Source organism: Nocardia amikacinitolerans, from assembly GCF_900215415.1.
Classification (GTDB): domain Bacteria; phylum Actinomycetota; class Actinomycetes; order Mycobacteriales; family Mycobacteriaceae; genus Nocardia; species Nocardia amikacinitolerans.
The window spans coordinates 1165546-1219820 of the sequence record NZ_OBEG01000002.1 but is presented as its reverse complement, the minus strand read 5'-3'; the positions used below and the strand labels follow the sequence as shown (position 1 = coordinate 1219820).

The following is a 54275-nucleotide window of genomic DNA, read 5'->3' as shown; positions in this document are numbered from 1 at the left end:
CCGGCAAGCACTGTGCGGCCCGGCAAGCACTGTGCGGCCCGGCAAGCACTGTGCGGCCCGGCAAGCACTGCGCGGCCCGGCACGCACTGCGCGGCCCGGCCTGCACGACCCGGCCCGGCTAGGCCTCGGGCTGCACGGCTCGGCGTTGCACAGCGCCGCTCGGATCGGCGTTGCCCGACCCCGCACCGTGTGGCTTGGTGCTACCCGGCTCGGAGCTACCTCATCTCCCGGCGTGGTGTTGTCCCGCGCTGCGCTGCCGGCGTTGCACGGCGGCCTGCGTTGCACGGCTCGGCGATGCAAGGTCGCGGCGCCGCGCGGTCCGGCGCTGAACGGCTCCGCGCGCTGGATCGGAAGGTTCAGATTCCGTCGCGTTGAATGCGTAGTGCGGTGATGGTCGACGCCAATCCCTCGTACTGGTTGATCAGCAGCACGATTTCGATGAGTCCGCGCTCGTCGTAGTGCTCGGCCAGGTGGGTCCAGGTGGTGTCGTCGATGTCGCGGGTCGTGACGAGTTGGTCGACCGCCTCGAGCAGCGCGCGATGCTTGGCGTTCCACGCGGGATCGGCCGGTCCGGTGCGCAGTCTTTCCAGGATTTCCGGCGTGACGCCTGCGCGGCGGCCGAGCCGGATGTGATGGTCCATCTCGTACTCGCAGCTGCGCAGGTGGGCGACGCGAATGATGACCAGCTCGGATTCGTACCTCGGCAGCCGCCCGCCCGGCATCAGCCTGCCGGAGTAGTGCAGCCAGCCGCGGAACAGTCCTTTGGTGCGGCCGAGCGTGCTGAACAGGTGCGCGTCCGGTGTGCCAGCGGCGCGCGAGAGCACCTGCCAGACAGCCCAATTCACCGGACCGAGCTCCTTGAGACGTCCCGGTGCGATACGTGGTTGCGACATCGAAACCATGCTTCCCGCCTTCCGCGCGGTGAGCGCCTCCCCGCGCTCCACGCCATCGTGGTTGGGTCCGGTAGCTCGCGCCGGACCGAGAGCCGAGCCTACCCGCGCTTTCCGCTTTCCAGTGGTTTTCCCGGGTGCGTACCGGCATCATCAGTACCGGTGCGGATCGCCGGGGCTGTGGGCGGTCGCGCCGCGAGGGCGAACAGGTTGAGCAGGGGTCGAGGCACATGCTGGTGAAGATCAGGCCCGGAGCGCAGCTCTCCGGGGCCGAGCAGGAATTCGTGGACTGCCTGCGGTCCTTTCCGACGACCGGTCTCGCCGCGATCGATGCGCACGTGGGGGACAACGGAACCCGCCAGATCGACGCGGTGCTGATCACTCCGCGCGGCATCACGGTGGTCGAGGTCAGGGGTTTCCGGCGGCGGCAGAGCGGCATTCTGCACGTGGCGGCCGACGAGCCGTGGACCATCAGCGACACTCCCGCCGATCTCGACGACGAGAGCAACGCGAATCCGGCCGAACGCCTGGAACAGAGCGTGTACGCGGTGAAGAGCAAACTCGAACGGGCGCTGCTCGATCCGGGCCACGTGTGCGGCGTTGTCGCGCTCGTTCCGTTGCGCGGCGTCGTGGTGCGGCCCGCGCGGACGAACCTGCGCTCCGGTATCGACGTCGTCGTCGCCAACGTGCCCGACTCCACCGAATTACGCATCTATATCGAGAGTTTCGCAGCGGGCCCGCGCAGTTGGAGTGCCGACCGGGTGATTTCGGCGGCCACGGCGCTCGGCGTGACGGCGCCGTCGCGGGCCGAACTGATCGCCGACGGTTTCGACGAACTCGCGCCGCATTCGCACATGCCCGTCCCTGCCGCGCCGCCGCCGCGCACCGCGCCACCTCCGCCGCGTCCGCCCACGCGCAGCCAGCACGCAGCGACCTGGGCCGTCGTCGCGGTGGCGCTGATCGGCATACTGGTGGTGTTCGGCGTCGTCGCGACGGCGGTGGCGCGCGACGAACCGCATCCCGCCCCGGAGACAACCACCACGGTGGACCCGACTCCATCGCCGTCTCGTCCCCGCGACTGCTATCCGTTCCAGACGGACTGCTGAACCGGCTCAGATCGCCATCGCCGAACGGACTTCCGTCTCCGCGCCTGCGCCCCCCGCACCGGTCGAAGTGACGCGGCCGGATTGCAGCACGTAATACCGCTGCGCCGCCTGGAGCGCGAAACCGATGTGCTGCTCGACGAGCAGCACGCTCAACCCGCCGCGACCCGTCAACTCGATGATGGTGCGCTCGATCTCGGCCACTACCGACGGCTGAATTCCCTCGGTCGGCTCGTCGAGGATGAGCAGCTTGGGCTCGGTGATCAGGGCCCGCGCGATGGCCAGCTGCTGGCGCTGACCGCCGGAGAGCAGACCAGCCTTGCGGCTCAACAGCTCTCGCAGTGCAGGGAACAGATCCAGAGCCTCGTCGATCAGCGCCTTGCCGCGCTTGCGCCCATCGGCCACCACTTGCAGGTTCTCCGCGGTGGTGAGCTGGGGAAAACTCTGCTGGCCCTGCGGCACATACGCGATGCCGCGCTTGACCCGGCGCGAGGGCGAGAGCTTGGTGATCACCTCGCCGTCGAAGGTGATCCGCCCGGACTTGGTGGCGACCAACCCGACCGCGGTGCGCAGCAGTGTCGTCTTGCCGGCGCCGTTGTGTCCCATGATCGCGACCACGCTGTCGTCCGGAACCGTCAGCGACACACCGTGAATCACCTCGGTCCGTCCGTAGCCGGAGTGAATGTCGGCCAGTTCAAGCATCGGCGGACTCCTTGTTCTGCGCCGGGGTTTCGGCGCTGTGATCGGTGGCTTGCACACCGTGCTCCGCGGCGCGAACGTCCTGCGCGGTGGTTTCGTCTTCGAGCTCGGTGCCGATGGCCGCCGCGGTGCCGAGGTAGACCTCCTGCACCTTCGGATCGGCTTGCACCTGCTCGACCGTTCCCTCGCTGAGCACCCGGCCACCCGCGAGGACGGTCACCGACGTGGCGAACGAGCGCATGAAGTCCATGTCATGCTCGACCACCACAACGACGCGCTCGGCGCCGATGCGGCGCAACAGGTTTCCGGTTTCCTCGCGCTCCTCTGCGCTCATGCCCGCGACCGGTTCGTCGAGCAACAGCACCGCGGCGTTCTGCACCAGCAGCATGCCGATCTCCAGCCACTGCTTCTGGCCGTGCGCGAGCACGCCCGCCGGTTTGTCGCGCAGCGCCGTGAGCCCGGTGATCTCCAGCGCCTCTTCGATACTCGGCAGCACCGACTTGCGTCTGCGCAGCAGCGACAGCGGCGAACGGCCCGCGCCCGCAGCGATATCCAGGTTCTGCAAGACGCTCAACTGCTCGAAAACGCTGGCCGTCTGGAAGGTGCGCCCGACGCCGAGGCGGGCGATCTGGTGCACCTTCTTGCCGAGCAGTTCGGTCCCGGACTTCTGCGCGGAACCCGTCGCCGGGACAAGGCCGGTGATCGCGTCGATGAGCGTTGTCTTGCCGGCGCCGTTGGGGCCGATCAGGAAGCGCAGATCGCCTTGCAGGACCGTCAGATCCACGTCGGTGACCGCTTTGAAGCCGTCGAAACTCACCGAGAGTCCGCGGATTTCGAGGTATTCGCTGTCCATGCCCGCGTTGCCACCGAGCTTGGGTTCGATCGTCATCGGGATTCCACCTTCTCCTCGGCAACCTGCTGTCCGGCAGGCAAAGCGTCCTCGGTCGGCGCGGTCTCGCGCACCACGACCGGCGCGCTCGAGCGTCGAAACCGGTTCTCCAGCAGGCCTTTCAACATCGGCCACACACCCGCGAGTCCCGCCGGGATGAACCCGACGACCACGATGAACAGCACACCCTGCAAGTAGGTCCAGCCGGACGGGAACTGTTCGGAGAACGCGGTCTGCGCCCACGCGACGCCGATCGCGCCGAGCACCGGACCGAGCAGCGTAGTGCGGCCGCCGATCGCGACGCCGATCAGGAAGGCGATGGAGGGCACCACGCCGATGTCGGCGGGGGAGATGATGCCGACGATCGGTGTGAACAGCGCGCCCGCGATGCCCGCGAAGAAGGCGGCGACGACGTACGCGACGATCTTGATATTGGCCGGGTCGTAGCCGAGGAAGCGCACCCTCTCCTCCTGATCGCGCACCGCGACGAGCAGTTCGCCGTAGCGGCTGTGCATCAGCTGACGAACCAGCGCGACGACCACGAGCAACGTGCCCGCGGCGATGAAGAACAGCATCTGCCGGTTGACCGGGTCGGCGAGCTTGAAGCCGAAGAAGGCGCGGAAATCCGAGAGCCCGGTGAACCCGCCGAGCGCCTGCTGTCCGGTGAGCAGGATGGCCAGCGCTGCGGCAAGCGCCTGGCTCAGGATCGCGAAGTAGGCGCCCTTGACCCGGCGCTTGAACACGCCGTAGCCGAGCAGCGCCGCGACCAGCGCGGGCAGCACGAGAATCGCGAGGATCGCCACCGGCGCCGACCCGAAAGGCTGCCAGAATGTGGGCAATTCGCGAATTCCCGCGATCTCCATGAACTCAGGAACATCGTTGTCGAGCCGGGCGGCATCGGCCATTTGCATGTGCATCGCCATCAGGTACGCGCCGATGCCGAAGAACACGCCTTGGCCGAGGGTCAGCATGCCGCCGCGGCCCCACGCCAGGCCGATGCCCGCCGCCACGATCGCGAAGCACAGGAACTTCGCGAGCAGGTTGAGCCGGAAGTCGCTGAGCACTGCGGGGGCGACCGCGAACAACAGGATCGCGGCGACGGCGAAACCGCAGAGCGCGGTCAGCGAGGAGCGGCGTCCGATCAGCGTGCTCATGCCAAACTCCTTGTCCGGACGGTGAACAGGCCCTGCGGACGGACCTGGAGGAAGATCACGATCAGCACGAAGACGACGACTTTCGCGATGGACGCGGTGGTTTCGTACTCGATGTAGGAATTGAGCAGCCCGAGCGCGAAGGCCGCGATCACCGTGCCCTTGATCTGGCCGAGGCCGCCGATCACCACGACGAGGAACGCGTCGATCAGATAGCTCTGGCCGATGGTCGGACTCGTCGAGCCGATCAGTGTCAACGCGACGCCGGCCACGCCCGCGAGCCCGGAGCCGATGAAGAAGGTGCTGATATCGGTGAAACGGCTGGACACGCCGCTTGTTTCGGCGAGACCGCGGTTCTGTACCACCGCGCGGATGCGCCTGCCGAGCGGCGTCGCCTTCAGCACGACCGCCAACACGGTCACCGCGAGAACCGCGAGCACCAGGATGAAGATGCGCGTCTTGGGGACGACCGCGCCCAAGACGGTGACGCCGCCGCTGAGCCACTCGGGCGCCAGCACGTTCTTGGCGGGCGCGCCGAAAATGTCACGGGCGAACTGCTGCAACACCAGACCGACGCCGAAGGTGACGAGCAGGGTGTCCAGCGGGCGGTCGTACATCCAGCGAATCAGCCCCATCTCCAGCGCCGCGCCCAGCGCGCCGCCGACCAGGAACCCGACAACAAGCGACACCAGCAGTGAGACACCCGCCGAGGAGATCACCTTCTGCACGACGTAGGTGGTGTAGCAGCCGGCCATGATGAATTCGCCGTGCGCCATGTTGATCACGCCCATCTGGCCGAAGGTGAGCGAGAGGCCGAGTGCGGCGAGCAAAAGAATCGATCCCAGGCTCAACCCCGTGAAGAGCTGGCCGATCAACACGTCCATGAGTAATCCCTCCGGAATCAGGCCTGTGCGGGACGGCCGGCGAACCGGCCGCCCCGCATCGGACGGACGACAGTCGTCACAGGCCCTTGGCCCAGTCGTAGGACTTCAGGTACGGGTCCGGCTGGATCGGCTTGCCGGAGTCCCACACCGTGTAGATCAGGCCGTCGGCGCGGATCTCACCGATGCGCGCGGTCTTGGTGATGTGGTGGTTGGAGCCGTCGATGGTGACCAGGCCTTCCGGTGCGTCGAAGCTGACGCCGTCGGCCGCGGCCTGGACGTCCTCGGTCTTGAACGAATTGGCCTTCTCGACGGTGTTCTTCCACAGGTAGACCGAGGCGTAGGCGGCCTCCATCGGGTCCGAGGTCGGCTTGTCGGCGCCGAAGGCGGCCTTGTACGCGTCGACGAACGCCTTGTTCTGCGGGGTGTCGACGGTCTGGTAGTAGTTCCACGCCGTCAGCTGGCCGGCGATGTGCTGCGCGCCGATGCCCGCGACCTCTTCCTCGGCGATGGACACCGAAACCACCGGCATTTCGGCGGCTTTCAGGCCCGCGTTGCTGTACTCGCGGAAGAACGCCACGTTCGAATCGCCGTTGAGTGTGTTGAATACGGCCCCCGCCTTGGCGTTTCGCACCTTGTTCACGATGGTCGAGAAGTCGGTGGAGCCGAGCGGGGTGTAGTCCTCGCCTTTGATCTCGATACCGTTGGCCGCGGCGTAGGCCTTGATCTCGCGGTTGGCGGTCTGCGGGAAGACGTAGTCGGAGCCGACCAGGTAGAGGGACGTAATGCCCTTCTGCTTCAGGTAGTCCAACGCGGGCACGATCTGCTGGTTGGTGGTCGCGCCGGTGTAGAAGATGTTCTTGCTGTCCTCCAGGCCCTCGTACTGGACCGGGTAGTAGAGCAACGAGTTCAAGCTTTCGAACTTGGGCTTCATGGCTTTTCGGCTGGACGAGGTCCAACCGCCGAACACCGCGGCCACGCAGTCGGAGCTGATGAGCTTTTCGGCCTTCTCCGCGAACGTCTTCGGGTCCGAGGCGCCGTCCTCGAGCACCAGCTGGATCTTCTTGCCGAGCACGCCGCCCGCGGCGTTGATCTGGTCGACGGCCAGCTTGGTGGAGTTGGCGACGGTGACCTCGGAGATGGCCATGGTGCCCGACAGCGAGTGCAGGGAACCGACCTTGATGGTGTCGGTGGAGGTGTCGACGCAGGAGGCGGCGTTCGAGCCGACCGTGGCGTCGTCCTTGGCGCCGCAGGCGGTCAGCAACAGGCCGGCGAGCGCCAGCGCGGTCGGCGCGACGAGCGCTCTGGTCAGGCGGGAACGATGCCGATGAGCGGCGCGGGAATCTGACATGGGGCGGGACCCTCTCACTTCATCAGGTGTTCGGCGGCGCTGGCCGCGCCGCGCGCGAATACGCCGCATCCGCCCCGGTCAAAGCTGTCGACCGGGGTGTATACAACCGCATATTCGTGGTGCGAAGAGTAGACAGAAGTTGTTGCGCCGGAATATCTCTCGGTGACGAGTCCGTTGCCGATGTTTCCGGTGTGTGAAAACTTTCCGGCTATCAATCGGTGAACCGGCGTGAGGTCCGTAGCCGGTCCGTAGCAACGTCTACGGTTCGGTTGTCGGCGCTCGCCCGCACGCGGTCCGGAACAGGTCGTCGGCGAGGTTCGTCGGGCCGTGTTCGCTCTGATCTTCCCTACGGTTGCGTAGCCGATTCCCGGTGCGGCAGGCTGCGATTTGTACATCGTCAGAAGCGCCGGAGCGTCGTGGCGGCGGGCCACGGCCGCGAGTCGAGGAGGACCAGGTGGGGCACTACAAGGCGAACGTGCGTGACATCGAGTTCAACCTTTTCGAGGTGCTGGGCCTGGACAAGCTCCTCGATACCGGCGCTTACGGCGACCTCGACTCCGACACCGTGCGCGAGATCCTCGCCGAGGTGAAGCGCCTCGCCGAGGGCCCGATCGCGGACTCCTTCGCCGCGGCCGACCGGGAGCCCGTCGTCTACGACCCGAGCACCTTCGAGATCTCCGTACCCGAGCCGTTGCGCAAGACGGTGGCGGCGGTGCGCGACGCCGATTGGGGCAGGCTGGGCATGCCGGAGGGCATGGGCGGCACGCCGGCGCCCAACGCGGTGGTCTGGGCGGTCAACGAGATGATCACCTGCGCCAACCCGGCGGCCAGCTTCTTCAGCATGGGCTCGGTGATGTCGTCGGTGCTGTTCACCGTCGGCAACGTGCAGCAGAAGCACTGGGCGACGGTCGGCTACGAGAAGGGCTGGCAGGGCACCATGGTGCTGACCGAGCCGGACGCGGGCTCGGATGTCGGCGCGGGCCGCACCAAGGCGATCCCGCAGGAGGACGGGTCCTGGCACATCGAGGGCGTCAAGCGGTTCATCTCGGGCGGCGACGTCGGTGACACCGCCGAGAACGTCTTCCACCTGGTGCTCGCCCGGCCGGAAGGCGCGGGCCCCGGCACCAAGGGGCTGTCGCTGTTCTACGTGCCGAAGTTCCTGTTCGACCACGAGACGCTCGAACTGGGCGACCGCAACGGCGTCTACGTGACCGGCGTCGAACACAAGATGGGCCTGAAGTCCTCGCCGACCTGTGAGCTGACCTTCGGCGGCGGCCCGGTTCCTGCCAAGGGCTGGCTGGTCGGTGACGTGCACAACGGCATCGCGCAGATGTTCCAGGTGATCGAGAACGCCCGCATGATGGTGGGTGTCAAATCCTCCGGCACGCTCTCGACGGGTTATCTGAATGCGCTGGAGTTCGCCAAAGACCGGGTGCAGGGTGCGGACCTGACCCAGATGGCGGACAAGGCGGCTCCGCGGGTGCCGATTACGCGTCACCCGGATGTGCGCCGCTCGCTGGCGATGCAGAAGGCCTATGCGGAGGGGCTGCGCTCGGTGTACCTCTACACCGCCGCACATCAGAACGCCGATGTGGCGCAGTTGGTTTCGGGTGCGGACGCCGATCTGGCGCACCGCGTGGACGATCTGCTGCTGCCCATCGTGAAGGGCGTCGGCTCGGAGCGCGCCTACCAGTTGCTGACGGAATCCCTTCAGACACTGGGCGGTTCGGGCTACCTCCAGGACTACCCGATCGAGCAGTACATCCGCGACGCCAAGATCGACTCGCTGTACGAAGGCACCACCGCCATTCAGGCGCAGGACTTCTTCTTCCGCAAGATCATTCGCGACAAGGGCGCGGCGCTGGCCCACGTCGACGGCCAGATCACCGCCTTCCTCGACACCCCGACCGGGCGCTTCGAGACCGAACGAGAACTGCTGCGCACCGCCCAGTCCGACGTGCAGGCGATGGCGGCGACACTCACCGGATTCGTGATGGCGGCCCAGCAGTCGCCCACCGAGTTGTACAAGGTGGGGCTGGGGTCCGTGCGCTTCCTGCTCGCGGTCGGCGACCTGCTCATCGGGTGGAGGCTGCTGGTGCAGGCGGAGATCGCCGCCGCGGCGCTCGTCGGTGACACGGACGCCAAGGATCGGGCGTTCTATTCCGGGAAGGTCGCGGTCGCGAAGTTCTTCACGCGGAATGTGTTGCCGCAGTTGACGGCTACGCGGAAGGTGTTGGCTGGGATCGACAACGACATCATGGAGTTGGACGAGGCTGCGTTCTGAGGGGTGGGCTTGGTCCCCGCTCTCTACGGGTAGGTGTCGTCCGGCAGCGGTTGGTTGGTCGCGTCGGGTGACGGGGTTCCGGGGTGGGCGTGCTGGTTGTGCGCGCTTGGGCCGGTTTCCTGCTGGGTTCTGAGCGGGTGGGTGTCGTCTGGCGCGGTTGGTTGGTCGCGTCGGGTGACGGGGTTCCGGGGGTGGGCGTGCTGGTTGTGCGCGCTTGGCCCGGCTTTCTGCTGGGTTCTGAGCGGGTGAGTGCCGTCGGGTGCGGTTGATTGGTCGCGTCGGGTGACGGTGGTTCCGGGGGTGGGCGTGCGGGTTTTGCGCAGTTGGCCCAGGGCTGATTTGGGTTCTGAGCGGATGGGTCTCGTTCGGTACGGTTAGTGGGTTGCGTTGGGCGACGTTGTTCCGGGGGTTGGGCCTGCAAGTTCGCGCGGTTGGCCCAGGTTTGCCTCGAACGGTGCTGGGCGCGTTGGGTGCCGTACCCGGCTTACCTCCCGCCGTCGGGTTGCGCAGAGTTCGCCTTCCGGCGTGGTCGACCGGCTGTGGTTGCGTTTCTAGTCAGGTAGTGGCAAGGGGTTGGTCGGGGAGGTTGCGTTGGGTGGGTGGTGGCACACAGGTTTTGTGCGCCTCACACAGGCGGTGGCTATGTGAGGCGTACACAAAGTGTGTGGGAGCTCTTCGATGTGGCTTGCCCTGGGCGAGGTGCGCGTGTGGCGCCAGGATGTGGCGGTGCGCCCGACCGGCGAGCGTGAGGCGGGCGGTGCGCCCCAAGGGGCGAGCATGTGGTGGCGGTCGACAATCGAGGGTAGTCAAATGGTTGCTATTCGATCTTCAAAAGCCACCATATGACTACCGTCGAATCCATTTCTCTATCGACGGTAGTCAAATGGTGGTTGGGGCCTTGACAGGCAGAGCGCTTCTCAGGGATTTCCCCCGACTGCCCGCTCTCTGGACGCAACCACAGCCGGTTGACCACGCCGGAAGCCGAACCCGCGCACCGACTGCGGGAGGTAAGCCGGGTACGGCACACGACGCGCCCAGCACTGCTCCGGGGAGAACCTGGGTAGGCGAACCCCTTGGGCACCCGCAACATTGGGAACCGTCACCCAACCCAACGGTCCGCACCAGACCGAGCCCTAGGAACCAACGGTAGGCGCTCAGCCCGGCGAGTTACCAGCAGTAGGTGTGGTAGTAGCCGTTCCAGCACTCAGGGGTGTACTCCCAGCGATCCGGAAGATCCGAGGCCGGGATCGACGCTCCGATACCCCCGATCGCGTCGCTTCTGCCCAAAACCCGTTTCTGCTATGCGGGCGGCCGGCAACCATAACTCTGCGGCATCCGGTACCACGGGCGCGGGCCCTTCCGTGCGCAGGCGGAACATCTGATTGGCCGAGCGTCGTTCACTACCAATTTGTTGCCGAGAAACGTATGGACGATCAGCGACCTCGAGTGGCCTGCGTCAACCAAGCCTGTGAATACGAAGTCGTACATGGTCAAGCGTCTTCCGCATTCGCATTCGACCCGTTGGAGATAGTATTCGTCTTCGGCAAGCATGCCCTCTCTCAAGTCGAGGAGCCGCTCCATCCGTGCGATATCGACATCATCCGATTTGGTCGACTTCGAAACATCTCTGAGTTCGGCCACACTCGGTCCCGAGCGTTCGAATTCCTCGCGGGACAAAGAAACGACTCGATCATAGTCAGCCATTACCGTCCTCCAAGTTCCGGGATTTCCCATGCTCGGCTGCGGTGTTCGCAGACCAAGGGTAACCGCCGCGGCTTTCGTCAGCGGGATGATCTCTGCGGTTGTCTGGTGTGTCGCGGTGCGCTGAGCTATCGGCGATGCCGGACTGTCTGCCACGATGACACCGATCGGCAGCGCGAGCGGCGGGAATTCACTTCAGCACGTAGGGAGACACCGAGCTGCGGTGCTCGCTGATGTCGAGGACCTTGCCGAGCGGAGGGAAGGCACGCTGCGGGCAGTTGGCGCGCTCGCAGACGCGGCAGCCCGCGCCGATGGGCGTCGGCTGAACCACGTCGAGGTCGATGCCGTCGGCGTAGACGACCCGACCCGCATGGCGCAGCTCGCAGCCGAGGCCGATGGCGAAGGTCTTGCTCGGCTGGCCGTAGTGGGTGGCGCGGCGCTCGACGGTGCGGGCGACCCAGAGGTACTTGCGCCCGTCGGGCATCTGCGCGATCTGGGTCATGATCTTGCCGGGATAGGCGAAGGTCTCGTACACGTTCCACAGCGGGCAGGTGCCGCCGCTGGAGGAGAAGTGGAAACCGGTGGCGGACTGGCGCTTCGACATGTTGCCCGCCCGGTCGACCCGGACGAAGGAGAACGGGACGCCGCGCAACTTGGGCCGTTGCAGGGTGGACAGCCGGTGGCAGATCGTCTCGTAGCTCTGGCTGAAGAACGCCGAGAGCCGTTCGATGTCGTACCGGAAGTCCTCGGCGACCTCGTGAAAGTGCGTGTAGGGCAAGACCGTCGCCGCCGCGAAGTAGTTGGCGAGGCCGAGCATGGCCAGCTTGCGGGTGTCCTCGGACGCGAAATTGCCCTCGTCGACCAGCTTTTCGAGCAGATCGCCGCATTCGAAGTAGGCGAGCTCGGCGGCGAGTTTGAACGTGCGCTGGCCGCCGGACAGGTGCGGTGCGATCTCCAGCACCCGGGACTCGGTGTCGTAGCGGTGTAGCACGCCTTCGCCCAAATCGATACGTTCCACGATCTTCACGTCGTGCGAGCGCAGCCTGCGCGCGATCTCGCTGGGCACGTCACCGCCGTGGAAGCGGATGCGGGCCGTGAGTTCTTCTGCGGCCGTGTCCAATTCGTGGATGTAGTTCTGCCGCTGATAGAAGTAGTCGCGCACTTCCTCGTGCGGCTTGCTGATCGTCGCGCTGCCCGCGCCGTCGGCGAAGCGGTCCTCGGTGGCGGCCGCGAGCTGGGCGCTGGTGTTGCGGTAGCGGTTGTGCATGGCGACCATCGCGCGGGCGATACTCGGGTGCGCCGAGACCATGTCGGCGATCTCCTGGGTGTCGGCCTCGATGCCCAGCTCCTGATCCATGACGACCTCTTGCAGCTCGGCGATGAGCCGGGTGTCGTCGGCGGAGGAGAAGAAGGTCGCGTCCACGCCGAAGACTTCGCTGATCTTCAGCAGCACCGGCACGGTGAGCGGGCGCACGTCGTGCTCGATCTGGTTCAGGTAGCTGGCCGAGATCTCCAGCTTCTGAGCGAGCGAGACCTGGCTCAGCCCCCGTTCGGTCCGCAGCTGTCGAAGCCGCGCGCCGACGTAAGTCTTGGCCATATGTCCAGTTTATGGGGCATTTCGCAGTGGTGCCAATGGGAAATTAACAGCCGAGCTGAGCTATATGTCACAGCCTCGGGTTACCGTCGAGATGTGCTGTTCTCGGAAGTCGTGCAAGCGTCGGAAACCGTTCGCGCGACCAGGTCCCGAAAGACGAAGATCGCCGCGCTCGCCGAGTTGCTCGGCGCGGCCTCGCCGGAGGAACTCACGCCCGTGGTGGCGTGGGTTTCCGGTGAGCTGCGCCAAGGTCGCATCGGCACCGGATGGCGCACCCTCACCGGACTGGACGGTACGTCGGCTTCCGTTGCGACACTGTCGGTTTCGACGGTCGACAAGGTGTTCGACGAACTCGCCACCGTCGCGGGAAAGGGCTCGGCGAACCGCCGCAAAGAACTGCTGACCGCGCTCTGGAGCGCGGCGACCTCGGCCGAGCAGTCGTTCCTGCTTCGCCTGCTCACCGGTGAGATCCGGCAGGGCGCGTTGACCGCGCTCGTCGCCGAGGCGGTCGCGGTAGCCGCCGCGGTGCCGGTCGAGCAGGTCCGGCGCGCGTACATGCTCTCCGGGCAGCTGCCCGTCACCGCCGCCGCCGCGCTCACCGGCGGTTCGGAGGCGCTCGCCGCGTTCCGGCTCGAGGTGGGCAGGCCGATCCAGCCGATGCTCGCCTCCCCTGGCTCCGCGCTCGACGAGGCGATGGGCGAGTTCGACGGCGATGTGAGTGTCGAGCACAAGCTGGACGGCGCGCGTATCCAGGTGCACCGCGACGGCGACGAGGTCCGCGTCTTCACAAGGACCCTGCGCGACATCACCTCCGGCGTGCCCGAATTGGTCCGGCTGGTGGCCGGGCTGCCGTGCCGCAGCGTCGTGCTCGACGGGGAGACGCTGGCGCTCACCGATTCCGGAAGGCCGCGGCCGTTCCAGGAGACCATGAGCCGCTTCGCCACGGTCGAGCCCGGCGACGAGGCGAGGTTGCCGCCCGGCGCGTCCGCCGGTCCGCTCGTGCCCGCGGTGAGTTCGACCAGGGAACTACTGCTGCACCCGTACTTCTTCGATTGCCTGCACCTGGACGGCCGCGACCTGCTCGACGCCCCGCTCTCGGAACGGCGCGCCGCGCTGCTGCACGTGGCGGGCGAGCACACCATCCCCGCGCTGATCCGTCCCGACCCCGAGGCCGCCGCCGAGTACTTCGACGGCGCGCTCGCCGCCGGGCACGAGGGCGTGATGGTCAAGTCGTTGTCCGCGCCGTACGCCGCGGGCCGCCGGGGCCGCGCCTGGCTGAAGATCAAGCCGACGCACACCATGGACCTGATCGTGCTCGGCGCGGAATGGGGCTACGGCCGTCGCACCGGCTACCTGTCGAATCTGCACCTCGGCGCGCGCGATCCGGCGACCGGCGAACCGGTCATGGTCGGCAAGACCTTCAAGGGCCTCACCGACGCGCTGCTGCACTGGCAGACCGCCGAATTCCCCCGCCACGAACGCTCCCGCGACCAACACACCGTCTACCTCTGGCCCGAACTCGTCGTGGAAATCGCCCTCGACGGCGTCCAAGTCAGCCCCCGCTACCCCGGCGGCGTCGCCCTCCGCTTCGCCCGCGTCGTCCGCTACCGCCCCGACAAATCCCCCGCCGACGCCGACACCATCGACACCATCCGCGCCCTGCTGCCGTGAGCGCACGGCACGTGACTCCCTCGAGCGCCTGACCAGCTACGACGCGCCCCCCGAGCTTGCGGAGCGGCGCGGCGGAGGTGGTTCAGACTTGGGGGCCGAGCGGTCCGGTGTCGGTCTGGACGGGAGCCTTTGTGCGCAGGAAACGGTGGATGTGGTCGGCGGGCATCGGTCGCGTAGCGCGGCGGGCCGTGCTGCTCGCGGTCGTGACCTCTCTCGGCGCGGCGCTGAGCTTCGCGGTGTTGCCGGGACCGGGTCCGGTGCCCGCCGGTCCGCTCCGCGAGTTGAACCACCCTTCGCGCGATCCCGCGACGGTGCTGCCGACACCCATGGACGACCGGTTCTACCTGCCGCCGCCCGGGTACGAGCGCACCGAACCCGGCACGCTGCTCGCCAGCCGGGTCGGCGGAATCGGGCTGACCGTCACGCCCGTGATCTCCACCGAGATGCTGATCCGTTCCACCGACGCGAAGGGCAGGCCGGTGGCGGTGGTCGCCACGCTGCTCGTGCCGTCCTCGACCTGGACCGGTTCCGGCCCGCGGCCGCTGATCTCTTTCAACGTGGCGATCGACTCGCTCGGCCACACCTGCGCGCCCTCGCACCAGTTGAAGAAGGGCCAGCCCGTCGACCTGCTCGCCGCACAGATACAACTGGCGAAGAACTACGCCGTGCTGGTGCCCGACCATCAGGGCCCGCGGCAGGCGTACGCGGCGGGACTGATGGCCGGACACGCGGTGCTCGACTCCGTGCGCGCGGCGGTCCGCACGCCGCGCCTCGGCTTGCATCACGCCGCGCCGACCATCGTGACCGGCTACTCCGGCGGCGCCATCGCCTCCGGCTGGGCCGCTCAGCTCGCGCCGAAGTACGCGCCCGAGCTCAACCTGGTCGGCGCGGCCTTCGGCGGCGTGCCCGCGGATTTCGAGCTGCTGCTGGACACCATGAACGGCCGCAACGCCGCGTCGGGTGTCTTCCTCGCGGCGACGCTCGGCGTCGCACGCGAGTACCCGGAGATGATGTGGCTGTTCAACGACCACGGCTGGCGGCTCGCCCAGTTCGCGAAGGACCTCTGCCTCGCGGGCCTTGCGGTGCTCGGGGCCATCGCGCCGGTGCCAGTGGAGCTGCTGGCCAACGTCCCGGACCCCACCGAGACGCCGATGATTCAGCGCATTCTCGCCGAGAACCGGCTAGGCGCCGCCGCGCCGCGCGTTCCGGTGTTCATGTACCACGGCGCGCACGAGGTGTGGATCCCGCTGGAGGGCGCCGAGAATCTCTACGACGACTGGTGCGCGCAGGGGGTGCCGGTCCGATTCGAGGTCTATCTCGGCGAGCACATGATCGTCGGAGCCACCGGAATCCCGGGCGTGAATGCCTGGATCGACGAGCGCCTCGCGGGGAAGCCTGCGCCGAGCGGCTGCTCCAGTTTCGGACTCCCCTGACCGCACCGTGTGCCACCTCGGGCGTCCACGCTAGCGCACCCGGAAGTCTTCCCGGCAGGTGGTTACCGCATGGCAATCCGCGGAAGCGGTGCCGCACACTGGAGGCGTGACCGTCGAATTACTGGTTCTGCTGATCGTCATCGTCACGGCACTCGCTTTCGATTTCACCAACGGCTTCCACGACACCGCCAACGCGATGGCGACCTCCATCGCGACGGGCGCGCTGCGGCCGCGGGTCGCGGTGGCGCTCTCGGCGGTGCTGAACCTGATCGGCGCGTTCCTGTCGGTCGAGGTGGCGGCCACGGTGGCCAAGGGCATCGTGCAGTTGGGTGCGGTGGACGGACACGATCTGCTGATCATCGTCTTGGCAGGTTTGGTCGGCGGCATTCTCTGGAACCTGTTGACCTGGCTGTTCGGCCTGCCGTCCAGTTCCTCGCACGCGCTGTTCGGCGGTCTGATCGGCGCGACCATCGCCTCCCTCGGTTGGGGCGGCGTGATCTGGGCGTCCGGTTCCGACGGCGTGCTCACCAAGATCGTGCTGCCCGCCGTGCTCGCCCCGGTGGTGGCCGCGCTGGTCTCGGCGATCGGCACCCGCGCGGTCTACCGGATCACCGCGAAATCCAACGAAGGCAAAGTCCGGGAGGGCTTCCGCTGGGGCCAGATCGGTTCGGCCTCGCTTGTCTCCCTCGCGCACGGCACCAACGACGCGCAGAAGACGATGGGCGTCATCTTCCTCGCGCTGGTCGCGCACGGAACGCTGACCAAGAACGACGAGATGCCGCTGTGGGTGATGGCGGCCTGCGCCGTCGCCATCGCCGCGGGCACCTACCTCGGCGGCTGGCGGATCATCCGCACCCTCGGCAAGGGGCTGGTCGAGATCGATTCGCCGCAGGGCCTTGCCGCCGAATCCTCTTCCGCCGCGATCATTCTGACCTCCGCCCACTTCGGCCTTCCGCTGTCCACCACCCAGACGGCCACCGGCTCCATCCTCGGCAGCGGGCTCGGCAAGGGCGCCGAGGTGCGCTGGTCGGTGATGGGACGGATGGTGGTCGCGTGGCTGCTGACGCTGCCGATGGCGGGTCTGGCCGGTGCGCTCTGCTGGGCCGTCGCGCACTTCATCGGCGGGCTGCCCGGCGTCCTCGTGGTGTTCGGGATCCTGATCGTCCTGTCCGCGCTGATGTGGCTGCGGTCGCGGCGTAACCCCGTCGACACCACCAACGTCAACGAGTGGCCTGGCGACTCCGACACGCCGACGGCTGCTCCCGACGTTGCCAAGGCCGACCACGGACCGCGCTCGACCGACGATCCGCACGGGGACGCGGCGCGCGGCGGCGACCCGCGCAACGCCGGGCCTCCGGCGCAGGCGCATCCGCCCACCCGTTCCGCCCAGCTGTAGAGGAGCCACCGTGCACACGCTCGTCACGAACTTGAACTCCCTGTGGAAGGTGGTCGCGGTGTCCCTGGTGCTCGGCGCCGGGCTGCCGATCGTCTTCGCCGTCGGGGTGCGGCTGTGGTCCGCCGCCGATACCGTCGACGGAGAGGGCGGCGTCGCCCGCCGGAACTATCCGGCGCTGGCCGGCGCCTACGCCTGTTTCGCGCTGATCGTCGTCGCGATCGTCACCGGGATCCTCTACACGGCGAAGGCGTTTCTCGCCGCGAAGTTCGGCATCCACCTGTTCGGACAGTCCTGAAGGGCGTTGCATTGACCGATCACCCCCAAACCTCACGCCCCAAGGTCCTCGGCCGCGTCCTCGGTTGGTTGCGCGCCGGATATCCGCAGGGCATTCCGCAGTCCGACTACGTCGCCCTGTTCGCGGTCCTGCACCGCCATCTCACCGACTACGAGGTAGCCGCCGTCGCTAAGGAACTGGCGGACAGCAACCCCGACTCCGAGATCAGCCACGAGGACATCGTGGCCGCGATCGCCAGGATCGCCATGGAACAGCCGGACGAGCACGACATCGCCAGGGTCGCCGCGCATCTCGAGGCGGGCGGTTGGGCACTCGCCGAACCGCTCACCGACGACTGAATCGAAAAGCGTTCCGCGACACCGCCTTCCTGAAACGTCATCATCGAGTGATCGCGCGCCGGATATCCGGACCGCGTCCCGGAGTCCGACTGTGCGGACCGGCGGCGCGCTGCGAGGGGTCGGCGCCGCCGGCCCGGCGGGTGGTGGTCAGGGCAGTGAGCCACCGTGTCGGAAAAGGGAAGTGGAGGCGTCCCGCGTGGAGCGCCGCGGGACCTTCCGTTCGTCGACGGTGTCGATCCTGAACCTTCCCGCTCGAGAACGGCGGTGACCACGCTGGGAGTCGGCTGTGAACGACAGCCGAACAGGACTCGCGCCGTGCAGGACCCGCCGATCGGACTCGGCGCAGAAGGGCGCTGACGCCGCGCGGGAACTGCGCCGACCGGAGCGCGCGCCGAACCGCTCTCAGGCGCGGTCGAATTCGCCCGCGCGAATGCCCGCGGTGAGCGCCGCCCAGTCTGCGGGCGAGCAGTCGAGCATCGGCCGCTCGCTCGCCCGGCCCCGGTATTTGCTGTCCCGGATCAACACCCGCCCCGGCTCGAATTTGACCTGCACGCAGGCGACCGAATCACTGGAATGCGACGACTTGAACCAGCCCGTCTCGGCTGACGACACGCTGCCCATGGCGCGATGCTACCGGCCGGACGCGCCGGACATCTTGCGTTCCAGCGCCGCGAGCGATTCCTCGCGCGAAAGCGCTTGTTCGGCCAAGGCATTCGCGAACAACGTGTTGAGATGCCGCACCGGCTCGGTGTCCTCGATGACGCCGTGGTGGACCAGCGTCTCGGTCCACGCGACATCCGGCAGCACCGACTTGTCGAAGCCGAGCAGGTGGAACGTCGCGCCGCCGAGCAAGCCGCCGCCGGTCGCCTCGAACGGAATGATCCGCAGGTCGATGGTCTCCATGTGCTCCTCGAGCAGCGCGGCCAAGTGGCGAACCTGATCGAACATGATCTCGGGACCGCCGATCTGCTGGGTCAGCGCGGCCTCGTTGACGATCGCGGTGACGCGCAACGGATCCGGTCCGTGCAGGCGCTGCTGGCGGCGCAGCCGGATCTCCACCAGCCGGTCGATCTCGACCTGGCGAATCCGCGCGCGATCGTTCGCGATCAGCGCACGGGCATAGTCGGCGGTCTGCAATAGCCCTGGGATCAGGATGCTTTCGTAGGTGCGCACGCTGTCGGCGCCGTGTTCGAGGCCGTACAGGCGGCCGATCTCGTCGGAGATCAGCCCGGAGTAGCTCGTCCACCACCCGCGCTGCCTGGCGATGTCGCGAAGTTCGTGCAGCTCTTCGCGTTCGGCCGCGTCGAAGTCGAGTAGCTTCATCAGCTCGTCGAGTTTGGATTCGGCGAGGACGCGTTCCTTCTCCACTTTCGACCAGTAGGAGATGGAGAAGCCGAGCTCCTTGGCGATCGCGGACACGCTGACGTCGTTCTGCTTACGCCTCCGCCCGATGCGGAGCATCAGTTCCCGACGCGCGACCGTCGGCGAGAGTGGTGCCATCGTTGGATGGTGTCCTTCCAGCTCTAGCGATGCGTGGAGATGACCGTACTCCCCGCGGTGACCGGCTCGCACAATGCCATTTCATTTTGTCAACTTGACGCACAACGCGACGCTCACCTAGCCTCCTTGTGTCTCATGTCACATCGCGGGTGTGCTCCGGCCGGTCCCGCCCGGCGGGATCGAGGGGTGGATGTCTGTGCATGTTGTGGGTAAGTGCTGGATGGTCGGTGACCGGACGCCGCATCAGGCGCGGCGGGTCAGTGACGACACCTGGGTGGTGTCGTATCTCCGCGGCCGGATGTTCACCACCGAGCAGGCAGTCGCCGCGATGCAGGCGGCGGACACCGTCGCCCTGATGGACGATCTGGCCTCGCGGGTCGGGCTCACCGCGCTGGAGGCCATCGGCCTCGCGGTCAACGAAAGGCCTTGGGACAAGGCGCTTCCGCGTTTCGCGCGGAGCGACCGATAAGAGCGTTGTCCTGCACCACTATTCGAACAGGGGAATGCGCGGTGGAACCACTGCCATCGAAAAAGCACGTGCTCAGGGCGTTTCGCGCCAAGCCGAGCGAGGAACATCCGGTTCTGCAATCCGCCCACACGCTCGGCGAGCTGCACGTGCGGCGACTGCGCACCGAAGCCGATGCGACCGGGGAGATCGATCAGCGTCGAGTGCACCTCGTGCTCGGCATCGATCGCTGGGTCGCCACCGAGCTGCCGCCCGCGCACGGCGGCGCGCACATGCACACCGAATCCGTCGGCATGGTGATCGATCGTCTCGCCCAGTTCTCGGCCCGCGCCTTCGCTTCGCTGGTGTCGGAACCGGATTGGGTAGTGCACGACGACTGGGAGCGGCTCGCCGAATTGGCGCTCGGCTACCAGGATCTGGCGCTCGAGGTCTCGGCCGGTATTCGCAGGCTGCCCTACCTCGGCGGACCGTGCCGGTGAGGGTCGTCCGGTCGGTTCGCGAGGAGGCGGAGGAAGTGCTCGACCTCCGCGCGGACGGCGGCGCGGCCGGGCGCCAGGTACTTGCGCGGGTCGGACAGGTCGGCGTCGCGGGTGACGGCGGACCGGACCGCCTCGGTCATCAGCACATTGAGCCGGGTCGCGATGTTGACCTTCGTCATACCGTGCTCGACAGCGGCGCGCAGGCCGTTGTCCGGCACCCCGGACGAGCCGTGCAGGACCAGCGGCACAGGGACTTTCGCGGCCAGCGTGGCGATCAGTTCGAGGTCGAGCTCGGCGGTTCTTGCATGCATGGCGTGGGCGGAACCGACGGCGACGGCCAGTGCGTCGACGCCTGTCGCGGCGACGAATTCGACGGCCTCGTCCGGATCGGTGCGGACGCCGGGAGCGTGCGCGCCGTCCTTGCCGCCGATCTCGCCGAGTTCGGCTTCGACGAAGACACCGCGCTCGCGGCACCGTCGCGCGACCTCGGCGGTGGCCGCGACATTGGCGGCGTAGTCGAGCGTGGACGCGTCGAACATGACCGACCCGATGCCGAGTTCGACAGCGGCGGTGACGAGTTCGACGGACGTGGCGTGATCGAGATGCACCGCGATGGACGCGGAGCTGTCCGCGGCGATCCGCAGGCACGCCAGCGCGAGTGGCGCGAGGGAGCCGTGATAGCGGACGGTGTTCTCCGAAATCTGCATGACCACGGGACGTTTCGCGTCCTCGGCGGCAGCGGCGATGGCCTCGGCGTGCTCCAGGGTGATCACGTTGAAGGCGCCGAGGCCGCCGGGTCTCGCGGCCGCGATCAGGTCCGGTACAGGTGTCAGCGGCATGGGTTGGTCTCCGCGGTCATGGCGTGGTCTCTTCGGATTCCGGGGCGGCGAGCTTGTCGACCCGGACGGTCGGTGCGAGGCGGGTGCGCAGGCAGCGGTCGATCTCACCGGCCACCGGGATGACGACGGCCGACGCCGCGGTGGCCACGGCGTCGGTGAGGATGGCCGCCCAGTCGGGCTCGGTGCGGGTGGACAGCGCCGCGATCACCGCCGCCGCGGCGGAATCGCCCGCGCCAGTGGGGTTTCCGGCCAGCGGCTCGGGCAGCGTCGCGCACCACGCGCCGTCGGCCGTCACCGCGATCATGCCCTTGGCGCCGCGGGTGGCGACGACGGCTCGCACGCCGCGATCGATCAGCGGGCGGGCGGCCGCAACCACCTCCTCCGGCGTGCTCTGGGTGCTGCCGGAAAGACGCGCCAGCTCTTCGGTATTCGGCATCAGCACCACGCCGGGGACCTCCGCCGCAAGCCGCAGCGCCTCGCCGTCCACATCGCAGATGGTCGGCACCCCCGCCGCGACCGCCGATCGGGCGAGCTCGGCGGGTAGGCCGGGATCTATGCCGCCCGGCAGCGACCCAGAGACGACGAGGCCGTTGATATCGGGAAGCAGGCCCGCGACCCGGATGGCGAGCTGCTCGGCGGCGTGCGGGTTCGAGACGCGGGCGCCGGGCTCCCACAGCGCGGTGGCGGTGCCGTCGCGGGACTCGCTGATCACCACCGTCCGGCGGACCCACGGCAGCGCGTGCACGAAGTCGACCGGCATCTCCAGCTCGGCGGCCGCGGCGAAGGCGTGATCGGAGAAGCCGGTCGCCCTCGCGTACTTGCCGAGCTGGTTCAGCACCCGCGTCACGTTGATGCCTTTGCCGCCGATGCGCTGCTCGACGGAGCGGACGCGGTGCGCCTGTCCCCGCTCGAATCGCTCGACCCGGTAGGTCATGTCGTACGCGGGATTCATTGTCACAGTGAGGATCACGTCAACCACTGTCCACGTCTGAGCACCCGGCGCAACTGTAGATCGTCATCGACAATCAGCAGGTCGGCGTACTGGTCGGTTCGGAGATCGCCCACGTCGGTCAGGCCGGCGGCGGCGGCTGGTACGGCGGTCGCGGCGCGCACCGCGTCGGGCAGCGGCACACCGCAGTTCCGGACCGCCCACGAAAGGCATTGCGCCAGAGTCGCCGTGCCGCCCGCGATCGACCCGTTGGGCACCCTGGCCACCCCGTCGATCACCCGGACGGCCTGCGGTCCAAGCCGGTATTCGCCGTCGGGCATGCCCGCGGCCTGCATGGCGTCGGTGATCAGCGCGACCTGTCGCGGCGCGGCGGCGAAAACCAATGCGCCGAAACCGGCGTCGACATGCACTCCATCACCGATCAGCTCGACCACCGCGTGTGCGTTGGCGGCGGCCGTCAGAGCCGCGGCGACCGGTCCCGAGTTGCGCTGGTGCAGCGGCGGCATGCCGTTGGCCAGGTGGGTCACCAGTCGCGCCGATCCGGTCGGCGCGAGCGCCTGCCGGAAGCGCGCGAAATCGGTGTCGCTGTGGCCGAGGGAGATGACCACGTCGTTGTCGGTGAGGAGTTGCGCGACCGCGTCGTAGCCGGGCAGTTCCGGCGCGATGGTGCAGACGCGCAGGTGCCCGTCGGCGGCGGTCAGCAGTTCGTCGGTCAGTGCGGGGTCGGGGTCGCGCAGGTAGCGGGGGTCCTGGGCGCCGCAGCGGGCGACCGCGAGAAACGGTCCCTCCGCGTGGATTCCGCCGATCGTGCCGTCGACGGCGAGCGCGCGCAGCGTCGCGACCTGGGCGACCATCTCGGCCGCGGGACCGGTGACCACGCTGGCGAGCACCGTCGTCGATCCGCGCGAGTGGTGGAATCCGGCGGCCGCGCGCGCTTCGTCCGCGTCGACGGTGTCGAAGCGGTGGCCGAAGCCGCCGTGATTGTGGATGTCCACCAGGCCGGGGACGATCAGGCCGGAGAACTTGGGCGGCGCCGAATCCGGATGGAAGGCAAGCCATTCGGCCATCGGCCGCACCGCGACGATGCGGTCGCCGTGCACGGAGACCACGCCGTCGGTCAGGTCGAACGACGCCGAGATTATTCGGCCGCGGACCTCCAGGCCGTTGGAGGTGTTGGTCATCGAGCCTCCGTCCGTTGGGCCGGACCGATCCGGGCGCTCGCCCGAGGGTTTCGTGTTCGGCGGAATCGAGTCTCGGTCGTGGGCTCCGAGTCGCGCCGCGTGCTTCGTACTCGGCGGAATCGCGTCCTCGCCGGGAACGATGGACTCCGCCGCGCGCTCATATCAGCGCTCCGTACCTGGCGAAGAGCGTGGCGCCCGCGAGCCCGGCGCGCGCACCGAATTCGCCGAGCACCACCTTCGGGACCGGCACCACGCGGAGACGCTGCTCCAGCGCTGTCTGCAAGCGCTCGCTGAGCGCGGCGCCCGCACCGGCAAGCCCGCCGCCAAGCACGACGAGTTCCGGGCAGGCCGCGTGGATGACGCCGAGCAGTCCGTCCGCGAGCGCGGCGACGGCGTCGTCCACCGCCCGCACCGCGTGGGTATCGTCCGGCAGCCGTCCGAAAACGTCTGCCGCGCTGCTCACTTCGTGGCCGGACAGCCGAGCGTAGTTGCGGGCGATGGCCGCGGCGGAGGCGAGCGTCTCCACGCAACCGACATTCCCGCAGGCACAAGGCAACCCGTCGGCGGACCGTACGGGGATGTGGCCGTACTCGCCCGCCTGTCCGAAGGCGCTGCGCACCAACCGGCCGCCGACGGACAGCGTCCCGCTGACCCCGGTGCCGAGCACGATCACCAGAACGTCGCCGTGATCGCGCCCAGCGCCGAAACGCCATTCGGCCCAACCCGCAACGGCCACATCGTGTTCGATCAACACCGGAACGCCCCAGCGCGTGGTGAAGCGATCGCCGACGTGCACATCGCGCCAGCCGACGTTGCCGCTGAAGACGGCGATCGATCGCGCGGCGTCGACGATGCCGGGCAGCAGGACAGCGGCACGGCCGAGCCGGTCGCGCCGATCCGCGGGCAACTCGGCGAGCAAGCTGTCGCCGAGCTCGCCCATCGCCTCGAACGCCGTCTCACCGCGCGGGGTCGGCACCGTGCCCGCCGCGTGGATCGTGCCGGACGCGTCGGCGATCTCGCCTTTGATGGTGGTGCCGCCGACGTCCAAACCCAACGTGAGCGCATTCGAGTCCAAGGGCGACGCCGGTGTCCCCTGCGTCGACGTACCTGGGACCTGCGGTGACGCCTCGGTCGCAGGAAACAGTCCCTCGGCGCCCGGCGAGCTCGCCCCTGTGCCGCGCGTCGACGAGTCAGGGCCGAACGGTGTCGGCCGGGTGCTCAGCGCCAACGTATCCGGGCTGGACGGTGTCGCTCGGGTGCTCAGCGCCGACGCATCCAGGCCGAACGGTGTCGCCCGAGTGCGCAGTGTTAGCGGATCCAAACCCGACGCATGCGAATCGGTCGCGCGGCCACCCGGCTCGCGGCTGTCCGCGCCGGGCGCAGGCACGGGTGCGCTGCCGCCGACGCGATGCGTGTCCATCTCCGGGAGCGTAGTTACTCTCAGCAACCTTGTCGTCGGCGGCTCCGGGATGTGGGACTTGGGCGCGGACACGGCGGCGTACCGGTCACTGGTCCAGGACGACCGAGCGGTTCAGGCTGCGCGGATGGTCGGGGTCGAGGCCGAGGTCGGCGGCGCGCGTGACGCAGAGGCGGTGCACGCGCACCAGCTCCGCCATCGGATCGATGTCGCGGTGCTCCAAGTGGGCCCCCGTGGCGGCGACGTCGGCGGCGAAATCCGGGACCAGCGGCCCGAGCGCCCAGACCGCGCGGCCGGGCGCGGCGATGCTGATCGGCCCGTGCCGGTATTCCGTCGCGAGGTAGGACTCGGCCCAGGACTGGCAGGACTCGCGGAGCTTGAGCCCCGCCTCCTCGGCAAGCGCACCCGCGAAACCCATGCCTACGAACGTGATCTGCTCGGCCCAGCGCACCGCGGCCAGTGATTCCGCGGGATCCTCGGCCAGGACGGCGCGCGCCTGTTCGACGACGGGGCCGAGGTCCTCGCCGAGATGCGAGCGCAGGATCGCCAGTGTGGTCGTGGCGAAGCGGGTCTGCACCACGGATTCTTCGTCGACCTCGTCGATGAGAATCGGGTCGCCCAGCTCCAGCACCGGGGTCCCAGGGCTGCTGCAAATCACCGTGCGCGGGATGTGCGACGGGATCGCGCGCATCGCCGAGACCACTTCGGTGGTGGTGCCCGATCGGCAGATGACCAGGTAGCGGTCGTAGTCGCGGCCGCGCACCTGACTTGCGGGCCACGCGTCGGTCAGGCCATGGCCCGCGTCCTCGCGTAGCGCCGCGATGGCGCGAGACATGAACAGCGAAGTACCGCAGCCGATCACGGCGACCCGTTCACCCGGCTGCGGGAGCAGGGCGCGGTGTTCGGCGGCGATCGCGGCGGCGCGCGCCCAGTCGTCGGGCTGGGTGGCGACCTCGGCGGCCAGGTGGGATGCGGGGGCGTGGTCAGCGGGCGGCACGAGAACAGAATCGCGCTGATGATCGTTCATGTCAAATATCTGCGCGAAACAGTCACGTTCGATCATCATTCGCGCTACATTCAACCGGTCGACACGTTTTGCTTCATCATCGGCGGTCGGTAGGCGCCGGGGGTGCAGATTCGAAAGGTTCGCTTCGTGAAACGACCACTCCACCGCCTGCTCACGGGCGCCGCGCTGGCCACCGGCCTCGCCGTCGCGGTCGCCTCGTGCGGCTTCGGCTCCAACGATTCCGCCGACTCCGACACCACGATCAACTTCCTCGCCCCCGTCTACAGCGACGGCGCCACCGGAACCAAGGCGCTCTGGGACGGGATCATCGCCGATTTCGAACGACAGAATCCCGGCCTGAAGGTGAATCTCCAGCTGGAGTCCTGGAACTCGATCAACGACGTGGTGCGCACCAAGCTCCAGTCGCCCTCCACCACGCCCGACATCCTGAACATCGACGCCTACGCCAGCTTCGCGGGCGACGGAATGCTTTACCCCGCAGCCGAAATCGTCTCCCCACAGGTGCTCGCCGACATTCAGCCCGGCTTCGCGAAGAACGCCTCGCTCGACGGAACCCAGTACGCGCTACCGCTGTTCGCGTCCACCCGCACGCTGTTCTACAACACCGAGCTGTTCGCGCGCGCCGGTGTCGCCGCGCCGCCCAAGACCTGGACCGAGCTGACCGAGGCCGCGGCCAAGATCCAGGCGCTCGGCGACGGCGTCTCCGGTTACGGCCTGCCGCTCGGCAGCGAGGAAGCGCAGGGCGAGACCTCGATCTGGACCTTCGGAGCGGGCGGCGACTGGTCCAACGGCGGCGAGATCACCGTGGACACCCCGGCCAACCTGGAGGGTGTGCGCGCCATGCGCACGCTCATCGACGCCAATGCGACGCAACCGAATCCGGGCGCGACCGACCGCAAGGACGTGATCAACGCCTTCATCCAGGGCAAGGTCGGCATGATCGAGGGCTTGCCGCCCACCATCGGTCAGATCGCCGCCAAGAATCCCGAGCTGAAGTACGCGACCGCGCCGTCGCCGACCCAGTCCGGCCAGCCGGTGACCCTCGGCGTCGCCGATCACCTGATGGCCTTCAAGAAGGACGGCAGGAAGACCGAGACGGTCAAGAAGTTCCTCGACCACTTCTACTCGGCGAGCGTGTACGCGAATTTCGTGAAGCACGAGGGCTTCATCCCGATCACCCAGAGCGGCGCGGCCGAACTGGCGCAGGACCCGGTCACCAAGGCCTTCGCCGCGACGCTTCCGGTGGCCAAGTTCTACCCGAGCAACAACCCGAAATGGGCTGCGGCGCAGGGCGCCATCCGGCAGCAGATGGGCACCATCGCGCAGGGCGCCGACCCGGCGCAGGTACTGGCCCGCATTCAGGAAGCAGCGAAATAGCGTGCGGCGCAATGCGATGCTGAGGGCGGTCCCGTGGCTCGGGCCCGCCCTGCTGCTGATCGTGGCGATCGTCGCGTTCCCGGTCGGCTACATGCTGTGGACGAGCACCAGGGACCTCAGCGCCTACGGTCAGGACCGAGGGCCCGCCGGGCTGGCGAACTTCCGCGCCCTGTTCGACATCGGCGAACTCGGCACGGTGCTCGCACACACGGTGGTCTGGGTGGTCAGCGTCGTGCTGATCACCCTGGTGCTCTCCGCCGGGCTCGCCCAGTTCCTGAACAAGGACTTCCCCGGACGCACCGCCGTGCGGATGGCCATCCTGGTGCCGTGGGCCGCCTCGGTGGTGATGACGACGACGATCTTCTACTACATGCTCGATCCCGACGTCGGCATCGCCAACCGGTTCCTCGTCGACATCGGGCTGCTGGAGCGCGGTTACGGGTTCACCAAGCAGCCGACGCAGGCCTTCCTTGTGGCCATCGGCGTCGCGGTGTTCGTCTCGATTCCGTTCACGACCTACACGATTCTGGCGGGGCTGCAATCGATTCCGGCCGAGATCGAGGAGGCGGGCCGGGTCGACGGCGCCGGTCCGTGGCAGCGCTACCGCTATCTCACGCTGCCGCAGTTGCGCCCGGCCATCGCCGTCGCCACCGTCATCAACATCATCAACGTGTTCAATTCGCTGCCGATCCTGCAAGTCGTCACCGGAAGCATCGCGGGCTTCTCCGCGGACACCACGACGACGTTGACGTTCAAGCTGATCCGGCAGAATCAGCAGGTCGACACCGCCGCCGCGATGAGCGTGCTGAACTTCGCGCTGATCGTGGTGATCATCGCGATCTACGTGAAACTGGTCCGGCCGACGCGGCAGGTCGACGCATGACCGCCGAGACCGAGGTGCGCGTGCCGTCCCAAAACGTCGCCACCGCAACGAAAGAAGCGCCGGTACGCCCGAAGCGCCGACGATGGGAGCTGACAGCGATCGGCGTCGTGATCGCGCTGATCTTCCTGACGCCGTTCGTCGTGATGGTGCTCGGCTCGCTGAAGAGCCGAGCCGAAATCCTGCGCATCCCACCGACCTATCTGCCGCAGACCTGGCATCCGGACAACTACGCCACGATGTGGGACACCCCAGAGACGCCGCTGCCGTTCAACATGGTCAGCACCGTCGTCATCGCGGTGAGCGCCACGGTACTCGTGCTGCTCGTCGCCATCCCGGCCGCGTATTACACTGCGCGGCACCGCTTTCCGGGCCGCGCGGTGTTTCTCGGCCTGGTGTTGATCACCCAGATGTTGCAGCCGACGGTGCTGGTGACCGGCCTGATCCGGCAGTTCTTCGCGCTGGGCATCAACGACACCTGGCTGGCCATGATCCTGGTGAACGCCGCGTTCAACCTGTCGTTCGCGGTGTGGATCCTGCACAGCTTCTTCGCCGCGATCCCGGTGGAGATCGAGGAGGCGGCCCAGCTCGACGGGCTGAACCGCTGGCAGATCCTGACCAAGGTCAGTCTGCCGCTGGTCTGGCCGGGCATCGTCACCGCGACCATCTTCACGATCGTCGCCTGCTGGAACGAGTTCGCGGCGAGTCTGGTGGTGCTGACCACGCCGGAGAATCAGCCGCTTTCGGTGGCGCTGACCAAGTTCGTCGGCCAGTACGACACCGCGTGGCAGTACGTGTTCGCGATCTCGACCGTCGGCATCGTGCCGGTGGTGATCCTGTTCGCGCTCATCGAGAAGCGCTTGGTCGCGGGACTGACCGCGGGCAGCGTGAAGTGAGGCCGCCCAGCGATATCGCCCTTCTCCGACCGCCGCTCGAGCCCCGCGAGCGGCACCCTTCGGCGGTAGCATCGATTGGTGGCACGGCAGGACGGCGCTCCCAAGGACGGCCGCAATTACGCGGGGTTGTCCAAGGAGCAGCGGGTGGCGCAGCGGCGGACCAGGTTGATCGACTCGGCCCTGGAATTGTTCGGCACCCAGGGGTACGCGACCACCTCGATCGAGCGCCTGTGCACTCTCGCGAACGTCTCCACGCGCAGCTTCTACGAGGACGTCGGCAGCCGCGAGGCCCTGCTGATCGCCCTGGTGGATCGGATCACCACGCGGGCCATCGCCCGTGCTTCGGAAGCGCTGGCGCGCACCGCGAACGAGCCGCTGTCGAGCAAGGTGGCCGCCGGTTTCCGCGCCTACCTCGAGGTGACCTGCGCCGACCGGCGGACCGCGCGGGTCTGCTACGTCGAAGTGGTCGGGGTCAGCGAAGCGGTGGAGGAATGGCGCAGGGAACAGCGCGGGCGCATCTCGTCGATGCTGATCGCCGAGGCCGAGCGCGCCGTCGAACGCGGCGAGACCAAACCGCGGCGCTTCGACCTGTTCGCGCTCGCGGTGATCGGCGCGGTGAACTCGTTGGCGCAGGAACTGGTGCAGACCACCCAGCCGGACGCGCGGATCTCGCTGGACGACATCTGCGAGGAAATCGCCTACGTGGTCAATTCCGGGCTCGCCGCGCAGTGAGTCCGCGCGCGGCCACGTTGGCAAGCGGCGCGTGGAATCTCTACGGTTTGGCATCGTGGCTGTGGTCAGATTGTTCGCGTGCATGCAGAAACGGCACGTCGTCCGGGTCGGGGCGGTGTGAGATGACCGGACCGACGGATCGTCCGCAGCGGTGGAACCGGCTGCTCGAGCTGCTCGCCGAATCGGGGCGGCTCTCCGTGGAGGAGGCCGCCGAGCGGCTCCAGGTGTCGCCCGCGACCGTGCGCCGCGACTTCACCGCGCTCGCCGAGCAGCAGCTGGCCACCCGGACCCACGGCGGCGTCGTGGCGACAACCGTCGCCTACGACCTGCCCGCCCGCTACCGGCAGACCGGCGGCGAGGCCAAGCAGCGCATCGCCGAGCACGCCGCCGCGCTGGTCGACCCGACCGCGGTGGTCGGCATGAACGGCGGCACCACCACCACGGCGGTGGCGCGGGCGCTCGCGGGTCGCACGGATTTGGCGAACTCCGGTGACGACCAGCTCACCATCGTCACCAACGCGCTCAACATCGCGGGCGAGATGGTGCTTCGCCCGCACCTGCGCACCATCTGTCTCGGCGGCGTGGCGCGCCGGGAGTCCTACGAGCTGCACGGCCCGCTTGCCGAGCGCGCATTGGCCGAATTGCGTTTGGACACCTTGATTCTCGGCGTGAACGCGATCTCCGCTGAGGGCGGCGCGCAGTGCAGGCACATCGACGAAGCGGGGGTGACCACCGAGATGGTGCGCCGCTCCGGCCACGTCATGGTGGTCGCCACCTCCGACAAACTCGAACGTTCCGCCCTCGCCCGCATCTGCGGAATCGACCAGGTGCACGTCCTCGTCACCGACACCCGCGCCGACGCCTCCGCCGTCGCCGCCATCCGCGCCGCGGGCGTCCGCGTGGATTTGGTGTAGTTCCGCGAACCGGCCTGTCGAAGCGTCGACCGGCGTCGCGCAACAGGGCGGCGATTCGCGGACGTGGTCGGTCGGACGCGCCCTCTCCGGCCGCCACGGGTATGGATGCCGCGGGCGCGCTCGCGGATCGGTCGGCCGTGCTCGGTCCGGCTGTCATGGGCGGGGTCGCTCGCGGGCGGGATCAATCCGGCGCGCCCTGCCCGGCGGCCACCGGGGCGGATGCCGTGCGCGCCGGTTCGGTGCGCATGGTGCGGACCCAGACGGCGAAACCCCAGGCGACGAAGCCCGCGTAGATCAGGTAGAGGGTGGCGGACGGGTAGTAGCCCGCCTTCAGCAAGAGTGGGACGCCGACGATGTCGACGGCGATCCAGATCAACCAGAACTCGGCCAAGCCGCGGGCCATGCCGTAGGTGGCGAGGACCGAGCCGGTGAAGATCCAGGCCTCCGCCCACGGACCGTAGGAGCCGATCCAGGCGAACAGCTGGGCGAAACCGGCCGTGCCGAGGAGCATGGCGGCGACCAGCAACCATCGTTCGCGGGCGGTGGCCCAGCGCGGCACCACGCCGCGGTGCTCGAGCCCGGTATCGAGGCGGGCGTGCCGATGCCACTGCCACCACCCGAACACGCTGACCGCGATGAACATCAGCTGCCGTCCGGCCTGCCCGGCCATGTTCAACTGCTGCGGTGTGTTGAAGACGCCGCCGACGAACACGGTGAAAAGCAGCGCGTTGCCCGCGATTCCGACCGGCCACGCCCACACCCGCCGCCGCATGCCGCCCACCGCGGCGGCCAGTCCGAACCCGTTGCCGATGACCTCGCGCCAGAGGATCGCCGAGCCCGCGATGTGCAGTTCGGCGTCGAGCAGTGTGCTGAGCGGGTCCACCTGGTGTGCAACCAGCGGGCCGCGCGATCTCATCCGCGGACGACGAGTTCGGCTCGCCGTCATACCGAATGCCCGTGCGTGGACGCGGACGCCGGGGTCTGTGCGCGGACGCCTGGGTATCCGGACCGGCGACGCCGGGTGTCCGGTGCGCGCACGCCTGGATATCCATGGCACGGACGGCGCATCCGCAGGGCCGACGGTGAAATGCCCTCGGCGCGTAACGATTGCGCAATCTGGGCCCGCGAAACGCAATATCGGTGCAATCGGGCCCTTCTATCGTGACCGAATGAGCACCGAGCACGCCGGGGGGACCGGTATCCACATCAGCGGGCTGAGCAAGTCCTTCCGCGCCGGGCGGCGCACGGTGCACGCGCTGGACGGAGTGGATCTGCATACCGAGCAGGGCGCCTTCCTGTCGCTCCTCGGTCCTTCCGGCTGTGGAAAGTCCACCGTGCTGCGGATTCTGGCCGGATTGGAGGAACCGACCGCGGGCACCGCGCTGATCGACGGCCACACGCCCGCGCAACTGCGCGGCCGCCACGAACTCGGCATCGCGTTCCAGGACGCGGCGCTACTGCCGTGGCGCTCGGTGGAATCCAATATCGCGCTGCCGTTGCAGGTCGCCGGTCTGAAACTGGATCCCGCGCTGATCGCCGACCTCGTCGCGCTGGTGGGATTGGAAGGCTTCGAGAAGGCCAAACCCGCGCAGTTGTCCGGCGGCATGCGGCAGCGCGTGTCCATCGCGCGCGCGCTGGTCGTGCAGCCGACCGTGCTGCTGCTCGACGAGCCCTTCGGCGCGCTGGACGACATGACCAGGCAGAAGCTCAATCTGGAGCTGCTGCGGATCTGGACGGAGAAGCCCGCGACCACGTTGATGGTCACGCACGGCATCGCCGAGGCGGTCTTCCTCTCCGACGTCGTGGCGGTGCTGAGCCCGCGCCCGGGCCGCGTGCTCGAGCTGGTGGAGATCGATCTGCCGCGGCCGCGCCTGCCGGAGATGATGCGCACCCCGGAATTCCACAAGTTGGCCGACTATCTCTCCGAACTGCTGTTCGGCAAGACCGGTGCGGGCGGCGTCGCTTTCGAACGCGGCGTCCAAGCCCCCGAAGTGGGCGGTGCGTCGTGAAGCGGCTCGGCGGGTTGCTCGGCATCCTCGGCCTCGTCGGGGTGTGGTGGCTCGCCGCGGCGCTCGACCTCGCGGGCGGCACCATCCCGAGCCCCTGGCGGGTTCTGCACACCATGTACACCGACGGCTGGCAGCTGTACGGCCCGAACTTCGAGATCACCGCGATCGGCGCGCTGAAGGGCTTCCTCTGGGGCAACGCGCTGGCCATCGGCCTCGCGGTCGCGGTGGCGCTCATTCCGCAGCTCGAATCGCTGGCCACCCAGCTGGCGATCCTGTCCTACTGCACGCCGCTGCTCGCGCTCGGCCCGATCATCCTGGTTGTCTTCGGCGGACGCACGCCGACGGTGTTCCTCGCCGCGATGTACTGCTTCTTCACCACGATGGTCGGCAGTCTCGCCGGTTTGCGCTCGGCAGATCGGGCGAGTCTAGAGCTGGTGCACGTCTACGGCGGCGGGCGCTGGCAACGCCTCTACCGGGTTCAGCTGATCGCCGCGCTGCCGAATACTCTCGCGGCGTTGAAGATCGCCGCGCCCTCGGCCGTGCTCGGCGCGATCATCGGAGAGTATCTGGGCGGCGTGGACAGCGGGATCGGCGTCGCGCTGACCGCCGCGCAAACCGCATACAACGTGCCACGCACCTGGGGGATGGCGCTCGGCGCCGCGGCGCTGGCCGGTCTCGGCTACGCGATCGTGGCGGTGGTGGCGCGACTGGCCACGCCGTGGACCGGGGAGGAAGTGCGATGACCGTGCTGCGTCGCGTCGGCGCGTTCCTGTTTTCGCTGGTGACCTCGCTGCTGCTGATGCTGGTCATCTGGTGGGCTTTCCTGGCGGCCTTCCCGCAGGTGGGTCCGCGGGTGGGCAAGACTCCCGGCGATGTCTGGCGCTACCTGGCCACCTCACCCGGCGCGCCGCAAGCGCGCGGGGCCATCCTCGACAACCTCCAGATCACGCTGCGCGACGCGGCGCTCGGCTTCGGCGTCGGCATGGCGGCGGCCATCGCGCTCGCCGCCCTGTTCGTGTCGTTCCGCGCCGTGGAGCACACGTTCATGCCGGTGGCCATGCTGCTGCGTTCGGTGCCGCTGGTGGCGCTCGCGCCGATCATCGTGCTGGTGTTCGGCCGCGGGCCGGGCGGAGTGACCGTGATGGCCGCGATCGTCGTGCTCTTCCCGGCTCTGGTGATGATCACGACCGGACTGCGCAGCGCGCCCCGCCAGGCCATGGAACTGATCGCGGCGTACGGCGGTTCACGCTGGACGGCGCTGCGGATGGTGGCGGCTCCCGCGGCGTTGCCCGCGGTGTTCGCGGCGGCGCGAATCTCGGTGCCCGGCGCGCTCATCGGTGCCTTGATCGGCGAATGGCTCGGCAGTGGAACGGGTCTCGGCGCCAGCCTGATCCGCGCGATACCCACGTTCCGGTACAACGAGCTGTGGGCGTCCATCGTGATCGTCACGCTGGTGTCGGTGCTGCTGTACGCGGTAGTTGGCGTCGTCGAGAACCTGGTGCTCGCCCGGTTCGGCCCCGACGCCGGGCGCGGTTGATCGTCGCGATTCGGTGTTGGGAACCTGAAAGAAAAGAAAACGAAACCGAATCCCCCTAAATTCGGCCCATGACACCCGCGCAACGCTCTTCGTTCGGGACGAACCTGAACCGCAGGTCCTTTCTTCGTTATTCGGCACTGACGGGGGCCGCGCTCGGCGGCGTCGGCGCACTCGCCGCCTGCGGCGACGACGCGGGCGGCTCGTCGACCGGCTCGACGCCGGACGGCTCGCGCTACGGCACCGTCGCGATCCAGCTGTCCTGGATCAAGAACATCGAATTCGCGGGCGAGTATTTCGCCGATTCGCGCGGCTATTTCCTGGAGGCCGGGTTCGGCTCGGTGAATCTGATGGCGGGCGGCGCGGCGAGCACGTCGGTGGAGGCCGGGCTCGACACCGGAAAGGTGTGGCTCGGGCTCTCGGCGCCGCAGACCACCGCGCCCGCGATCCTCGAGGGATTGCCCGCCAAGATCGTCGCGACCACCTATCAGAAGAATCCGTTCGCAATCGTCAGCTCCGCGGCGAAGCCCATCAACTCCCCGCAGGACATGAAGGGCCGCAAGATCGGCGTGCAGGACACCAATCAGCTCATCTTCACCGCGCTGCTGGCCGCCAATGGCATGAAGCCGGGCGACGTGACCGTCGTGCCCGCGCAATTCGACCCGACGCCGCTGGCCAACGGCGAGGTGGACGGCTGGGTCAGCTATGTGACGAACGAGCCGATCACGCTCGCCGCCAAGGGATTTCCGAACGCGCATTTCTTGTTCGCCGATTTCGGCCTGCCGCTGGTCGCGGAGACGCTCACGGTGAAGCAGTCCACCATCGACAACGAGCGCGAGAAGCTCAAGGCGTTCCTCGCGGCGGAGATCAGGGGCTGGAAGGACGCGGTCGCCGAACCGGCCGAATCGGCGCGCCTCGCGGTCGAGATGTACGGCAAGGACCTCGAGCTCGACCTGGCCGAGCAGACCAAGGAGGCCATCGCGCAGAACGACCTGGTGGTCTCCGCCGACACCGCCGCGAACGGTCTGCTCACCATGACCGACGCGCTGATCGAACAGAACATCGCCGCGCTGCGCACCGCGAAGATCGACATCCAAGCCGACCAGCTGTTCGACCTCTCGGTGTTGCGCGAGGTCTACGCGGAGAATCCCGGCCTGAAGGACTGAGCGTTCCGCCGCGTCACAACCCGACGGTGGCCCGCGCGCCGAACGCCTGCTCAGCGTGGATCACCTCGGCGCTCGCCGACTGCTGGCGCCCCGACCGGCCCGATCGGGCGGCCAGCAGTTCGGCGGCGATGGCCACCGCGGTTTCGGCCGCCGTGCGCGCGCCGACGTCCAGGCCCGCGGGGGAGTGCAGGCGCGACAGCGTCGCCTCGTCGAAACCGCCCGCCCGCAGGTCGTCCAGGCGCCGTGCGTGCGCCGAGTACGAGCCCGCCGCACCGAGGTAGCCGAGCTCCGGCAAACGCAAAGCGACTGTGAGCAACGGGATTTCGAACTTCGGATCATGCGCCAGCACGACAATGCCCGTGGTGGAGTCGATTTCGCCCGCCGCCGAAAGGGTGTTCAGGTAGCGGTGCGGCCAGTCCACCACCACTTCGGCGCCGGGGAAGGCCTCCGGCGTGGCGAACTCCTCGCGCGAATCACAGATGGTGACGCGGTAGCCGAGCAGTCTGGCCTGCACGGTCAGCGCCGCCGCGTAGGAGTTGGCGCCGAAGATGATCAGTCGCGGCGGCGGGGCGAAGGACGAGATGAACACGTCCGATTCGGGAAGCGCCACCAGTTCGGTGTTGTGCCGCTGACCGGTGATCAGGTGCTGGCCGATCACGTCGGGGTCCGGGTTCCATACCACGGTGAAAACCGTAACCCGCCGGTGCGCCGCGATTTCGGAAGCGACAGTGGGGAATTCGGGAAAGTCCCGCCGGGAGAACGGCTCGGCGAAGACGTCGATCATGCCGCCCGCCTCCATGCCTGGTTCGCCGGGCGGCACGGGTAGGCGATGCATGGCGCGCTGCCCGGTGCGTGCCGCGGTCACCGCGGCCTCGTGCATCGCGGTCTCCACCGAGCCGCCGAGTCCGGATCCGTACACGGCGCCGTTGGCGTCGACCAGCATCGCTGTGCCCACCGGCAGCCGCCCCGAACCCACGGTCCGCACTACGGTGGCCAGGCCACCGATCCGGCCCGAGTGCCATACCCGCAAGAGGTCGTCGACGATGTCGCGCATCAGTTTCCGCTCCGATCAGCGTGCGTCGAGGCCGGGAAGTCTTGATCCCTTCCCGTCGCCAAATCGTCGCACGTGACGCACACCATATCGTCTCTACTGGACAAATAGGTACGCGCTCCCGAATCTCCTGTCGCCTCGGCGCTCACCGAGGTCCAGTGCTTGTGGTCGATCACAACGGGGTGACCGGGTGTGTTGTGGAACACAGCGCGGGCCAGCCCGCTCGGCGCCGCCCGCTCCGCGGCGAGTACCCGCGCGACGACGTCGGCCCCGACGTCCGGGGTGTCCACCGGCATGATCGCGACGGCTCGTGCAGGAGTTCGCGCCGCCGCGCGCAGCCCGGCCCGCAACGAGGCGCCGATGCCGGTCGCCCAGTCCGGCGCCCAGACGGGCACCGCGCCTGCGGGCAGTCCGACCGTCTCCGGTGCGGGGCCGGTGGCGCCGAGCACCACGATGACCGGCGCGCAGCCGCCGTCGCGCAGGGCGTCCACCGCGGCACGCAGCCAGGCGCCGCCCTCGGCCAACGCCTTGGGACGGCCGTAGCGGGTGCCCGCGCCCGCGGCGAGCACGATGCCCACGCACCCCGTGCGGGCGACCGGAGCGTTCCCGGCGCGATCCGATGCAACCACGTGTCCCACGCTAGACCGCGTGCGTTGCCGGTGGGTTACCTGAAAGTGCCGGACAACCGGGGTGCGCGGTTAACCGCGAGAGGCGAATCCGGGTTTCGCTCGGACGGCGACGTCCGACACGCCGACGGTGTTCCGGTGGCGCGCGGGCTCGCCGTATTCGATGCTGGTTCGATGACGGACGAGCCGGCCGGAATCACCGAATTCGACGCCCTGTCCAACGCGGCGGCCGCCGACGCGTTGCTCGCCTGTTGCGCCTCGCCCGTCTGGGTCGGCGGGATGCTCGCCGGGCGACCGTACCGCAGCGCCGCGCGCCTGTACGAGACCGCCGACGCCGTGCTCGCCGCACTCCCCGAGGACGAGATCGACCGCGCGCTGGCCGGGCATCCGCGCATCGGCGAGCGGACGGACAACACGACCTCGGCCCGCGAGCAATCCGGCGTGGCGGAGGCGACCGACGCGGTGCGCGCGGCGCTGGCCGAGGGCAATCGCGCGTACGAACAGCGCTTCGGGCACCGATACCTCGTCTGCGCGACCGGCAGATCCGGCGCGGAACTGCTCGACCTTCTCACTGCCAGGCTGCGCAACGATCCCGCTACCGAAAGGACTGTAATGCGAACGGAATTGGCGAAGATCAACCGAATCCGGCTGCGGCGGATGCTGGGCGAGTCGGGATGAGCGAACGCAGTGAGCGAATCATGTGCCAGCGCGCCGTGCGCATGCCGGAGCCGAGCGCCAGCGAGGTGAAGGCATGAGTACCTTGAGCACGCACGTCCTGGACGCGGTGCACGGATTACCGGCCGTCGACGTGGCGGTCACCCTGTATTCCGGCGACGCCTTGCTCGGTGCGGGCGCGACCGGCGACGACGGCCGGATCGACGGTCTGGGCGCCGAACTCGTGCCCGGCGTCTACCGCATCGTCTTCGACACCGGAACCTACTTCGGGCACCGGCGAATCGACACCTTCTACCCGGAGGTCTCGATCTCGTTCGTGGTAGCCGAAGAGCGGCACTATCACGTCCCCCTGCTGCTCTCGCCGTACGCCTTCTCCACCTACCGAGGGAGCTGAGCATGACACTGTCCGGCCCGATCGTGCTGACCGACAACCGATACGGCAAGGCGGAGAACCGGATCGTCCGGATCTACCGCGACGGTCCGCGCCACGAGATCCGCGACGTGAACGTCACCACGGTGCTGCGCGGGGATTTCGCCGCCGCCTACACCGCGGGCGACCAGTCGAAGGTGCTGCCCACCGACAGCCAGAAGCAGACCGCCTACGCCTACGCGAAGAAGCCGGGCCTGCAATCTGTCGAGGATTACGCGCTGGCGCTGGCCCGGCATTTCGTCGACACCATCGAGCCGGTCGACAGCGCCACCGTAGAGGTGGACGAATATGCCTGGCAACGGGTTTCGGTCGACGGCGCCGAGCACGACTTCACCTGGACGCGGCAGGGTCCGGAGGTGCGCACGGCGCGAATCACCGTCGCAGGTACGGGAGATTCACAGCGCGCGTGGGTGATCGGCGGCGTCAGGGATCTGATCATCCTGAAGTCGACCGAATCCGAGTTCGCCGACTTCCTCACCGACGAGTTCACCGTGCTGGAGCCGACCCGCGAACGCATGCTGGCCACCTCGTTGTTCGCGCGCTGGCGCTTCGCCACCACCGAGGGCGTGGACTGGGACGCGACCTACGCCGGGATTCGCGCGCAGCTGGTGGCGGTCTTCGCCACGCACTATTCGAAAGCCTTGCAACAGACGCTGTTCGAGATGGGCAGAGCGGTGCTGGAGTCGTTTCCGGTGCTGGCCGAGGTCCGCCTCAGCGCGCCCAACAAGCACCACTTCCTCTACGACCTGGCCAGATTCGGCATCGAGAACCGCGGCCAGGTGTACTACGCGGCCGACCGCCCGTACGGCCTCATCGAGGCGACGGTGGCGCGCGCGGACGCGCCGGACGCCGGGCTGGCGTGGGCGCCGTGAGCCAGGCCGCGACCCTCGTGATCGACGGCTGCGCGGTGGCCACCGTTGACGCGGCGGGCACCGAGTATCGGCGCGGCCACGTCGTGGTGCACGGCAACCGGATCGGCGCGGTCGGGCCGGGCGACGCGCCCGCGCTCGACGCCCCGCGCATCGATGGCCGCGGCTGCCTGCTGACTCCCGGCCTCGTGAACACCCACCATCACCTCTACCAGTGGATCACCAGGGGATTGGCCGCCGACGCGAGCCTGTTCGACTGGCTGACCGCGCTCTATCCGGTCTGGGCGGGCATCAACGAGGAATCGGTGCGGATCGCCGCCACCGGCGCGCTGGCCGCCCTCGCGCGCACGGGTTGCAGCACGACCGCCGACCACCATTACCTGTTCCCGCGCGGCGGCGGCGACCTGCTCGGCGCGGAGATCGCCGCGGCCGAGGCCGTCGGCTTGCGTTTCCACCCCTGCCGCGGCGCCATGGACCTCGGCGCGAGCGCGGGCGGTTTGCCGCCCGACTCCGTGGTGGAATCGCTGGACGCCGTCCTCGCCGCGAGCGCCGACGCGATCGCGCGCTGGCACGACCCGTCTTTCGACGCCATGGTCCGGATCGCGCTCGCGCCGTGTTCGCCGTTCTCGGTGACGGCCGACCTGTTGCGCGAGTCCGCCGCACTGGCCAGGGCCGAAAAGGTGCGCCTGCACACCCACCTGGCCGAAACCCTCGATGAACAGGACTACTGCGCCGCCACCCACGGCTGCACGCCCGCACAGTATTTGGAGCGGCTCGACTGGCTCGGCGCGGACGTCTGGTACGCGCACGCCGTCCACCTCGACGACGCCGCGATCGCCGCCATCGCGCGCACCGGCACCGGCGTCGCGCACTGCCCCACGTCCAACGGACGCCTCGGCGCGGGCATCGCCCGCGTTCCCGACCTGCTCGCCGCCGGCGTCGCGGTCGGGCTCGGCGTCGACGGCGCCGCGAGCAACGAAGCGGGCTCGATGATCGAGGAACCCCGCAACGCCCTGCTCTACGCCCGCGCCGCCAACGGCCCCCGCGCGATGACCGTGCGGACCGCGCTCGAGCTGGCCACCATGGGCGGCGCGCGAGTCCTCGGCCGCGCCGCCGAGATCGGCTCCATCGAACCCGGCAAACTCGCCGACCTGGCCCTCTGGCGCATGGACACCCCCGCCCACGCGGGCATCGACGACCCCGTCACCGCACTGATCCTCGGTTCCCCGCCCCCGCTGGCCGCCCTGATCGTGAACGGCCGCGAGGTGGTGCGCGACGGGGAGGTGCGAACGGTGGACGAGGAAGCGGTGGGCCGCGCGGTGGCGCGCGCCCAGACCGCCCTCGTCGCCGGTACTCGGTGAAACGTTGGGCGACAACGGGATCGGGTCGACTGCCAAACCCGTCGTCCGGGGTTCCGAACGGACTGAATTCAACCATGTTCACCCAATTGAGCAGCTGGCCGCAGACAACGCCGGGGCCTGCGGCTACGCTCCGTGAGCATCGAGAACGGACACGTGCATCGGTACACTCGCCGTATGAGTGTGGTCGGGGGAGCGCAGGGCGCCGGTCAGGATCTATCCGTAATACCTGATGAGGTGCGTGCGGTTGGGCGCTCGGTCGCTGGTCTGGCAGCGAGTCTGCGTTCCGCACTCGACTCGGTCGGGGTCGAGGTCGAAGGCCTGGCCTCCGGGGCGTGGAGCGGCGCGGCCGCCACGGCTTTCGCGCAGGGATGGCGAGAAACGCAGAGTAGTGGCGGCGCAATAATCGACGTTCTGACGAAGATGGCTGAGAAGTTGGGTGTCGCAGCCCAAGCATACGAAGTTCAGGATACTGACAATGCCGCGCAGACGTCGAGTCTGAGCCTGCCATGAGCGACGAATTCATGGTCGACCTCGATCAGCTCGACCAGCTTGTCTCGCGGCTTTCTGGCCTGGCCGGCTTCATCCGAGATAACCTCGATGAGCTGGAACGTGCGATAACTGGTATCCAGGCGGGGGTTTGGCAGGGTATAGCCTCTCAGGCATACGCCGATGCTCACCAGGAATGGGCGGCCAAGGCCCGCGATTTTGCCAGAAGCGTCGGTGACATGAGCGCTGCGGCCAAGCATGCGCACACTCAGTACACAGAAGCGGCAACAAGAAATCTGAGCATGCTGCGCAACAAGTAGCATCTGCAGCAGAGTCTCTCATTGCTTCAGGAGCGGGAAGAGTCTATATCCAGTGTCGCAAATAAAGGTCGACCCGAGCGTATATTACAACGCATCCAAAAGTCTTTCCGGTTTGACGACCGATATCCAGTCGGCCGTGAACGAGATAATGACACCTGGATTGAATGCGACACTCGGCATGGGCGGCCATTACGCCGCCGTCAAGGGTTGGAATACCTCGTATAAAAAGCACTGCGAAGACCTAGTGGGCACTATCTCGGCTTACGCGGCAGCGACTCAGCAGCTCGCCGATGTCCTCAATCTCGCCGGGCACAACTGGCATATGGCGAATTACAACGCCAACTCCGACAAGAACAAAGGACCTGAGCCAAACAAACCGTCCGTCACCAACTCGCACCCTTTTGGATCGAAAGGTATAGATCCAATTCCCGATCCGGCGACCCTGTCGCCAAGCGCGTCGCGGTTGACGCTGTGGCCGTCGGGGTCCGAGATACTACTGCTGTCGAACTTGACGCTACTGCATGTGGAAGTGCCGGACGGAGATACCGACACGCTCAACCGAGCTGCAACAGGGTGGCGTCGCTTCCATGACAGCACGGCAATCTTGGAAGCCGCTGGCAAACTGAATGGGATCGAAGGGACGTTCTCATCGGTTGAGGCTCCCGACGTAGCCGAAATACGCGAACTATTAGGCGTGTTGAAGAAGGGCGCCAACGCAATATCCGTCGTGGCCGCCGGTCTAGCGAGTGCCGTCACGAGTCATCACGACGCCTTGGTCGATCTACGAAGTCGCATCATCGATGCAAGTCCTACCGCCTTCCCGGACCACGGAGTCAAGGCCACCCGCCGCTCGACCGGCGTCGATGTCATGCCCCAGCGCGAGGCGAGCGAGACCGAGATCTACACCGCGGCGAACGTGTACAAGGACATCATCGGCACGCATCCTCTTCTCGAACTGCTCCGAAAAGCGACCTTTGATGGTGTGGACAGTCTTGCTGTCAAGACGAGACTCACTGAGATCGCGGCTTTGCGCGATGATGCGATCGTCCGGCTCGACTCGTATTCTGCCGAGCCCGTCAAGTGCACACTCAACCCCAACTGGGAGAGCGAACTCGCGAAAATCGATCCTGACGTCAGGCCATGGGTGGGGGCGGCCGTGAAGTACGGCAATGAGGCGGGCGTCGACCCTCGTTTGGTTTTGGCTATCGTATACAACGAAGGCGGTAATCGGTCGGACTCATTTCTCGAGCGGGAGATGAGCCACGCCTATGACACTTTCATTCGTGAAGGAGGTAACTGGTTGAGGCCCAACTCTTTGGGTTTGACGAATATAAAGGAGGACACCTTCAACACACTGAAGAACCAGTATCCATCCGAATTTGCTGGAAAAGAGTGGTCCGACCTCAAGTCGGATCCGGACTTGGCGATCATGGCGGCAAGTTACAATTTGAAGAGAATTGAAACACAGTGGGTGAAGGAAGCTCCTGATGAGCTGAAGCAAAAATGGACACTCAATGAGTTCATGGCTGCCGGCTATAACTCTGAAGCAAATATGGATGCATATATCAAGAACGGCGACTTGGGTCCGCATGTCCAAGCGTATGTCCGAATGACGCACACCTCGCTGGACAAGGCTGGTAAACTTATCGGCGGGATGTACACCTGCAAATGAATGAGAAACTCACACGCAGGGAAGTGGCAATCGTTACGGGTGCCTTGGTGCTTGTAGCCGCCGCAATCGCTTCCCTCGTATGGTGGTTCAATCGGCCGAATGACGCAGAGCGGCACCTCAATGAGGTTCGAGTTCAAGGTTACTCAAAGATATTTCAGAAGTCTGAAACCAACGACGCCGGACCCTTTGCCGAGGCGGTGTTCATCGGTTCGCGATTCGATCCGCTCCTGGATATCGTCGATGCGCCGGGTGTTCAACTCGAATACGTTCCCGACGATCGTAAAGGCGATCGCTGGAGCCCCGTTCCAAGTGGCACTTTGACGACCCGAACGGAATGGCTTGCATACGGCTCTTCGCCAGACAACTGCCATATTTCGATAAGGCGGATCATTGAAAATCCTTACAGTTCCTGGCGGCTGACTGACGGCCAAATGTCAGCTATCCGCGATGGATCGCTGATCGGGCTTTGGGTAACTGCGACTTGTGGGGACGGATAGCGACTTCCCACCGCCACCCACGATCAGCAGCGAACGTAGCGAAGACGCCGGGGTCGCTGCCCACATCGGCATCCTTTGGTACTGCGGCCGGAGCGGTTCGCCGCAGCACCTCGCCACGGCGCACCTCAGAGTGGCGCTCGCGCGCCTGGTCCTCGGATTGGCCGGTGCCGGACACCCCGGACACGGGCCATGTCTCGTATTCCGAGATCCGGCTTGCCCGCGTGGTGGCCTGCGGATTGTCGGTGATTCGGCTGTAGAAGTCGACGGCGATTCGGGGCAAGCCGCGAGGCCTGGCGGGGACGGTGGGCGCGCTGGCGGAGCTCCGCTGCCAATGGTTCCAGAATTTGGGCCTCGGTCAGCCGGAGAAACGACCAGGAATGCCCCTGATCGACGGCGTTCGGCGGGCGCTGATCCGTCTTATGGCCGCTGTTCCGGTCGGACGGCTCCGTCCACCTACCTGCTGATACAGGTGCACTCCGGCGCCACCCTCGTCGAGTGGTGGGGCGAAGATCCGGACAACTCCTCGGTCGCCCGCGGCCTTTGACCTGGTCGAACACCGGGTATCGCAGTTCGAGGCAGCGATCGGCGCTCCGCGCGTGTCTTCGTCGCGCCCGCGGAGGACGATCGAGGTAACGGCCGCGCAATCTGGGGCGGGTGTCGCGCAACACCGCGGCAACTCCGGGCCCCTACTGTGGCGGCAGGTGCTGTGGAGCGAGGTGAGACGTGGACCTGGACACGATCCGTTCGGTGGTGGTGGCGAGGGGGCGGTCCGACCTGGCCGGCGTCGGCGAGGCGACCGGGGTGCTGGCCGGGGGGACGTTCCTGTTCTCGGAGCCGCAGCCGCAGCTGCACCGGCTGGTGGATATCACCGCGCTCGGCTGGCCCGCCTTCACGGAGACGGCCGAGGGCTTGGAGATCGGGGCGACGTGCACGCTGGCGGAGTTCGCCGGTGCCGCGCCCGGGCGCGAGCTCGGTGCCGACGCGCGGTGGCCGCGGTGGCCGGGGACCGCGCTGTTCGCGCCTGCCTGCCGGGCGCTGGTGGCCTCGCACAAGATCTGGCACAGCGCGACCGTCGGCGGGAACGTGTGTCTCGCGCTGCCCGCCGGTGCGGTGCTCGCGGCGCTGACCGCGCTCGACGGTGTCGCACTGGTGTGGGCCGCCGACGGCGGTGCGCGCCGGATTCCGCTGCGGGAGTTCGTGATCGGGCCGGGACTTTCGGTGTTGCGTACGGGCGAGGTGCTGCGCTCGGTCGTGGTGCCGGAGCGCGCGCTGTTGGCGCGCACTGCTATTCGAAAGATTGCGCTCGCGCCGCTCGGGCGGTCCGGTGCGCTGTTGATGGGGCGGCGCGAGCCCGATGGACGGTGCGTGCTGACGCTCACGGCGGCGACCACCCGTCCGGTCGTGCTGAATTTCCGTACCGTGCCGGAGGATCGCGAGGTGGTGGCTGCGGTGGCGGGTGTCGATGCGGCGCTGTGGTTCGACGATCCGCACGGGTCGCCCGACTGGCGCAGACATGCCGCGGGGGTGCTCGCGGTGGAAGTGGCCGCCGAGCTGCGCGCCGAACCCGGTGGGCGACCGTGAGATTCGAGATCGACGGCCGCACCGTCGACGCCGAACCCCGTCCGGGGCAATGCCTGCGCACGCTACTGCGCGAGCAGGGATTCTTCGCGGTCAAGAAGGGGTGCGACGCGGGCGACTGCGGTGCGTGCTCGGTGCGGCTCGACGGAAAGACGGTGCACTCGTGTCTGATTCCGGCCTACCGCGCGGCCGACCGGCCGATCACCACGGCGGCGGGGCTCGGTGCGCCGGATCGATTGCACCCGGTGCAGCGGCGGATCATCGAGCAGGCGGCGTTTCAGTGCGGGTTCTGCACGGCGGGCATGGTGGTGACGGCGGTGGGGTTGGGGTGCGGAACCGACGAGGGGCCGGATGCTGCCGATCTGCCGGAACTGTTGAAGGGGAACCTGTGTCGCTGCACCGGGTATCGACCGATTCGCGCGGCACTGACGGGCGATGCTGACGGCTCCGGTTCACCTGGCGAGGTGGAAAGCGCCCTGCCCGCGGGGACGGGTGCGAGCGAGCGGCTTCCGTCCGGACTCGGTCGCCTCGGCGCTCCCGCCGGTCCTCGGATCGTCACCGGCACAGAGCCGTTCACGCTCGACGTGCTCCCCTCCGTCGACGACCCGGCGGCGCCTCCGACCGCCCCCCTGCACATCGCGGTATTGCCGAGCCTGCATCCGCACGCGCGCATCATCTCCATCGATACCGCCGCCGCCGAGGCGATTCCGGGCGTGCACGCTGTCCTGACCTTCGCCGACGCCCCCGCGGTGCCGTTCTCGACGGCAAGGCACGAGTGGCGCGCCGACGACCCGGACGACACCTTCGTCCTCGATCGCACGGTGCGTTTCGTCGGCCAGCGCGTGGCCGCCGTCGTCGCGGACAGCATGGACATCGCGTCGGCGGGATGCCGCGCACTGCGCGTTTCGTACGAGCCGCTGGCCGCCGTGTTCGATCCAGTGGAGGCGCTGAGCGAGGACGCGCCGAAACTGCACGGCGACAAACCGAATTCGGCGCGTATCGCCGACCGTGAACACAATGTGGTCGCCGAATTGCACGGCGGCGTCGGTGATATGGACGCGGGTCTGGCCGCCGCGACGCGAGTGGTGCGCGGGACGTGGCACTCGCCGCGCGGACAGCACGTGCACCTCGAAACCCACTGCGGCATAGGGTGGCTGGACGCCGAGGGCAGACTCGTCATCCGATGCAGCACGCAGGTGCCGTTCCTGGTCCGCGAGGAGCTGTGCCACATCTTCGGGCTGCCGCGGGAACGGGTGCGGGTGTTCGCCGCTCGGGTCGGCGGCGGTTTCGGCGCCAAACAGGAAATGCTCGTGGAGGATCTCGTCGCGCTCGCGGTGCTGCGCACGGGGCGGCCGGTGCAGTACGAGTACACCCGCTCCGACGAGTTCACCGCGGCCACCAGCAGACATCCGATGCGCGTCGCCGTCACCGCGGGCGCGGACGCGGACGGCGTGCTCACCGCGCTCGCCGTCGACGTGCTGTCCGACGCGGGCGCGTACGGCAATCACAGCGCGGGCGTGATGTACCACGGGGTGAGCGAGTCCATCGAGGTGTACCGGTGCGCGAACAAGCGTGTGGACGCCCGTGCGGTCTACACCAACAACGTGCCCTCCGGCGCGTTCCGCGGTTACGGGCTCGGTCAGATCATCTTCGCCGTCGAGTCCGCGCTCGACGAGCTGGCCCGAGAGCTCGGCATCGATGCGTTCGAGTTCCGCAGGCGCAACGTGGTCGTCCCGGGTGACCCGTTCACCGGCGCGAAGGTGGAGGCCGGGGATCTGGTGTTCGGCAGCTACGGGCTGGACCAGTGTCTCGACCTCGCGCAACGAGCTTTACTGCGCGGCAACGGGATAACGGCACCGGGTCCGGGGTGGTCGGTGGGCGAGGGCATGGCATTGGCGATGATCGCGACCATCCCGCCGCGCGGGCATCGCTCGACCGCCGTCGCGATATTGCGGTCCGACGGTTGTTACGAAATTCGGGTGGGCACAGCGGAATTCGGTAGCGGGACGACGACGGTGCACGCGCAGCTCGCGGCGACGGCCTTGGCTACCGAGCCGGCGCGGATCGCGATCCGGCAGTCGGATACGGACCTCGTCGACTACGACACCGGAGCGTTCGGCTCGACCGGCATCGTCGTCGCGGGCAACGCCGGTTACCGAGCCGCGCTCGCGCTGAAGGACGCGATGCTGGCCAGGGCGGCCGAACTCACCGGGACACCGGTGCGCGACTGCGTCCTGGGTCCGGACGGGGTGCGGTGCGGCGATCGGCTGATCAGCACGGCGGAGCTCGCGGCGGCGGGCGAACTGAGAGCGCACGGCGACCACACAGGTATCCCGCGCTCGGTCAGCTTCAACGTGCACGCCTTCCGCGTCGCCGTCGAGCGCGCGACCGGCCGGGTCCGCATTCTGCAATCGGTCCAGGCCGCCGACGCGGGCACCGTGCTCAACCCGGTGCAGTGCCGCGGGCAGGTGGAGGGCGGGGTCGCCCAGGCCATCGGCACGTCGCTCTACGAGGACATGCGCACCGAACACGGCGTCGTGACCACCCGGACATTGCGGCATTACCACATTCCGCAGCTCGCCGATCTACCCTCGACCGAGGTCTACTTCGCCGACACCGCCGACGAACTCGGACCGCTCGGCGCGAAATCGATGAGCGAATCACCGTACAACCCGGTCGCCCCGGCGCTGGCCAATGCCATCCGCGACGCCGTGGGAGTGCGCATCGATCGACTGCCGATGACGGCCGACCGGGTTTGGCGCGCCATGCAGGAGGGAGAGGAACGGTGACCGCGACACGGCTGCCGGAGAACGTCCGGGCCAGGATCGAGGCCATGCTCGAGGCCGTCGACGCCGATCTGCGGGCGCGTTACCCGGGGTCGGGGGACCGGACGCAACCGATCCACACCGTCTACGTGCCCGCCGACCGTGCGAGCGCCGACACACCGGCGGAGTGGGGCGCCGCGGCCGTCGAGCTGCTGGACACGCACCGCGAATCGCTCGCCGAACTCGACACCGCCGCGGTGCTGCCCGCGGTGCGGGAGCGGCTGCTGCGCGAGCCGGTGCAGGATCTGCGGATCGATTTCGAGGACGGCTACGGGTATCGCTCTGACGAGGAAGAAGATGCGGCCGCGACGGCAGCGGGCGAGATCCTGGCCGGGTGGTCCGTCGACGGCCCGGCCGGTTACGGCATTCGGGTCAAAGGACTGGAGGGACTCGAGCGTCGCAGGGCCGTGCGCACCCTCGAACTCGTGCTGGACGGCGCGGGCGGTGTGCCGGAGGGTTTCGTCTTCACCGTGCCGAAGATTCGTGCTGCCGAGCAGGTTTCGGCGCTCGTCGCGTTGTGCGAGGGGTTGGAGCGTGGATCCGGTCTCGCCGATGGCATGCTGCGCTTCGAATTGCAGATCGAGAGCCCGCAGGCGATCGTCGGCGCCGACGGCGGTGTGCCGGTCGCCAAGATGATCAAGGTAGCCGGGCGACGTTGCGCCGGGCTGCATTTCGGCACCTACGACTACACCGCCGCGTGCGGGATCGCCGCCACCGACCAGGCGCTCGACCATCCCGCCGCCGACTACGCCAAGACGGTCATGCAGGCGGCCGCGGCGCGGACCGGCGTCTGGGTGTGCGACGGATCCACCCAGATCGTGCCGGACACGGAACCGGAAGCCGCACTGCGCGAACATCATCGGCTGGTCACTCGCGCCCTGCGCCGCGGTTACTACCAGGGCTGGGACATGCACCCGGGACACCTGGTCACCCGCTGGCTGGCGACCTACGAATTCTTCCGTGGCGCAATCGATGTCGCCGTGCCCCGGCTGCGGGCGTACCTCGAGCGGCACGACGCCGCTTCGGGAGTCGTCGACGAACCGGCCACCGCCGAGGCGCTGGCCGCCACGGTGCTTCGGGGGCTGCGTTGCGGCGCGCGATCGGAGGCGGAATTGACTTCCGCGGCACCGGAACTGACCCGGGAGGTGTTGGAAGCGCTCGCGGCGCGCGAGCCGATCGGTGATCTCGGCGTGAAGGAGAAGCGATGAGCGAACGAAGTGAGCGAATCACCTCGCACCTGCCGGAGCAGAACGTCGGCGAGGCGCAGACATGAGCGAGGCCGACGGGCATTTCACGCTGCTGCCCGATCTTGCGGTGCGCCCGCTCGGTGGCGCGGTGATCTGGGCGAACGACGAGTTCTTCGCGGAGAAGGAGAACTTGATCAGCCCCGGCGTGCCGGAGTATCGACCGTCCACCTTCGGCCACAGAGGCCAGGTCTACGACGGATGGGAGACCCGCAGGCGCCGCGGCATGCCGGGCGACGACGCGGCCGTCGTGCGGCTCGGCGTGCCGGGGGTGGTGCGTGGCATCGTCGTGGACACCGCGTGGTTTCGCGGCAACTATCCGCCCGCGGTGTCGGTGGCGGCGCTGGAGGTCGAGGGATATCCGACCGCCGAGTCGCTCGCCGGTCGAACGGACTGGACGACGCTGATCGACCGCGCGCCGATCGCCGGAGACGCTCGCAATCCGTTTCCGGTCGACAGCGAAGAGCGGTGGACGCACGTGAAACTCACCCTGCACCCGGATGGCGGCGTCGCTCGGCTACGCGTCCACGGCGAGGGGAGGCCCGATCCCGCGCTGCTCGGTCTCGGCCCGCTGGACTTGGCGGCGCTGGAGAACGGCGCCCTGGTGCTGGACTGCTCCAACCGCTTCTACAGTTCGCCCAACCAGTTGCTCTATCCGGGCTCGGCGCGATGCATGGGCGACGGTTGGGAGACCGCGCGCCGCCGCGACGACGGAAACGATTGGGTGCGAATACGTCTCGCTGGCCCGGGGCTCATCCGGCTCGCAGAGATCGACACCTCCTACTTTCTAGGCAACAGTCCCGGTTCGGCGCGGCTGTCGGGGCGCACCAACGACGGCACCGACGTGGAACTGTTGCCGCGCACCGAGCTACTGCCCGACACCAGGCACCGCTTCCCGATCGCGCCGATGGCGGCGTCGGTCGAAGAGGTGCGCCTGGACATCTATCCCGACGGCGGACTTGCCCGGCTGCGGTTGTACGGGGAGCTGGGCGCATGAGGGATTTCGTAGGGTACGGGCCGAATCCGCCGGATCCGCGGTGGCCGGGCGAGGCGCGCATCGCGGTGCAGTTCGTACTGAACTACGAGGAGGGAGGGGAGAGCTGTGTGCTCGACGGAGACCCGAGCTCGGAGACATTTCTCTCGGAAATGACTCCGGCTCAGGCCTTTCCGAACCGGCACATGAGCATGGAGTCGCTCTACGAATACGGCTCCCGCGCTGGAGTTTGGCGCGTGCTGGGGATTTTCGAGCGCCGCGGTCTTCCCCTTACGGTGTTCGCCGTGGCGCGCGCCATGGAGCGGAACCCCGAGGCGGTCGCGGCGTTCTTGGAACTGGGTCATGAGATCGCCTGCCACGGCTTGCGTTGGAAGTCCTACCAGCTCACCGACATAGAGACCGAGCGCGCCCACATGGCCGAAGCGGTGCGCCTGCACACCGAGCTGACCGGCGCCCCGCCGCTGGGCTGGTACACCGGCCGCGATTCGCCCAACACGCGCGAATTGGTCATCGAACACGGCGGTTTCGTCTACGACTCCGACTCCTACGCCGACGACCTGCCGTACTGGGTCACCGCGCACGAACGCCCCCACCTCGTCGTGCCCTACACCCTCGACACCAACGACATGCGCTTCGCCTCCCCGGCAGGCTTCCCCAGCGGCGAACAGTTCTTCACCCACCTCCGCGACGCCTTCGACGTCCTGTATCGCGAAGGGGCGGAGGGAAGCCCGAAGATGCTCTCCATCGGCCTGCACTGCCGATTGGTCGGCCGTCCCGCCCGCACGGCCGCCCTCGACCGCTTCCTCGACCACGTCCAATCCCACGACCGGGTCTGGATCACCCGGCGCATCGACATCGCCGAGCACTGGCGGGCGACTCACCCACCGCAACTGTGATCCCTTGGCGACGCACCGGCCGGAAGTGGCCAATCGACGCCGCGAGTACGTCCGCCGTAGTTGATCGGCGCGCCGCCCTCGAATTCCTGGGACCGCAGGCGCTCTCGTTGCGTCGAGATAAGTAGGCCATTGCTTGTGCACGGGCGGCTTAGCGGTGGTCGCCGGCCGACCTGAGGGACATCGGCGTCCCGGGTTCACCAACGTGCACGTGTACAAGCGGACCGGCCGAACATTTTGGTGATTTATAACCAGCAGGGGCGCTCGTCGACTTTGCCGAAATCGGCGCGGTTGATCCGGAAGTCAGGGTGGGGCCGCGTGGGATGACGGGGACGGTGGCGATGATCTGGCGGGCGAGGGTGTGGCCGCTGACGAGTGACATGCGGACGGCACCGCCGCGCGGTACGGCGCGCAGGTCGGTTACTGCATGAGCACAACCGCGGACGGGCCGGAGACTGCGGTGTGCATACGTACGAGGGCACTTTGGCCACGCTGTGGTGCGCACGGTTGGCGAGCCCGTGCGCACCTTGTCGAGTCGGAGGTCGGCCGGAGGGCAGGCTGCCGTGTCGGCGTAGAGATCAGGCAGGTCGGGCGGTGTAGTGGGGAAGGTGTAGGTGCGGTGGTGCTTTCGGGCGGGCTGAAATCATGTACGGGATTGCGTACGGCATGAGGTATGCGGGAGATCGAAAGGTCCTGACTGAAGGTCACATCATGCGCGCTATGCACGCCACCGAGGCGCGGGCCAACTTCGCGGCAGTTCTCGATGCGGCCACCGAGGACAACGACGAAGTCGTCATCACCCGCAGCGGTGGCAAAGAGCCTGCTGTCGTCATCAGTCTGCGCGAATACGAGGCGCTGAAGGAGACGGCCTACCTGCTGGGCAGCCGGGCCAACGCTCGCCGTCTGATGGAGTCGATCGAAAACGTCGAGCGGGGTCTGATCGAGCGGCGCTCGCTGAGTGATGACGGGTCTGTCGAGGCATGAGCCGCAAGGTTCTGTTCGACGCCAACGGGTGGGAGGACTATTTCTACTGACAGTCCGGGGATCGGGCCACTCTGAAGAAGGTGAACCGGTTGATCGAGGATATTCGCCGCAATGGCAACGCCGACGGTATAGGCAAGCCGGAGCCGTTGCGGCAGAACCTGTCCGGGTGGTGGTCCCGGCGAGTCACCAAGGAGCACCGCCTCGTGTACCGCGCCGACGACGATGTCGTTGTCGTCATTGCCTGCCGCTACCACTATGACGACTGAAAGCACCGTGAGTCGGCACCGCCGGCCGGGCGGCTAGGTCGATTCAGCGGACTGACCAGCACGCGAGGCGCAATGTCCGACGAGTTCGCCAAGTGGAGGTGTCGGCCGCATTACGCTGTTGAAGAGCTGAGTTGGCTTCGGACGGCGCTCGTTTCCTTCGTGGCTTGCTCGATGCGTTGCGTTGGATGGATGCGGCTGCCGACTGCTCGTGTGGCACACCACGATGGCGTAAGCCAACGACGTGCGGCCATCCGTCGCTCGCAGTCGTGAGGCCCGATCGGTCACGGTATGGGCGCCAAACGGCGATGGTATGGATACATGGCTTCGATTCCCCTTGCGAGTGGGAACTCTTCGGCAACACGCTGAGCGAAGGAACGAGGAGGCCGACATGAGCGAGTACGCCTGCGGCGACTGCTGGCGCCGCGAGAATCTGACATTCGCGCAGCGACTGGACCCGGCCTTCATCCGGCGCGGGAGTGGGCACCTGTGCGAGGAACATCGGGCCAGCCGAAACGAATCGCGGCGCCCGGCACCGCTCGCGCAGCGCGCGTGTCCTTCGAGATCCACATCTGGAAAAGAAGGCAGCCACCGCTAGCTACACCAACGGCTAGACCGACTGGCGAGTCACATGGCTGAGGATCGGTTGCGTTCCGTCCGAGACCAGGCCGGAAGCCGTGCGAATCCATCCCACGAGCGGAAGCCGCACGGAGCCATCGTGGTTGTTACGAAGCGTTGTGGCCGTGAATAGTGCGCATCATTGAACGATCCGTGCCGGACAGGCACGGGATCGCTACGTGTTCGAGGAGATCTGGCTCGGGAGAGAACGTTTCGTACGCGCGGAGGGGAGTGCTCCTTCGAAGGCCGCTGTTGCGACGCCGTGGCCGGAGGACCAGTGGAAGCCGACAGGATCAGTGGGCGGTCCGATTGCGCTGAAATGGCCAGGGCGGCCCTAGTATTGCGCGATGCGATTCGACGCGGCAAAGGGCGACATCGTGTCCGATGCTTACCGCCGTACCAAGGGGCCGGTGGCCTACCTCGATGAGTCGTACCAAACTTGCAACCGGGATGTGAAGCCGGCTGAGACGTTCTACATCTTCACGGCGGTGGTCATGCGTCAGCCCGACATGGCGGAGATTCGAGCAGGGCTGCGAGAGATCGTCGGCGGTAGGTACTGGCATTCGACAGAGGCGTTGCAGGACCCTGACGGTCCCGCGGCGATGAAGGACATGCTCGAGTTTCTCACCGATGGATCCGAGCCTTGCCTGATCGCCCACCGCGTCCCGCTCGCTGCCGACGACCGTGACGGGGAAGACGCCCGTCGTGCGTGCTACCGGGGTATCGCGATCGAACTCGCCACTGGCGGCGAAGGCTATTGGGACCCTGTCGAGTTGCTGGTACTCGAGGAGCGCAACCAGCAGAACTTCCGCAACAAGGATCGAGCCAATCACAAGGAGTTGGTATCGGCGGAACTCATCCCGCGAAATGTGCGGCTGCTGCAGACCTCGCCGAAGTTCGAGCACCTGCTGTGGCTTCCTGACGTTGTCTCTTCGGCCTACCGGCGCAGTCTCACCCACCGCGACAGCACCTCACGGCTGTTCGGCATCATCGAAAACCGTGTGCACTTTGTGAAACCGATCGAGTGATTACACCCCGGAAAAGAAAGCAGCCCCCGGCTGCCGTAGCTACACCGGGGGCCAGACCGACTGTCGAGGCATACGCCCGGAGGGTCGGTTCCTTGCTCCATACGAGATTAACACGGGAACCGTGCGAATCCATCCCGCGAGCGGAAATCGCACAGAGCCCTCGCGGTGGTTACGAAGCGGTGTGGCCGGACGAGTGCGCACCATTGAGCGATCCCGTTCTGGACAGGCACGGCGTCGCTGTGTTCGAGGAGACCTGGCTCAGGAGAACAGGTTTCGTACGAACGGGAGGGAGTCGGGGAGGGAGGCGTTGACGGCCCCGCTGTGGTCCTGCTGGTAGGTGCGCAACGTGACCGGCTGCCCATTGGCTTGCAAGGTGGCGGCGAACGCGAGGGTGGCGGGGGTGATGACGTCGGTGTCGCGCAGGCCTTGGCCGAGGAAGACGGGGCGGTCGTAGCCGGATTCGGGGAGGCCCATGGTCCTGGTGAGGATGCCGCGCAGGTCGGGGATCTGGGCGAGGGGGCGGGCGAAGAGGTCGCCGAGGACGACGTTCGCCGCGCCGAGTTCGTCGCCGAATTCGTTGATGCACGCGCTGCGGGCGCGGGCGAGCCAGTCGCGGCCCGCGTCGGTCAGGTAGGACTCGATGTCGAGTTCGGGGTAGGTGGTGCGCAGGCCGTTGAGGATGTACAGCACGTAGGCGGTGCTGTGCGGGCTCAGTTCCAGCGGCGGCATGCCGGGACCGAGCGGCAGCAGGATGTCCTCGATGTAGGCGGGCACGCCGGTGCCGACGGCGCCGCGGTAGTCCAGCTCGGGCCCGCCGAA

At 67.8% G+C, this 54275-nt stretch carries 51 protein-coding genes and 1 pseudogene (1 of these 52 running past the window's edge); 34 read left to right on the top strand and 18 right to left on the bottom strand.

Annotated features, from left to right (window positions below; genetic code table 11):
- Positions 1 to 356: 356 nt before the first annotated feature.
- The gene (locus tag CRP45_RS13735) at positions 357 to 902 is read right to left on the bottom strand and encodes a carboxymuconolactone decarboxylase family protein (protein WP_067791246.1); all 546 of its coding nucleotides are present in this window, start codon (positions 900 to 902) and stop codon (positions 357 to 359) included.
- Positions 903 to 1120: 218 nt separating this feature from the next.
- Here CRP45_RS13735 and CRP45_RS13730 point away from each other — a divergent pair, with 218 nt between their 5' ends.
- Complete coding sequence (locus CRP45_RS13730; protein ID WP_097245312.1) at positions 1121 to 1996, top strand: nuclease-related domain-containing protein; 876 nt, start codon at positions 1121 to 1123, stop codon at positions 1994 to 1996.
- A gap of 6 nt (positions 1997 to 2002) precedes the next feature.
- Here the strand turns inward: CRP45_RS13730 and urtE are convergent, their stop codons facing one another.
- From urtE to urtA, 5 genes are all read right to left on the bottom strand, one after another.
- On the bottom strand, positions 2003 to 2695 hold the full coding sequence (gene urtE / locus CRP45_RS13725) for an urea ABC transporter ATP-binding subunit UrtE (RefSeq protein ID WP_097245311.1): 693 nt from the start codon (positions 2693 to 2695) through the stop codon (positions 2003 to 2005).
- Positions 2688 to 3581, bottom strand: coding sequence for an urea ABC transporter ATP-binding protein UrtD (urtD, locus tag CRP45_RS13720; RefSeq protein ID WP_245910106.1), 894 nt, complete (start codon positions 3579 to 3581; stop codon positions 2688 to 2690). The genes urtE and urtD overlap by 8 nt, the downstream gene beginning before the upstream one ends.
- The gene (gene urtC, locus CRP45_RS13715; protein WP_245910105.1) at positions 3578 to 4735 is read right to left on the bottom strand and encodes an urea ABC transporter permease subunit UrtC; all 1158 of its coding nucleotides are present in this window, start codon (positions 4733 to 4735) and stop codon (positions 3578 to 3580) included. Before urtC ends, urtD begins: the two co-directional genes overlap by 4 nt.
- The gene (gene urtB, locus CRP45_RS13710; protein ID WP_097245310.1) at positions 4732 to 5616 is read right to left on the bottom strand and encodes an urea ABC transporter permease subunit UrtB; all 885 of its coding nucleotides are present in this window, start codon (positions 5614 to 5616) and stop codon (positions 4732 to 4734) included. The genes urtC and urtB overlap by 4 nt, the downstream gene beginning before the upstream one ends.
- A 76-nt stretch (positions 5617 to 5692) precedes the next feature.
- Positions 5693 to 6964, bottom strand: a complete 1272-nt coding sequence (gene urtA, locus CRP45_RS13705) for an urea ABC transporter substrate-binding protein (RefSeq protein ID WP_097245309.1) — start codon at positions 6962 to 6964, stop codon at positions 5693 to 5695.
- Positions 6965 to 7418: 454 nt separating this feature from the next.
- Here urtA and CRP45_RS13700 point away from each other — a divergent pair, with 454 nt between their 5' ends.
- The gene (locus CRP45_RS13700) at positions 7419 to 9248 is read left to right on the top strand and encodes an acyl-CoA dehydrogenase (RefSeq protein ID WP_097245308.1); all 1830 of its coding nucleotides are present in this window, start codon (positions 7419 to 7421) and stop codon (positions 9246 to 9248) included.
- Positions 9249 to 11139: 1891 nt separating this feature from the next.
- On the opposite strand, the gene ramB is transcribed toward CRP45_RS13700, so the two are convergent.
- Positions 11140 to 12546 (bottom strand): acetate metabolism transcriptional regulator RamB, encoded by a 1407-nt coding sequence (gene ramB / locus CRP45_RS13695; protein ID WP_067791066.1) that lies wholly within the window; start codon positions 12544 to 12546, stop codon positions 11140 to 11142.
- Between the two features lie 93 nt (positions 12547 to 12639).
- Between ramB and CRP45_RS13690 the strand changes: the two genes are divergently transcribed.
- The 5 genes from CRP45_RS13690 (at position 12640) to CRP45_RS13670 (ending at position 17676) form a co-directional block, all read left to right on the top strand.
- On the top strand, positions 12640 to 14214 hold the full coding sequence (locus CRP45_RS13690; protein WP_097245307.1) for an ATP-dependent DNA ligase: 1575 nt from the start codon (positions 12640 to 12642) through the stop codon (positions 14212 to 14214).
- Between the two features lie 131 nt (positions 14215 to 14345).
- A complete protein-coding gene (locus CRP45_RS13685) occupies positions 14346 to 15647 on the top strand; it encodes a lipase family protein (RefSeq protein ID WP_245910104.1) in 1302 nt (433 codons plus the stop codon).
- Positions 15648 to 15753: 106 nt separating this feature from the next.
- Complete coding sequence (locus CRP45_RS13680; protein ID WP_097245305.1) at positions 15754 to 17043, top strand: inorganic phosphate transporter; 1290 nt, start codon at positions 15754 to 15756, stop codon at positions 17041 to 17043.
- 10 nt (positions 17044 to 17053) lie between these two features.
- Entirely contained in the window at positions 17054 to 17338 is a 285-nt protein-coding gene (locus CRP45_RS13675) for a hypothetical protein (protein ID WP_097245304.1), read from the top strand.
- Between the two features lie 11 nt (positions 17339 to 17349).
- Positions 17350 to 17676 (top strand): DUF3349 domain-containing protein, encoded by a 327-nt coding sequence (locus CRP45_RS13670; protein ID WP_097245303.1) that lies wholly within the window; start codon positions 17350 to 17352, stop codon positions 17674 to 17676.
- Positions 17677 to 18078: 402 nt separating this feature from the next.
- Here the strand turns inward: CRP45_RS13670 and CRP45_RS13665 are convergent, their stop codons facing one another.
- Together CRP45_RS13665 and CRP45_RS13660 are read right to left on the bottom strand one after the other, a co-directional pair.
- On the bottom strand, positions 18079 to 18297 hold the full coding sequence (locus CRP45_RS13665; RefSeq protein WP_097245302.1) for a DUF397 domain-containing protein: 219 nt from the start codon (positions 18295 to 18297) through the stop codon (positions 18079 to 18081).
- Positions 18298 to 18306: 9 nt separating this feature from the next.
- A complete protein-coding gene (locus CRP45_RS13660; RefSeq protein WP_097245301.1) occupies positions 18307 to 19176 on the bottom strand; it encodes a helix-turn-helix domain-containing protein in 870 nt (289 codons plus the stop codon).
- 190 nt (positions 19177 to 19366) lie between these two features.
- Between CRP45_RS13660 and CRP45_RS13655 the strand changes: the two genes are divergently transcribed.
- Together CRP45_RS13655 and CRP45_RS13650 are read left to right on the top strand one after the other, a co-directional pair.
- Positions 19367 to 19645 carry a hypothetical protein gene (locus tag CRP45_RS13655; RefSeq protein WP_067791049.1) on the top strand — a complete coding sequence of 93 codons (279 nt, stop codon included), beginning with the start codon at positions 19367 to 19369 and terminating at the stop codon, positions 19643 to 19645.
- Between the two features lie 41 nt (positions 19646 to 19686).
- Complete coding sequence (locus CRP45_RS13650) at positions 19687 to 20121, top strand: DUF4254 domain-containing protein (protein ID WP_097245300.1); 435 nt, start codon at positions 19687 to 19689, stop codon at positions 20119 to 20121.
- Here the strand turns inward: CRP45_RS13650 and CRP45_RS13645 are convergent.
- The 5 genes from CRP45_RS13645 to CRP45_RS13625 form a co-directional block, all read right to left on the bottom strand.
- Positions 20097 to 20960, bottom strand: coding sequence for a class II fructose-bisphosphate aldolase (locus CRP45_RS13645; RefSeq protein WP_097245299.1), 864 nt, complete (start codon positions 20958 to 20960; stop codon positions 20097 to 20099). The genes CRP45_RS13650 and CRP45_RS13645 overlap by 25 nt on opposite strands.
- A gap of 16 nt (positions 20961 to 20976) precedes the next feature.
- Entirely contained in the window at positions 20977 to 21930 is a 954-nt protein-coding gene (locus CRP45_RS13640; RefSeq protein ID WP_281256195.1) for a 1-phosphofructokinase, read from the bottom strand.
- Positions 21927 to 23090 carry an N-acetylglucosamine-6-phosphate deacetylase gene (locus tag CRP45_RS13635; RefSeq protein WP_097245297.1) on the bottom strand — a complete coding sequence of 388 codons (1164 nt, stop codon included), beginning with the start codon at positions 23088 to 23090 and terminating at the stop codon, positions 21927 to 21929. The genes CRP45_RS13640 and CRP45_RS13635 overlap by 4 nt, the downstream gene beginning before the upstream one ends.
- Positions 23091 to 23247: 157 nt before the next feature.
- Positions 23248 to 24510 (bottom strand): ROK family protein, encoded by a 1263-nt coding sequence (locus CRP45_RS13630; protein WP_097245296.1) that lies wholly within the window; start codon positions 24508 to 24510, stop codon positions 23248 to 23250.
- 85 nt (positions 24511 to 24595) lie between these two features.
- The gene (locus tag CRP45_RS13625) at positions 24596 to 25534 is read right to left on the bottom strand and encodes an SIS domain-containing protein (protein WP_097245503.1); all 939 of its coding nucleotides are present in this window, start codon (positions 25532 to 25534) and stop codon (positions 24596 to 24598) included.
- Between the two features lie 126 nt (positions 25535 to 25660).
- Here CRP45_RS13625 and CRP45_RS13620 point away from each other — a divergent pair, with 126 nt between their 5' ends.
- The 5 genes from CRP45_RS13620 (at position 25661) to CRP45_RS13600 (ending at position 30333) form a co-directional block, all read left to right on the top strand.
- Positions 25661 to 26911 carry an extracellular solute-binding protein gene (locus CRP45_RS13620; RefSeq protein ID WP_245910103.1) on the top strand — a complete coding sequence of 417 codons (1251 nt, stop codon included), beginning with the start codon at positions 25661 to 25663 and terminating at the stop codon, positions 26909 to 26911.
- Positions 26912 to 26927: 16 nt separating this feature from the next.
- On the top strand, positions 26928 to 27794 hold the full coding sequence (locus tag CRP45_RS13615) for a carbohydrate ABC transporter permease (protein ID WP_067791086.1): 867 nt from the start codon (positions 26928 to 26930) through the stop codon (positions 27792 to 27794).
- The gene (locus CRP45_RS13610; RefSeq protein ID WP_097245295.1) at positions 27791 to 28687 is read left to right on the top strand and encodes a carbohydrate ABC transporter permease; all 897 of its coding nucleotides are present in this window, start codon (positions 27791 to 27793) and stop codon (positions 28685 to 28687) included. Before CRP45_RS13615 ends, CRP45_RS13610 begins: the two co-directional genes overlap by 4 nt.
- Positions 28688 to 28765: 78 nt before the next feature.
- Complete coding sequence (locus tag CRP45_RS13605) at positions 28766 to 29419, top strand: TetR/AcrR family transcriptional regulator (RefSeq protein ID WP_097245294.1); 654 nt, start codon at positions 28766 to 28768, stop codon at positions 29417 to 29419.
- 122 nt (positions 29420 to 29541) lie between these two features.
- On the top strand, positions 29542 to 30333 hold the full coding sequence (locus CRP45_RS13600; protein WP_067791037.1) for a DeoR/GlpR family DNA-binding transcription regulator: 792 nt from the start codon (positions 29542 to 29544) through the stop codon (positions 30331 to 30333).
- Positions 30334 to 30514: 181 nt separating this feature from the next.
- On the opposite strand, the gene pnuC is transcribed toward CRP45_RS13600, so the two are convergent.
- A complete protein-coding gene (gene pnuC, locus CRP45_RS13595) occupies positions 30515 to 31249 on the bottom strand; it encodes a nicotinamide riboside transporter PnuC (protein WP_097245293.1) in 735 nt (244 codons plus the stop codon).
- 253 nt (positions 31250 to 31502) lie between these two features.
- On the opposite strand from pnuC, the gene CRP45_RS13590 reads away from it, so the two are divergent.
- The 4 genes from CRP45_RS13590 to CRP45_RS13575 all read left to right on the top strand — a co-directional run bounded on the left by CRP45_RS13590 (position 31503) and on the right by CRP45_RS13575 (position 35042).
- Positions 31503 to 32342 carry an ABC transporter ATP-binding protein gene (locus CRP45_RS13590; RefSeq protein ID WP_097245292.1) on the top strand — a complete coding sequence of 280 codons (840 nt, stop codon included), beginning with the start codon at positions 31503 to 31505 and terminating at the stop codon, positions 32340 to 32342.
- Positions 32339 to 33085 carry an ABC transporter permease gene (locus CRP45_RS13585; protein ID WP_097245291.1) on the top strand — a complete coding sequence of 249 codons (747 nt, stop codon included), beginning with the start codon at positions 32339 to 32341 and terminating at the stop codon, positions 33083 to 33085. The genes CRP45_RS13590 and CRP45_RS13585 overlap by 4 nt, the downstream gene beginning before the upstream one ends.
- Positions 33082 to 33879, top strand: coding sequence for an ABC transporter permease (locus CRP45_RS13580; RefSeq protein ID WP_097245290.1), 798 nt, complete (start codon positions 33082 to 33084; stop codon positions 33877 to 33879). Before CRP45_RS13585 ends, CRP45_RS13580 begins: the two co-directional genes overlap by 4 nt.
- A gap of 68 nt (positions 33880 to 33947) precedes the next feature.
- Positions 33948 to 35042: an ABC transporter substrate-binding protein gene (locus CRP45_RS13575; protein ID WP_097245289.1), complete on the top strand. Its 1095-nt coding sequence runs from the start codon at positions 33948 to 33950 to the stop codon at positions 35040 to 35042.
- Between the two features lie 13 nt (positions 35043 to 35055).
- Here CRP45_RS13575 and CRP45_RS13570 read toward each other — a convergent pair whose 3' ends face one another.
- The gene (locus tag CRP45_RS13570; RefSeq protein WP_097245288.1) at positions 35056 to 36096 is read right to left on the bottom strand and encodes an XdhC family protein; all 1041 of its coding nucleotides are present in this window, start codon (positions 36094 to 36096) and stop codon (positions 35056 to 35058) included.
- Positions 36096 to 36722 carry a nucleotidyltransferase family protein gene (locus tag CRP45_RS13565; protein WP_097245287.1) on the bottom strand — a complete coding sequence of 209 codons (627 nt, stop codon included), beginning with the start codon at positions 36720 to 36722 and terminating at the stop codon, positions 36096 to 36098. The genes CRP45_RS13570 and CRP45_RS13565 overlap by 1 nt, the downstream gene beginning before the upstream one ends.
- A 171-nt stretch (positions 36723 to 36893) precedes the next feature.
- Here CRP45_RS13565 and uraD point away from each other — a divergent pair, with 171 nt between their 5' ends.
- The 16 genes and pseudogenes from uraD (at position 36894) to CRP45_RS13490 (ending at position 53456) form a co-directional block, all read left to right on the top strand.
- A complete protein-coding gene (uraD, locus tag CRP45_RS13560) occupies positions 36894 to 37397 on the top strand; it encodes a 2-oxo-4-hydroxy-4-carboxy-5-ureidoimidazoline decarboxylase (protein WP_097245286.1) in 504 nt (167 codons plus the stop codon).
- A 73-nt stretch (positions 37398 to 37470) separates the two neighbouring features.
- Positions 37471 to 37788: a hydroxyisourate hydrolase gene (uraH, locus tag CRP45_RS13555; RefSeq protein WP_097245285.1), complete on the top strand. Its 318-nt coding sequence runs from the start codon at positions 37471 to 37473 to the stop codon at positions 37786 to 37788.
- A 2-nt stretch (positions 37789 to 37790) separates the two neighbouring features.
- A complete protein-coding gene (pucL, locus tag CRP45_RS13550) occupies positions 37791 to 38696 on the top strand; it encodes a factor-independent urate hydroxylase (protein ID WP_097245284.1) in 906 nt (301 codons plus the stop codon).
- The gene (locus CRP45_RS13545; RefSeq protein ID WP_425436932.1) at positions 38684 to 40054 is read left to right on the top strand and encodes an 8-oxoguanine deaminase; all 1371 of its coding nucleotides are present in this window, start codon (positions 38684 to 38686) and stop codon (positions 40052 to 40054) included. Before pucL ends, CRP45_RS13545 begins: the two co-directional genes overlap by 13 nt.
- 174 nt (positions 40055 to 40228) lie before the next feature.
- Entirely contained in the window at positions 40229 to 40564 is a 336-nt protein-coding gene (locus tag CRP45_RS13540) for a WXG100 family type VII secretion target (RefSeq protein ID WP_245910102.1), read from the top strand.
- On the top strand, positions 40561 to 40860 hold the full coding sequence (locus CRP45_RS13535) for a WXG100 family type VII secretion target (protein ID WP_097245283.1): 300 nt from the start codon (positions 40561 to 40563) through the stop codon (positions 40858 to 40860). Before CRP45_RS13540 ends, CRP45_RS13535 begins: the two co-directional genes overlap by 4 nt.
- Before the next feature lie 52 nt (positions 40861 to 40912).
- A complete protein-coding gene (locus CRP45_RS33335) occupies positions 40913 to 42532 on the top strand; it encodes a hypothetical protein (RefSeq protein ID WP_143861428.1) in 1620 nt (539 codons plus the stop codon).
- On the top strand, positions 42529 to 43029 hold the full coding sequence (locus tag CRP45_RS33330) for a hypothetical protein (RefSeq protein WP_143861427.1): 501 nt from the start codon (positions 42529 to 42531) through the stop codon (positions 43027 to 43029). Before CRP45_RS33335 ends, CRP45_RS33330 begins: the two co-directional genes overlap by 4 nt.
- A 723-nt stretch (positions 43030 to 43752) precedes the next feature.
- Positions 43753 to 44610 carry an FAD binding domain-containing protein gene (locus tag CRP45_RS13525; protein ID WP_097245281.1) on the top strand — a complete coding sequence of 286 codons (858 nt, stop codon included), beginning with the start codon at positions 43753 to 43755 and terminating at the stop codon, positions 44608 to 44610.
- Positions 44607 to 47396 (top strand): molybdopterin-dependent oxidoreductase, encoded by a 2790-nt coding sequence (locus CRP45_RS13520; protein ID WP_097245280.1) that lies wholly within the window; start codon positions 44607 to 44609, stop codon positions 47394 to 47396. The genes CRP45_RS13525 and CRP45_RS13520 overlap by 4 nt, the downstream gene beginning before the upstream one ends.
- A complete protein-coding gene (locus CRP45_RS13515) occupies positions 47393 to 48640 on the top strand; it encodes a DUF6986 family protein (RefSeq protein ID WP_425436931.1) in 1248 nt (415 codons plus the stop codon). The genes CRP45_RS13520 and CRP45_RS13515 overlap by 4 nt, the downstream gene beginning before the upstream one ends.
- A gap of 61 nt (positions 48641 to 48701) precedes the next feature.
- Positions 48702 to 49673 (top strand): allantoicase, encoded by a 972-nt coding sequence (gene alc / locus CRP45_RS13510; RefSeq protein ID WP_097245279.1) that lies wholly within the window; start codon positions 48702 to 48704, stop codon positions 49671 to 49673.
- Complete coding sequence (puuE, locus tag CRP45_RS13505) at positions 49670 to 50566, top strand: allantoinase PuuE (protein WP_097245278.1); 897 nt, start codon at positions 49670 to 49672, stop codon at positions 50564 to 50566. Before alc ends, puuE begins: the two co-directional genes overlap by 4 nt.
- A gap of 717 nt (positions 50567 to 51283) precedes the next feature.
- Positions 51284 to 51547, top strand: a complete 264-nt coding sequence (locus tag CRP45_RS13500; protein ID WP_245910101.1) for a type II toxin-antitoxin system Phd/YefM family antitoxin — start codon at positions 51284 to 51286, stop codon at positions 51545 to 51547.
- A 65-nt stretch (positions 51548 to 51612) separates the two neighbouring features.
- Positions 51613 to 51813, top strand: a pseudogene (locus CRP45_RS13495) (Txe/YoeB family addiction module toxin); the annotation flags it as partial.
- 962 nt (positions 51814 to 52775) lie between these two features.
- The gene (locus tag CRP45_RS13490) at positions 52776 to 53456 is read left to right on the top strand and encodes a hypothetical protein (protein ID WP_097245276.1); all 681 of its coding nucleotides are present in this window, start codon (positions 52776 to 52778) and stop codon (positions 53454 to 53456) included.
- Positions 53457 to 53714: 258 nt separating this feature from the next.
- On the opposite strand, the gene CRP45_RS13485 is transcribed toward CRP45_RS13490, so the two are convergent.
- On the bottom strand, positions 53715 to 54275 hold the final stretch of the coding sequence (locus tag CRP45_RS13485; protein WP_097245275.1) for an alpha/beta hydrolase. It continues 573 nt past the right edge of the window; 561 of the gene's 1134 nt are visible here — the last part of the coding sequence; its start codon lies off the right edge, out of view — the gene reads right to left on this strand; its stop codon occupies positions 53715 to 53717.

What these genes read in the sequence shown, in the direction of transcription:
- CRP45_RS13655 (WP_067791049.1), top strand. Translation starts at nt 19,367, where the DNA reads ATGTCTGTGCATGTTGTGGGTAAGTGCTGGATGGTCGGTGACCGGACG.
- CRP45_RS13645 (WP_097245299.1), bottom strand. Translation starts at nt 20,960, where the DNA reads ATGCCGCTGACACCTGTACCGGACCTGATCGCGGCCGCGAGACCCGGC.
- urtB (WP_097245310.1), bottom strand. Translation starts at nt 5,616, where the DNA reads ATGGACGTGTTGATCGGCCAGCTCTTCACGGGGTTGAGCCTGGGATCG.
- puuE (WP_097245278.1), top strand. Translation starts at nt 49,670, where the DNA reads ATGAGGGATTTCGTAGGGTACGGGCCGAATCCGCCGGATCCGCGGTGG.
- CRP45_RS13625 (WP_097245503.1), bottom strand. Translation starts at nt 25,534, where the DNA reads ATGAACGATCATCAGCGCGATTCTGTTCTCGTGCCGCCCGCTGACCAC.
- CRP45_RS13635 (WP_097245297.1), bottom strand. Translation starts at nt 23,090, where the DNA reads ATGACCAACACCTCCAACGGCCTGGAGGTCCGCGGCCGAATAATCTCG.
- CRP45_RS13535 (WP_097245283.1), top strand. Translation starts at nt 40,561, where the DNA reads ATGAGCGACGAATTCATGGTCGACCTCGATCAGCTCGACCAGCTTGTC.
- CRP45_RS13490 (WP_097245276.1), top strand. Translation starts at nt 52,776, where the DNA reads ATGCGATTCGACGCGGCAAAGGGCGACATCGTGTCCGATGCTTACCGC.
- CRP45_RS13590 (WP_097245292.1), top strand. Translation starts at nt 31,503, where the DNA reads ATGAGCACCGAGCACGCCGGGGGGACCGGTATCCACATCAGCGGGCTG.
- uraH (WP_097245285.1), top strand. Translation starts at nt 37,471, where the DNA reads ATGAGTACCTTGAGCACGCACGTCCTGGACGCGGTGCACGGATTACCG.
- CRP45_RS13730 (WP_097245312.1), top strand. Translation starts at nt 1,121, where the DNA reads ATGCTGGTGAAGATCAGGCCCGGAGCGCAGCTCTCCGGGGCCGAGCAG.
- pucL (WP_097245284.1), top strand. Translation starts at nt 37,791, where the DNA reads ATGACACTGTCCGGCCCGATCGTGCTGACCGACAACCGATACGGCAAG.
- CRP45_RS13630 (WP_097245296.1), bottom strand. Translation starts at nt 24,510, where the DNA reads ATGGACACGCATCGCGTCGGCGGCAGCGCACCCGTGCCTGCGCCCGGC.
- ramB (WP_067791066.1), bottom strand. Translation starts at nt 12,546, where the DNA reads ATGGCCAAGACTTACGTCGGCGCGCGGCTTCGACAGCTGCGGACCGAA.
- CRP45_RS13540 (WP_245910102.1), top strand. Translation starts at nt 40,229, where the DNA reads ATGAGTGTGGTCGGGGGAGCGCAGGGCGCCGGTCAGGATCTATCCGTA.
- alc (WP_097245279.1), top strand. Translation starts at nt 48,702, where the DNA reads ATGAGCGAGGCCGACGGGCATTTCACGCTGCTGCCCGATCTTGCGGTG.
- urtD (WP_245910106.1), bottom strand. Translation starts at nt 3,581, where the DNA reads ATGACGATCGAACCCAAGCTCGGTGGCAACGCGGGCATGGACAGCGAA.
- CRP45_RS13570 (WP_097245288.1), bottom strand. Translation starts at nt 36,096, where the DNA reads ATGCGCGACATCGTCGACGACCTCTTGCGGGTATGGCACTCGGGCCGG.
- urtE (WP_097245311.1), bottom strand. Translation starts at nt 2,695, where the DNA reads ATGCTTGAACTGGCCGACATTCACTCCGGCTACGGACGGACCGAGGTG.
- CRP45_RS13660 (WP_097245301.1), bottom strand. Translation starts at nt 19,176, where the DNA reads ATGGCACCACTCTCGCCGACGGTCGCGCGTCGGGAACTGATGCTCCGC.
- CRP45_RS13665 (WP_097245302.1), bottom strand. Translation starts at nt 18,297, where the DNA reads ATGGGCAGCGTGTCGTCAGCCGAGACGGGCTGGTTCAAGTCGTCGCAT.
- urtA (WP_097245309.1), bottom strand. Translation starts at nt 6,964, where the DNA reads ATGTCAGATTCCCGCGCCGCTCATCGGCATCGTTCCCGCCTGACCAGA.
- CRP45_RS13500 (WP_245910101.1), top strand. Translation starts at nt 51,284, where the DNA reads ATGCACGCCACCGAGGCGCGGGCCAACTTCGCGGCAGTTCTCGATGCG.
- CRP45_RS13615 (WP_067791086.1), top strand. Translation starts at nt 26,928, where the DNA reads ATGCTGAGGGCGGTCCCGTGGCTCGGGCCCGCCCTGCTGCTGATCGTG.
- CRP45_RS13735 (WP_067791246.1), bottom strand. Translation starts at nt 902, where the DNA reads ATGGTTTCGATGTCGCAACCACGTATCGCACCGGGACGTCTCAAGGAG.
- pnuC (WP_097245293.1), bottom strand. Translation starts at nt 31,249, where the DNA reads ATGAGATCGCGCGGCCCGCTGGTTGCACACCAGGTGGACCCGCTCAGC.
- CRP45_RS13580 (WP_097245290.1), top strand. Translation starts at nt 33,082, where the DNA reads ATGACCGTGCTGCGTCGCGTCGGCGCGTTCCTGTTTTCGCTGGTGACC.
- CRP45_RS13575 (WP_097245289.1), top strand. Translation starts at nt 33,948, where the DNA reads ATGACACCCGCGCAACGCTCTTCGTTCGGGACGAACCTGAACCGCAGG.
- uraD (WP_097245286.1), top strand. Translation starts at nt 36,894, where the DNA reads ATGACGGACGAGCCGGCCGGAATCACCGAATTCGACGCCCTGTCCAAC.
- CRP45_RS33330 (WP_143861427.1), top strand. Translation starts at nt 42,529, where the DNA reads ATGAATGAGAAACTCACACGCAGGGAAGTGGCAATCGTTACGGGTGCC.
- CRP45_RS13600 (WP_067791037.1), top strand. Translation starts at nt 29,542, where the DNA reads ATGACCGGACCGACGGATCGTCCGCAGCGGTGGAACCGGCTGCTCGAG.
- CRP45_RS13610 (WP_097245295.1), top strand. Translation starts at nt 27,791, where the DNA reads ATGACCGCCGAGACCGAGGTGCGCGTGCCGTCCCAAAACGTCGCCACC.
- urtC (WP_245910105.1), bottom strand. Translation starts at nt 4,735, where the DNA reads ATGAGCACGCTGATCGGACGCCGCTCCTCGCTGACCGCGCTCTGCGGT.